58 protein-coding genes (1 of these 58 only partly in view) are annotated in these 55,323 nt (G+C 64.2%); 24 read left to right on the top strand and 34 right to left on the bottom strand.

Annotated elements, in window-relative coordinates:
- A protein-coding gene (gene clpA / locus C2I19_RS07905; protein WP_103902159.1) for an ATP-dependent Clp protease ATP-binding subunit ClpA crosses the window boundary here: on the top strand, positions 1 to 1,318 show its 3' portion. It extends 965 nt beyond the left edge of the window; the window shows 1,318 of its 2,283 coding nt (coding positions 966-2,283); its start codon lies beyond the left edge, outside the window; its stop codon occupies positions 1,316 to 1,318.
- A gap of 59 nt (positions 1,319 to 1,377) precedes the next feature.
- Here clpA and xerD read toward each other — a convergent pair whose 3' ends face one another.
- From xerD to C2I19_RS07865, 8 genes are all read right to left on the bottom strand, one after another.
- On the bottom strand, positions 1,378 to 2,265 hold the full coding sequence (gene xerD / locus C2I19_RS07900; RefSeq protein ID WP_103902158.1) for a site-specific tyrosine recombinase XerD: 888 nt from the start codon (positions 2,263 to 2,265) through the stop codon (positions 1,378 to 1,380).
- The gene (locus tag C2I19_RS07895) at positions 2,252 to 2,716 is read right to left on the bottom strand and encodes a methylated-DNA--[protein]-cysteine S-methyltransferase (RefSeq protein WP_103902157.1); all 465 of its coding nucleotides are present in this window, start codon (positions 2,714 to 2,716) and stop codon (positions 2,252 to 2,254) included. Before C2I19_RS07895 ends, xerD begins: the two co-directional genes overlap by 14 nt.
- Positions 2,717 to 2,790: 74 nt before the next feature.
- Entirely contained in the window at positions 2,791 to 3,159 is a 369-nt protein-coding gene (gene rplS / locus C2I19_RS07890; protein WP_103902156.1) for a 50S ribosomal protein L19, read from the bottom strand.
- Positions 3,160 to 3,162: 3 nt separating this feature from the next.
- Entirely contained in the window at positions 3,163 to 3,930 is a 768-nt protein-coding gene (gene trmD / locus C2I19_RS07885) for a tRNA (guanosine(37)-N1)-methyltransferase TrmD (RefSeq protein ID WP_103902155.1), read from the bottom strand.
- Positions 3,930 to 4,439 carry a ribosome maturation factor RimM gene (gene rimM, locus C2I19_RS07880; protein WP_103902154.1) on the bottom strand — a complete coding sequence of 170 codons (510 nt, stop codon included), beginning with the start codon at positions 4,437 to 4,439 and terminating at the stop codon, positions 3,930 to 3,932. Before rimM ends, trmD begins: the two co-directional genes overlap by 1 nt.
- Positions 4,440 to 4,473: 34 nt before the next feature.
- The gene (gene rpsP, locus C2I19_RS07875; protein ID WP_011137222.1) at positions 4,474 to 4,725 is read right to left on the bottom strand and encodes a 30S ribosomal protein S16; all 252 of its coding nucleotides are present in this window, start codon (positions 4,723 to 4,725) and stop codon (positions 4,474 to 4,476) included.
- Positions 4,726 to 4,831: 106 nt separating this feature from the next.
- Positions 4,832 to 7,507, bottom strand: coding sequence for a bifunctional acetate--CoA ligase family protein/GNAT family N-acetyltransferase (locus tag C2I19_RS07870; protein WP_103902153.1), 2,676 nt, complete (start codon positions 7,505 to 7,507; stop codon positions 4,832 to 4,834).
- Complete coding sequence (locus C2I19_RS07865; RefSeq protein ID WP_103902152.1) at positions 7,504 to 8,514, bottom strand: cation diffusion facilitator family transporter; 1,011 nt, start codon at positions 8,512 to 8,514, stop codon at positions 7,504 to 7,506. The genes C2I19_RS07870 and C2I19_RS07865 overlap by 4 nt, the downstream gene beginning before the upstream one ends.
- A 192-nt stretch (positions 8,515 to 8,706) precedes the next feature.
- On the opposite strand from C2I19_RS07865, the gene nadA reads away from it, so the two are divergent.
- The 5 genes from nadA (at position 8,707) to rpoS (ending at position 13,307) form a co-directional block, all read left to right on the top strand.
- Positions 8,707 to 9,624 carry a quinolinate synthase NadA gene (nadA, locus tag C2I19_RS07860; protein WP_103902151.1) on the top strand — a complete coding sequence of 306 codons (918 nt, stop codon included), beginning with the start codon at positions 8,707 to 8,709 and terminating at the stop codon, positions 9,622 to 9,624.
- 118 nt (positions 9,625 to 9,742) lie between these two features.
- Positions 9,743 to 10,486 carry a 5'/3'-nucleotidase SurE gene (surE, locus tag C2I19_RS07855; protein ID WP_103902150.1) on the top strand — a complete coding sequence of 248 codons (744 nt, stop codon included), beginning with the start codon at positions 9,743 to 9,745 and terminating at the stop codon, positions 10,484 to 10,486.
- Entirely contained in the window at positions 10,471 to 11,139 is a 669-nt protein-coding gene (locus C2I19_RS07850) for a protein-L-isoaspartate(D-aspartate) O-methyltransferase (RefSeq protein ID WP_103902149.1), read from the top strand. The genes surE and C2I19_RS07850 overlap by 16 nt, the downstream gene beginning before the upstream one ends.
- 194 nt (positions 11,140 to 11,333) lie before the next feature.
- The gene (locus C2I19_RS07845) at positions 11,334 to 12,308 is read left to right on the top strand and encodes a peptidoglycan DD-metalloendopeptidase family protein (RefSeq protein WP_233201142.1); all 975 of its coding nucleotides are present in this window, start codon (positions 11,334 to 11,336) and stop codon (positions 12,306 to 12,308) included.
- A gap of 48 nt (positions 12,309 to 12,356) precedes the next feature.
- Complete coding sequence (gene rpoS / locus C2I19_RS07840) at positions 12,357 to 13,307, top strand: RNA polymerase sigma factor RpoS (protein WP_103902147.1); 951 nt, start codon at positions 12,357 to 12,359, stop codon at positions 13,305 to 13,307.
- A gap of 42 nt (positions 13,308 to 13,349) precedes the next feature.
- On the opposite strand, the gene C2I19_RS07835 is transcribed toward rpoS, so the two are convergent.
- From C2I19_RS07835 to C2I19_RS07825, 3 genes are read right to left on the bottom strand one after another with little or no spacing between them, the layout of a single operon-like run.
- Complete coding sequence (locus tag C2I19_RS07835) at positions 13,350 to 15,275, bottom strand: transglutaminase TgpA family protein (RefSeq protein WP_158253657.1); 1,926 nt, start codon at positions 15,273 to 15,275, stop codon at positions 13,350 to 13,352.
- Positions 15,272 to 16,228 carry a DUF58 domain-containing protein gene (locus tag C2I19_RS07830; RefSeq protein ID WP_233201141.1) on the bottom strand — a complete coding sequence of 319 codons (957 nt, stop codon included), beginning with the start codon at positions 16,226 to 16,228 and terminating at the stop codon, positions 15,272 to 15,274. Before C2I19_RS07830 ends, C2I19_RS07835 begins: the two co-directional genes overlap by 4 nt.
- Positions 16,206 to 17,111 (bottom strand): AAA family ATPase, encoded by a 906-nt coding sequence (locus tag C2I19_RS07825; RefSeq protein WP_103902144.1) that lies wholly within the window; start codon positions 17,109 to 17,111, stop codon positions 16,206 to 16,208. Before C2I19_RS07825 ends, C2I19_RS07830 begins: the two co-directional genes overlap by 23 nt.
- Before the next feature lie 73 nt (positions 17,112 to 17,184).
- On the opposite strand from C2I19_RS07825, the gene C2I19_RS07820 reads away from it, so the two are divergent.
- Both C2I19_RS07820 and lepB read left to right on the top strand, forming a co-directional pair.
- Positions 17,185 to 18,144 (top strand): histone deacetylase family protein, encoded by a 960-nt coding sequence (locus tag C2I19_RS07820; protein WP_103902143.1) that lies wholly within the window; start codon positions 17,185 to 17,187, stop codon positions 18,142 to 18,144.
- A gap of 115 nt (positions 18,145 to 18,259) precedes the next feature.
- Complete coding sequence (gene lepB / locus C2I19_RS07815; protein WP_103902142.1) at positions 18,260 to 18,928, top strand: signal peptidase I; 669 nt, start codon at positions 18,260 to 18,262, stop codon at positions 18,926 to 18,928.
- A gap of 65 nt (positions 18,929 to 18,993) precedes the next feature.
- On the opposite strand, the gene plsY is transcribed toward lepB, so the two are convergent.
- Positions 18,994 to 19,614, bottom strand: coding sequence for a glycerol-3-phosphate 1-O-acyltransferase PlsY (gene plsY / locus C2I19_RS07810; RefSeq protein ID WP_103902141.1), 621 nt, complete (start codon positions 19,612 to 19,614; stop codon positions 18,994 to 18,996).
- Between the two features lie 82 nt (positions 19,615 to 19,696).
- On the opposite strand from plsY, the gene C2I19_RS07805 reads away from it, so the two are divergent.
- The gene (locus tag C2I19_RS07805; protein WP_103902140.1) at positions 19,697 to 20,056 is read left to right on the top strand and encodes a dihydroneopterin aldolase; all 360 of its coding nucleotides are present in this window, start codon (positions 19,697 to 19,699) and stop codon (positions 20,054 to 20,056) included.
- A gap of 6 nt (positions 20,057 to 20,062) precedes the next feature.
- On the opposite strand, the gene C2I19_RS07800 is transcribed toward C2I19_RS07805, so the two are convergent.
- The 14 genes from C2I19_RS07800 to mutY all read right to left on the bottom strand — a co-directional run bounded on the left by C2I19_RS07800 (position 20,063) and on the right by mutY (position 33,950).
- On the bottom strand, positions 20,063 to 20,350 hold the full coding sequence (locus C2I19_RS07800; protein WP_103902139.1) for a hypothetical protein: 288 nt from the start codon (positions 20,348 to 20,350) through the stop codon (positions 20,063 to 20,065).
- A gap of 71 nt (positions 20,351 to 20,421) precedes the next feature.
- Positions 20,422 to 20,811: a group II truncated hemoglobin gene (locus C2I19_RS07795; protein ID WP_199181111.1), complete on the bottom strand. Its 390-nt coding sequence runs from the start codon at positions 20,809 to 20,811 to the stop codon at positions 20,422 to 20,424.
- Between the two features lie 53 nt (positions 20,812 to 20,864).
- Positions 20,865 to 22,121, bottom strand: a complete 1,257-nt coding sequence (locus C2I19_RS07790; RefSeq protein ID WP_103902138.1) for a D-amino acid dehydrogenase — start codon at positions 22,119 to 22,121, stop codon at positions 20,865 to 20,867.
- Positions 22,122 to 22,225: 104 nt separating this feature from the next.
- Positions 22,226 to 23,083 carry a CheR family methyltransferase gene (locus C2I19_RS07785; protein ID WP_103902137.1) on the bottom strand — a complete coding sequence of 286 codons (858 nt, stop codon included), beginning with the start codon at positions 23,081 to 23,083 and terminating at the stop codon, positions 22,226 to 22,228.
- Between the two features lie 66 nt (positions 23,084 to 23,149).
- The gene (gene erpA / locus C2I19_RS07780; protein WP_369816066.1) at positions 23,150 to 23,482 is read right to left on the bottom strand and encodes an iron-sulfur cluster insertion protein ErpA; all 333 of its coding nucleotides are present in this window, start codon (positions 23,480 to 23,482) and stop codon (positions 23,150 to 23,152) included.
- 259 nt (positions 23,483 to 23,741) lie between these two features.
- The gene (gene argC / locus C2I19_RS07775) at positions 23,742 to 24,770 is read right to left on the bottom strand and encodes an N-acetyl-gamma-glutamyl-phosphate reductase (RefSeq protein ID WP_103902136.1); all 1,029 of its coding nucleotides are present in this window, start codon (positions 24,768 to 24,770) and stop codon (positions 23,742 to 23,744) included.
- A gap of 140 nt (positions 24,771 to 24,910) precedes the next feature.
- Positions 24,911 to 25,303: a 30S ribosomal protein S9 gene (gene rpsI / locus C2I19_RS07770; RefSeq protein WP_103902135.1), complete on the bottom strand. Its 393-nt coding sequence runs from the start codon at positions 25,301 to 25,303 to the stop codon at positions 24,911 to 24,913.
- A gap of 15 nt (positions 25,304 to 25,318) precedes the next feature.
- The gene (gene rplM, locus C2I19_RS07765) at positions 25,319 to 25,747 is read right to left on the bottom strand and encodes a 50S ribosomal protein L13 (protein ID WP_043621694.1); all 429 of its coding nucleotides are present in this window, start codon (positions 25,745 to 25,747) and stop codon (positions 25,319 to 25,321) included.
- 376 nt (positions 25,748 to 26,123) lie between these two features.
- On the bottom strand, positions 26,124 to 26,834 hold the full coding sequence (gene deoD, locus C2I19_RS07760; RefSeq protein WP_103902134.1) for a purine-nucleoside phosphorylase: 711 nt from the start codon (positions 26,832 to 26,834) through the stop codon (positions 26,124 to 26,126).
- Positions 26,835 to 26,934: 100 nt separating this feature from the next.
- Positions 26,935 to 28,152, bottom strand: a complete 1,218-nt coding sequence (locus C2I19_RS07755; protein ID WP_103902133.1) for a phosphopentomutase — start codon at positions 28,150 to 28,152, stop codon at positions 26,935 to 26,937.
- Positions 28,153 to 28,167: 15 nt separating this feature from the next.
- Entirely contained in the window at positions 28,168 to 29,496 is a 1,329-nt protein-coding gene (deoA, locus tag C2I19_RS07750; RefSeq protein WP_103902132.1) for a thymidine phosphorylase, read from the bottom strand.
- A 111-nt stretch (positions 29,497 to 29,607) separates the two neighbouring features.
- Positions 29,608 to 30,375, bottom strand: a complete 768-nt coding sequence (gene deoC, locus C2I19_RS07745; RefSeq protein ID WP_103902131.1) for a deoxyribose-phosphate aldolase — start codon at positions 30,373 to 30,375, stop codon at positions 29,608 to 29,610.
- 235 nt (positions 30,376 to 30,610) lie between these two features.
- Complete coding sequence (locus C2I19_RS07740) at positions 30,611 to 32,815, bottom strand: RelA/SpoT family protein (RefSeq protein ID WP_103902130.1); 2,205 nt, start codon at positions 32,813 to 32,815, stop codon at positions 30,611 to 30,613.
- 91 nt (positions 32,816 to 32,906) lie between these two features.
- Positions 32,907 to 33,950, bottom strand: coding sequence for an A/G-specific adenine glycosylase (gene mutY, locus C2I19_RS07735; RefSeq protein ID WP_103902176.1), 1,044 nt, complete (start codon positions 33,948 to 33,950; stop codon positions 32,907 to 32,909).
- A 129-nt stretch (positions 33,951 to 34,079) separates the two neighbouring features.
- On the opposite strand from mutY, the gene C2I19_RS22870 reads away from it, so the two are divergent.
- From C2I19_RS22870 to C2I19_RS07715, 4 genes are all read left to right on the top strand, one after another.
- Entirely contained in the window at positions 34,080 to 36,659 is a 2,580-nt protein-coding gene (locus tag C2I19_RS22870; RefSeq protein WP_369406683.1) for a THUMP domain-containing protein, read from the top strand.
- A gap of 167 nt (positions 36,660 to 36,826) precedes the next feature.
- Entirely contained in the window at positions 36,827 to 37,429 is a 603-nt protein-coding gene (locus C2I19_RS07725) for a MarC family protein (RefSeq protein WP_103902129.1), read from the top strand.
- 144 nt (positions 37,430 to 37,573) lie between these two features.
- Positions 37,574 to 38,890 (top strand): dicarboxylate/amino acid:cation symporter, encoded by a 1,317-nt coding sequence (locus C2I19_RS07720; RefSeq protein ID WP_199181110.1) that lies wholly within the window; start codon positions 37,574 to 37,576, stop codon positions 38,888 to 38,890.
- Positions 38,891 to 38,997: 107 nt separating this feature from the next.
- Positions 38,998 to 39,660 (top strand): redoxin domain-containing protein, encoded by a 663-nt coding sequence (locus C2I19_RS07715; RefSeq protein ID WP_103902128.1) that lies wholly within the window; start codon positions 38,998 to 39,000, stop codon positions 39,658 to 39,660.
- 68 nt (positions 39,661 to 39,728) lie between these two features.
- On the opposite strand, the gene ppsA is transcribed toward C2I19_RS07715, so the two are convergent.
- A complete protein-coding gene (gene ppsA / locus C2I19_RS07710) occupies positions 39,729 to 42,116 on the bottom strand; it encodes a phosphoenolpyruvate synthase (protein ID WP_103902127.1) in 2,388 nt (795 codons plus the stop codon).
- A gap of 282 nt (positions 42,117 to 42,398) precedes the next feature.
- On the opposite strand from ppsA, the gene ppsR reads away from it, so the two are divergent.
- The 6 genes from ppsR to C2I19_RS07675 all read left to right on the top strand — a co-directional run bounded on the left by ppsR (position 42,399) and on the right by C2I19_RS07675 (position 47,011).
- A complete protein-coding gene (gene ppsR, locus C2I19_RS07705) occupies positions 42,399 to 43,220 on the top strand; it encodes a posphoenolpyruvate synthetase regulatory kinase/phosphorylase PpsR (protein WP_103902126.1) in 822 nt (273 codons plus the stop codon).
- 67 nt (positions 43,221 to 43,287) lie between these two features.
- Entirely contained in the window at positions 43,288 to 44,475 is a 1,188-nt protein-coding gene (locus C2I19_RS22955) for a hypothetical protein (RefSeq protein WP_439647042.1), read from the top strand.
- Between the two features lie 102 nt (positions 44,476 to 44,577).
- Positions 44,578 to 44,898 carry a hypothetical protein gene (locus C2I19_RS07690; protein WP_103902124.1) on the top strand — a complete coding sequence of 107 codons (321 nt, stop codon included), beginning with the start codon at positions 44,578 to 44,580 and terminating at the stop codon, positions 44,896 to 44,898.
- 214 nt (positions 44,899 to 45,112) lie between these two features.
- Complete coding sequence (gene trpS / locus C2I19_RS07685) at positions 45,113 to 46,135, top strand: tryptophan--tRNA ligase (protein ID WP_103902123.1); 1,023 nt, start codon at positions 45,113 to 45,115, stop codon at positions 46,133 to 46,135.
- 13 nt (positions 46,136 to 46,148) lie between these two features.
- Positions 46,149 to 46,454, top strand: a complete 306-nt coding sequence (locus C2I19_RS07680; protein ID WP_103902122.1) for a chorismate mutase — start codon at positions 46,149 to 46,151, stop codon at positions 46,452 to 46,454.
- Positions 46,455 to 46,534: 80 nt separating this feature from the next.
- Positions 46,535 to 47,011 (top strand): CreA family protein, encoded by a 477-nt coding sequence (locus C2I19_RS07675; RefSeq protein ID WP_233201140.1) that lies wholly within the window; start codon positions 46,535 to 46,537, stop codon positions 47,009 to 47,011.
- Positions 47,012 to 47,057: 46 nt separating this feature from the next.
- Here the strand turns inward: C2I19_RS07675 and C2I19_RS07670 are convergent, their stop codons facing one another.
- Genes C2I19_RS07670 through mltG form a run of 7 tightly spaced genes read right to left on the bottom strand, consistent with a single transcriptional unit; the run spans position 47,058 to position 52,105 of the window.
- On the bottom strand, positions 47,058 to 47,834 hold the full coding sequence (locus C2I19_RS07670; RefSeq protein ID WP_103902121.1) for an MBL fold metallo-hydrolase: 777 nt from the start codon (positions 47,832 to 47,834) through the stop codon (positions 47,058 to 47,060).
- A 15-nt stretch (positions 47,835 to 47,849) separates the two neighbouring features.
- A complete protein-coding gene (locus tag C2I19_RS07665; protein WP_103902120.1) occupies positions 47,850 to 48,227 on the bottom strand; it encodes a hypothetical protein in 378 nt (125 codons plus the stop codon).
- A gap of 12 nt (positions 48,228 to 48,239) precedes the next feature.
- Positions 48,240 to 49,010 (bottom strand): TatD family hydrolase, encoded by a 771-nt coding sequence (locus C2I19_RS07660; protein ID WP_103902119.1) that lies wholly within the window; start codon positions 49,008 to 49,010, stop codon positions 48,240 to 48,242.
- A 57-nt stretch (positions 49,011 to 49,067) separates the two neighbouring features.
- Positions 49,068 to 49,445, bottom strand: a complete 378-nt coding sequence (locus C2I19_RS07655; RefSeq protein ID WP_103902118.1) for a PilZ domain-containing protein — start codon at positions 49,443 to 49,445, stop codon at positions 49,068 to 49,070.
- Between the two features lie 22 nt (positions 49,446 to 49,467).
- On the bottom strand, positions 49,468 to 50,472 hold the full coding sequence (locus C2I19_RS07650) for a DNA polymerase III subunit delta' (protein ID WP_103902172.1): 1,005 nt from the start codon (positions 50,470 to 50,472) through the stop codon (positions 49,468 to 49,470).
- Entirely contained in the window at positions 50,472 to 51,116 is a 645-nt protein-coding gene (gene tmk, locus C2I19_RS07645) for a dTMP kinase (protein WP_103902117.1), read from the bottom strand. Before tmk ends, C2I19_RS07650 begins: the two co-directional genes overlap by 1 nt.
- Entirely contained in the window at positions 51,113 to 52,105 is a 993-nt protein-coding gene (gene mltG, locus C2I19_RS07640; RefSeq protein ID WP_103902116.1) for an endolytic transglycosylase MltG, read from the bottom strand. Before mltG ends, tmk begins: the two co-directional genes overlap by 4 nt.
- Positions 52,106 to 52,347: 242 nt before the next feature.
- On the opposite strand from mltG, the gene C2I19_RS07635 reads away from it, so the two are divergent.
- The 5 genes from C2I19_RS07635 to C2I19_RS21695 form a co-directional block, all read left to right on the top strand.
- Positions 52,348 to 52,989, top strand: coding sequence for a DUF3313 domain-containing protein (locus C2I19_RS07635; RefSeq protein ID WP_103902115.1), 642 nt, complete (start codon positions 52,348 to 52,350; stop codon positions 52,987 to 52,989).
- A gap of 62 nt (positions 52,990 to 53,051) precedes the next feature.
- Positions 53,052 to 53,783, top strand: coding sequence for a molybdate ABC transporter substrate-binding protein (gene modA, locus C2I19_RS07630; RefSeq protein WP_103902114.1), 732 nt, complete (start codon positions 53,052 to 53,054; stop codon positions 53,781 to 53,783).
- Positions 53,780 to 54,457 (top strand): molybdate ABC transporter permease subunit, encoded by a 678-nt coding sequence (gene modB / locus C2I19_RS07625; protein WP_103902113.1) that lies wholly within the window; start codon positions 53,780 to 53,782, stop codon positions 54,455 to 54,457. Before modA ends, modB begins: the two co-directional genes overlap by 4 nt.
- 43 nt (positions 54,458 to 54,500) lie before the next feature.
- Positions 54,501 to 54,755, top strand: a complete 255-nt coding sequence (locus C2I19_RS07620) for a hypothetical protein (protein ID WP_103902112.1) — start codon at positions 54,501 to 54,503, stop codon at positions 54,753 to 54,755.
- A gap of 115 nt (positions 54,756 to 54,870) precedes the next feature.
- The coding region (locus C2I19_RS21695; protein ID WP_146056758.1) for a helix-turn-helix domain-containing protein at positions 54,871 to 55,323 on the top strand (453 nt) is incomplete at its 3' end.

The raw sequence follows: 55,323 nt of genomic DNA, 5'->3' as shown, positions 1-55,323 counted from the left end.
TTGCATAGGCGCGACGACGTACAACGAATACCGCGGCATTTTCGAAAAGGACAATGCGCTGTCGCGCCGCTTCCAGAAGATAGACGTCAGCGAGCCTACGGTCGAACAGACGGTGGAAATTCTGAAGGGGCTGAAATCCCGCTTCGAGGCCCACCACGGCGTCAAGTACACGCAATCGGCGCTGTCCACCGCGGCGGAGCTGTCTGCGCGCTACATCAATGACCGCCACTTGCCGGACAAGGCCATCGACGTGATAGACGAGGCCGGCGCGGCGCAAAAGATTCTGCCCAAGTCGCGGCAGAAGAAGGTGATCAACAAGTCGGAGATCGAGGAGATCGTCGCCAAGATCGCCCGCATTCCGCCCAAAACGGTCTCCAGCGACGACAAGAACGTGCTGAAGAACCTGGAGCGCGATCTAAAGAACGTGGTGTTCGGCCAGGAGAAGGCGATCGAAGGCCTGGCCAGCGCGATCAAAATGACGCGTTCCGGCTTGGGCAACCCGCAGAAGCCTATCGGCTCCTTCCTGTTCTCCGGCCCCACCGGCGTCGGCAAGACCGAACTGGCGCGCCAACTGGCCTACATCCTCGGCGTCGAGCTGATCCGCTTCGACATGTCCGAGTACATGGAGCGCCACGCGGTGTCGCGGCTGATCGGCGCGCCTCCGGGCTATGTCGGCTTCGAACAGGGCGGCCAGCTGACCGAGGCCATCAACAAGCATCCGTACGCGGTGGTGCTGCTGGATGAGATCGAGAAAGCGCATCCGGACATCTACAACGTGCTGCTGCAGGTGATGGACCACGGCACGCTGACCGACAACAACGGCCGCAAGGCGGACTTCCGCAACGTGGTGCTGATCATGACCACCAATGCGGGCGCCGAATCGCTGTCCAAGCCCTCCCTGGGCTTCACCCAGACCAAGGCCGCCGGCGACGAGATGGGCGACATCAAGCGGCTGTTCAGTCCCGAGTTCCGCAACCGGCTGGATGCCATCATCCCGTTCGGCGTGCTGGACGAGCAGATCATTCTGCAGGTGGTGGACAAGTTCCTGATGCAGCTGGAACAGCAATTGTCCGAGAAGCACGTCGACGTCCACTTCACCGACGAGCTGCGCCGCTACCTGGCGAAGAACGGCTTTGATCCGCTGATGGGCGCGCGCCCGATGGCGCGCCTGATTCAGGACACGCTGCGCAAAGCGCTGGCCGACGAGTTGCTATTCGGCCGGCTGGTGTCTGGCGGCGAGGTGACGGTGACGGTGATTGACGGCAAGGTGGAGCTGCAATTCGATCAGGACGCGCTGGCGACAGCCGAACCCGCCTGACCTTGAGGCGCCCCGGACAAACGCCCGCGCAAGCGGGCGTTTTTGCTGCGCCGGCCGGCTCAGCCGCGCGGGTGATGGCGCGCGTGCAGTTGCTTCAGCCGCTCGCGCGCGACATGGGTGTAAATCTGAGTGGTGGAGATGTCCGCGTGGCCCAGCAGCAGCTGCACGACCCTCAGATCGGCGCCGTGATTGACCAGATGAGTGGCGAAGGCGTGGCGCAGCACATGGGGGCTGACCCGCGACAAGCCCTGCCGCGCCGCATATTGGGTGATCAAATGCCAGGCCATTTGCCGCGTCATGCCGGCCTTGCGCTGGGTGACGAAGACCGCATCGCAGGGTAGGCCGGCCAGCAGCAGCGGCCGCGCCTCCCGCAGATAGCGCAGCAGCCAATCCTGGGCGATCTCGCCCAGCGGCACCAGCCGCTCCTTGCTGCCCTTGCCCACGGTCTGCACTACCCCGTCCAGCAGATTCAACTGATTCAGCGTCAGCCCCACCAGCTCGGAAACGCGCAAACCGCTGGCGTACAAGACCTCCAGCATCGCTCGGTCGCGCAGGCCCAACGGGGTGTCGGTATCCGGCGCAGCCAGCAGCGCCTCGACGTCGACCTCGGACAGCGACTTGGGCAACCGCAGCCCTTGCTTGGGGCTGGCCAACCGCGCGCTAGGGTCGTCGCTGCGCCGGCCGCTGCGCAGCAAGTGCTGGTAGTAGCGGCGCAGCGCGGAAGTCAGGCGGGCGCGAGTGGCCGGCTTTTCGCTCTCCACGCCAGCCAGCAGAGCCCGCTCCAGCTCCGCCTCGTCCGCGCTGTCCAGCGACGCGCCCTGCTCTTCCAGCCTCGCCGACAATTTGGACAGGTCGCGCCGGTACGCGGCCAGCGTGTTCTGCGACAGGCCGTCCTCCAGCCATAGCTGGTCTAGAAAAATATCTATGCCATCTCTAGCCAAGCTCATGCCGCAGCAGCCATCGCTTGATGTCCAAGGTCTCGTCGCCAGTGGACTGGTTGAAGCCTCCCAGACCCGCGCTGGCCACCACTCGATGGCAGGGCACGATGACGGGAATGGGATTACGGCCGCAAGCGCCGCCGACGGCGCGCGGCGAAGAAGCCAAGGCCTGGGATAGATCCAGATAACGCCGAGTCTCGCCGCAGGGAATGGCGGCGATCTGCATCCACACCCGCTGCTGATAAGGCGTGCCATGCAGCCGGTAAGGCACAGTGAAGATATGGCGCGGATCCGCGTAATAAGCCTCAAGCTGTCTTGCCGCCTCCTCCTCCAGGCTGCCCGCCTGCGGCGGCCGCAGAGTGGCATCAGCCGGCAGAAAGCTCAGCGCGATCAACTCTCCGTCGCGGCAGGCCACGCCCAGTCGTCCGAACGGCGCGGCGATCACGGCGCTGTACTCCATCGCATCCCCCTAGAAACGAAAAAAGCGCAAGGCCGAGCCTTGCGCTTTGATGATAGCGGCGGTCGCCGACAGGATTAACCCTGCTTGCGAGCCGGCAGCTTTTCCTTGATGCGAGCGGACTTGCCAGTGCGGCCGCGCAGGTAGTACAGCTTGGCGCGACGCACGTCGCCGCGGCGCTTCACTTCAACGGAAGCCACCAGCGGGGAGTAGGTTTGGAAGGTACGTTCAACGCCTTCGCCGGCGGACATCTTGCGCACGGTGAAAGCGCTGTTCAGGCCGCGGTTACGCTTGGCGATCACAACGCCTTCGTAAGCCTGCAGACGTTCGCGGTTGCCTTCCTTAACCTTCACTTGCACCACTACGGTGTCGCCCGGGGCGAATGCCGGCAGGGTCTTGCCCAGGCGCGCGATTTCTTCTTGCTCGAGTTTTTGAATCAGATTCATGATTTACTCCGATTTATTCTGGACATCTTGTTCCTGCTGGTACTCTGCCAGCAGCCGAGATTCCTGTTTTGTCAAAACGCGGTCTTGCAGCAGCTCGGGCCGACGTTTCCACGTCCGCCCCAGCGACTGCTTGAGCCGCCATTTGGCGATCAGGGCATGATTACCGGACAACAGCACGTCCGGCACCCGCATGCCTCGATACTCTTCGGGTCGGGTGTAATGCGGGCAGTCCAGCAGACCGTCCACAAATGAGTCTTCGTACGCCGATTGCGCATCGTTGAGCACGCCCGGCAACAGCCGCACCACCGCGTCCGCCAGCACCATGGCCGGCAGCTCGCCGCCTGACAGCACGTAGTCGCCGATGGAAATTTCCTCGTCGACCTGGGTGGCGATCAGCCGCTCGTCTATGCCTTCGTAGCGGCCGCACAGCAGGATCAGGCCTTGCCGTTGCGACAGCTCCTCCGCCTTGGCGTGGCTGAGCCTGACGCCTTGCGGAGACAGGTAGACCACGTGGCTGGCCTCGACGCCGGCTTCGCGCTGACGCGCGCGCGCGGCGTCTATCGCCTGCTCCAGCGGCTCGATCTGCATCACCATGCCGGGACCGCCGCCATAGGGCCGGTCGTCCACCCGACGATAATTGTCGTGGGTGAAGTCGCGCGGATTCCAGGCTTTGAAATGCCAGAGGCCCAAGTCAAGCGCCCGCTGGCTGACGCCAAAGCGGGCAATCGAATCGAACATCTCCGGGAACAGCGTCACCGCATCGATCTGCATCAGTAATCCAGACCCCAGTCCACCAGGATGCGGCCTTCGGCCGGCACCACGTCCAGCACGTACTGTTCCACAAACGGAATCAGCCGCTGCTGTCCATCGTCGCCCTTCACCACCAGCACGTCGTTGGCGCCGGTTTCGAGCAGATTGTCCACCTTGCCGAGCGTTTCGCCCTGCTGATTGACCACGGTCAGACCCATCAGGTCGTTCCAGTAGTACTCGTCATCGGCGGGGGCCGGCAGCTCGCTGCGCGGAACCGCGATCTGCGAACCGCGCAACAACTCGGCGGCATCTCTGCCTTCGACGCCTTCCAGCTTGGCGGCGAGCGCCTTGGGCTGGACAGCGCCGTTCTCAAATGTATACGGCTTCCAGCTGCCGTTCTTGCCCAGCCACCAGACCGGGTAATCGAACAGGCCGTCAGCGTATTCGGTATCGGCGTGGATTTTCACCCAACCTTTGATACCGAAGGCGCCGCGCACAAAGCCCATTACTACGAGATCTTCGTCGCGCATGCGCCCAATTCCGTCTTGAAGTCGGATAGCCGGATTAAGCGGCTACGACTTTCTGCTCTTTCAGCAGCTTGGCAACGGAGTCGGACAGCTGGGCGCCAACGCCGACCCAGTAGTTCAGACGGTCCATGGTGAAGCGGACGCGCTCTTGCTTCTCGTTGGCTACCGGGTTGTAGAAGCCAACGCGCTCGATGAAGCGACCGTCACGACGGTTGCGGGAATCGGTCACCACGATGTTGTAGAACGGACGGTTCTTGGCGCCGCCGCGGGCCAGACGAATCACTACCATTGTCGATTGTCCTTGAAAAAAACGGGATATAGAAAAGCCCACGATTTTATGGCAGATTTCCCTTATCTTGCAAGCGCTTAATGCAAGGCACTGTGGCGGCCGTCGCTCACAGGGGCTTCAACACCAGTGTCAATGCCCTGTCCTCGGGGTGCGGCTCAACGCTAAACCCCAGTTTATGCATCAGTTTCAGCATGCCCTTGTTGCCGGCCAGGACTTCGCCGCGCATCAGTTTCAGCCCCTGCTCGCGCGCCGCGTCGAACAGCGCCTGCATCAGCAGATTGCCAATGCCGCGTCCCTGCCAGTGGTCAGCCACTTCCAGCGCAAACTCGCAGGCCTCGTTGTCCGGATCGGTGATGAAGCGCGCCACCGCCAGCATCTCCTCGCCGGCTTCGCCTTCGCGCGTCATCGCCAGGGCCATCTCTCGGTCGTAATCCAGCTGGGTGAAGCGGACCAGCATGCTCTGCGACAGCTGCTTGATGCTCGAAAGATAACGGTTGTAGCGGCTTTCCTCGGACAAATTGCGGACGAAGGCCTGCTGCATGTCCGCATCCTCGGGCCGGATCGGTCTTATCATCACCGGCGTGCCGTCGCGCAGCTTGGCGCAGACGAGCATATGGGAGGGATAAGGCATGATGGCCATGTGGCCGTAGCGCTTTTGCGCGGCGCGCGCCGGCTGCACGATGATGCGGGCGTCCAGCGCGATGACGCCCTTCTCGTCCGCCACCAGCGGGTTGATGTCGAGCTCTCTGATCTGCGGCAGTTCGCACACCATTTCCGACACCTGCAGCAAAACATGGCGCAGTTCCTCCCCGTCCACCGGGGGCAGATTCTTGAACGGCCCCAGCAACTGGCCGATGCGGGTCTGGCCTATCATATTGTCCACCAGGTAATCGTTCAGCGGCGGCAAGGCCAGCGCCAGGTCGTGCATCACCTCCACCGCGATGCCGCCGGCGCCGAAGGTGACCACCGGCCCGAAGGCGGCATCGTGCGCCACCCCCACCATCACTTCGCGGGCGAAGCGCCGCTTGCGCATGGGCTGCACCGACACGCCCTCGATGCGCGCGTCGGGCCTCGCCTGCCGGGTGCGGCTCATGATGCCGTCGAAAGCCGCGCGCAGCGTGGCCTCGTTGCTGATGTTGAGCTCCACGCCGCCCACGTCGGACTTATAGATGATGTCCGGGGAATCGATTTTCAGCACCACCGGATAGCCTATGGCCTCCGCCTGGCGCGCGGCCTCGTCGGCGTTGCGCGCCAGCGTGGTCGGATTGACCGGGATGTGAAAGGCGGCCAGCACCTGTTTGGATTCGCGCTCAGACAGGATTTCCCGTCCTTCGGCCAGCGCGGCGTCCATCACCCGGCGCGCCGCCGCCACGTCAGGATCCTTGTGTTTGCCCTCCAGCGGCCCCGGCGTTTGCAGCAGCAATTGCTGGTTGTGCTGATACGCCGCCAGATGGCGGAACACTTCGATGCCGTACTCCGGCGCGCGGAAGTGGGCGCACTTGGCCTTGGAGAACAGCTCGCGGCTTTCCGATACCTTGGCGTCGCCCAGCCAGGACAGAAACAGCGGTTTGGTGGTCTCGCGCTGCAGGCCTATCATCAGCTGCGCCGTGGTCAAATGGTCGGTGCCGGCCTGCGGCGTGAAGATCACCATCACGCCGTCCACGCCGGGATCGTCGACGCAGGCCTTGACCGCGGTGCGGAAACGCATGGGACTGGCGTCGCCTATGATGTCCAGAGGATTGCCGCGCGACCAGTTGCGCGGCAGCACGCTGTCCAGGAGTTTCATGGTGCCTTCGCCCAGCTGCGCCAGTTCCACGCCGTAATCTATCGCGCTGTCTGCCGCCAGCAGGCCGGGGCCAAAGCCGTTGGTGACGATGGCCAGCCGCTTGCCGCCCACTCTGTAGTTGGCCGCCAGCACCTTGGCCGCGGTGAACAGTTGGGCGATGGACGACACGCGCAGTACGCCGGCGCGCGCCAGCGCGGCGTCGAACACGTCGCCGCTGGCCACCAGATTGCTGGCGTGGGTGCGGCCTTCGGCATCGTTCTCGAAACGGCCGGACTTGATCACCACCACCGGCTTGGTGCGCGCCGCGGCGCGCAGCGCCGACATGAAGCGGCGCGCGTCATGGATGTGGTGCACATGCAACAAAATGCCCTGAGTGGCGTTGTCCGCCACCAGGTAGTCCAGGATTTCGCCGAAGCCGACATCCAGCGCGCGGCCCAGCGACACCACGCTGGAAAAACCGATTTCCTTGCTGTCCGCCCAGTCCAGCATCGCCGCGCACAGCGCGGACGATTCCGATACCAGCGCCAAATTGCCCGGCCGCACCTTGCCGCTGTAATTGCTGGCGTTGAAGCCCGCCACTGGCCGCATCAGACCCAGTACATTGGGGCCGAGCAGGCGGATGCCGAAATGGCGCGCGATGGACAGCGCCTCATTGATCAGCTCCTGCTCCAGCTGCTCGCTGTCGGAAAACTCCTTGGCCAGCAGCACCGCCTTGACGCCCTTCTTGCCGCAGTCCTTGATGATGCCGGGCAGAGAGCGGATAGCCGTCGCCACCACGGCCAGATCCAGCGGATCATCAATCTGCCGCACCGAAGAAAAAGCGGGGATGCCGCCCACTACCTTGTGGTTCAGATTGACCGGGAACAGCTTGCCCTGGAAAGAGCCGGCCAACAGATTGGCGAACATCGCCTGACCGATCGAGCCGGGCCGGTCGCTGGCGCCGACCACGGCCACGGTGCGCGGAGAAAACAGCGGAGTCAGATAGTGCGGCCTCATTCGTGCTTGTCCTCGGAAACGATGTCTATCGGCACCGGCTTGCCCGCGGGCGCCGGGACTGGCCATTCCGCCTGCAAGGTTACGTGATCTATGCAAAATTCGCGCGACAGCATCAGCTGGCAGGCGGCCAAAATGCGCGGCCAATCGCGCGGCGCGGCAATGCGCACATGGGCCGACAGCGCCACCCGCTCCGCCGACATCGTCCACACATGCAAATCATGCACCGAGGCCACGCCGGGAATGCCCGCCAAAGCCAAGCCGATGCGGTTGTAGTCCAAATGGCCAGGCACGCCCTCCATCAAGACCAGCACGGTCTGGCGGATCAGCCTCCAGGCGGCGGCCAGCAACAGCAACGCCACCAGCATGGACAGCAGCGGATCCACCGTCATCCAGCCGGTGAAATAAATCACCATGCCGGACGCGATAGCCGCCAGCGAGCCGAACAAATCGCCCAGCACATGCCACAGCGCGGCCTTGCTGTTCAGCGAGTGCGCCCCCTGGCTCAACAGCCAGGCCGCCAGCAGGTTCACCAGCAAGCCGGCCGCCGCGATCAGCATCACGCCGCCGCCGTTGACCGCATGCGGGTTGCGCAAGCGCAACACTGCCTCCGCCACGATGAATAGCGACAAGCCGAACAGCAGCAGGCTGTTGAACAGGGCGCCCAGCACCTCGGCCCGGCCATGGCCGAAAGACAGCCTGTCCGTGGCAGGCATGCGGCCGATTCGGGCCACCCACAAGGCCAGCAGCAGCGACAGCGAGTCCGTCAGCATGTGGCCGGCGTCGGACAGCAGCGCCAGCGAGCCGCTCCACCAGCCGCCCAGCGCCTCCAGCAGCGCGAAGGCGCAAGTCAAAGCCAGCACGCGGGACAGCGCTCGGCTGCTCAGGCGCCTTCCCGCCGCGCCGTCCGGCCCGGCATGCCGATGCAGGTGAGGATGGTTGGAATCGTGCCCATCGTCGTGCGCCGGCTCCGCGCCGCCCTCATCATGCAGATGAAACCTGGACGTCATATTGACCTCCGACAAACCCGCCACGAATGAATAAGCCCGCTTGCGATCCGGCGAATTTCTCCGTGTCTCCGCTCTGCCAGTGGCGCAGACCTTACAATATTGCTAACCTTTACAGTTTCGCAACAAACGTATTTTGCGCCGCAGCATGCAACCGGCCGGAAAACCTCCCCGGCCTGCAGGAGCCGATCCATCATGACGAAACGCGTCGTCACACTCGCTCATTATTACACCCAGCCGGAAATCCAGCAGATGGCCGACAAGGTGGGCGACAGCCTGGAGCTGTCGCTGTACGCCAAGGAAGCCCAAGCCGACATCATCGTGTTCGCCGGCGTGCGCTTCATGGCCGAAACCGCGAAAATCCTCAACCCGGAAGCCACGGTGATCCTGCCGGACGCCGGCTCCACCTGCTCGCTGGTGACCCAGACCGACGTCGCCGAGCTGACGCAGTGGCGCAAGCGCTACCCGGACCACGTGCACGTGTCCTACATCAACTCCAGCGCGGAGCACAAAGCCGTGTCCGACTGGATCGTCACCAGCCGCAACGTCGACGACATCATCGCCCATCTGTACGCCGAAGGTAAGAAGGTGATCTTCTCGCCGGACCGCAATATGGGCGGCTATCTCAACGATCAGTACGGCTACGACATGCCCTTGTGGTCCGCCGTGTGCGAAGTGCACGACAAATTCAACGAAGCCGCGCTGGACGAGGCCTTCGCCGCCGCCCCTGGCGACAAATACCTGATCGCCCACCCGGAAAGCCCGCTGCCGGTGCTGAAGAAGGCCGATTACGTCGGCTCCACCTCCGGCATGCTGAACTGGGTCAAGGCTTATCAGGGCGATCCGAAGGCGGTGATCTTCGTCGCCACCGAGGACGGCATCCTGTACAACATGGGCCTGGCCCGTCCGGACCTGGACCTGCGGCAGGCGCCCATCTACGCCGGCTGCCAGTGCAATTCCTGTCCGTACATGAAGATGAACACCATAGCCGCGGTCAAACGCGCGCAAGCCGGCGAGGGCCTGGTCATCGACTATCTCTCCGCCGAACAGATGGACGCCGCCCGCGTGCCCATCGAACGAATGCTGGAGTTCAGCAAGCGTTACTACGCCTGAGCGCAGGCCGAGAAACCCGCCCCCCCGCGGGTTTTTTTACGGCCCGCCGCCGCAGCCCGGCACTATCCGCTGTCATGATGGCGGCGCTACAATCACCGGATGAACACGGAAAGACGGTATGAAGTTTTTGCTGAGCAACGATGACGGCTACGCCGCCCCTGGACTAGCCATGCTGGCTCAGACCCTGCGCCGCTACGGCGAAGTGGTGGTCGTGGCGCCGGAGCGCGACCGCAGCGGCGCCAGCAACTCGCTGACGCTGGACCGCCCGCTGACGGCGCGCAGGGCCGACAACGGTTTTTACTTCGTCGATGGCACCCCGACCGATTGCGTGCACCTGGCGGTGACCGGCTTGCTCGACTTCAGGCCGGACATGATATTCAGCGGCATCAACAACGGCCCCAATATGGGCGACGACACGCTGTACTCCGGCACGGTGGCGGCCGCCACGGAAGGCTTCATGCTGGGCATCCCGTCCATCGCCGTCTCGCTGGCCGGCCACAGCGGCAAGCATTTCGCCAGCGCCGGCAAAGTTGTGGCACAACTGGTGGAGCGCTGCCTGGAGCAGCCTTTCGCCCAACCCGTGCTGCTGAACGTCAATGTGCCGGATGCGCCGCCGGAGCAGATAGGCGAAATGCAAGTCACCCGGCTGGGCCGCCGCCATGCCGCGCAGCCCGTGATCAAATCACAGAATCCGCGCGGCGAGACGATATACTGGGTAGGACCGGTCGGCGCGGTGCAGGATGCCGGCGCCGGCACCGACTTCGGCTGCATCGCCGCGAACCAGCCCTCGCTTACCCCGCTGATGCTGGATCTCACGGCCTACGGGCAATTGGACAGGATTTCCACATGGCTTCACCGCTGACACCGACCAGCCAGGCACATGGCATGCTTTCCGAGCGCACGCGCCGGCGCATGACCGACCGCCTGCGCCAGCACGGCATCGCCGACGAGCGCGTGCTGGCCGCCATGCACGAGGTGCCCCGCCATCTGTTCGTCGATCAGGCGCTGGCCACCCGCGCCTATGACGATGTCTCGCTGCCCATAGGCCATGGCCAGACCATCTCCCAACCACTGACGGTGGCGCGGATGACGGAGCTGCTGGTTCAGGGCCGCCAGCCCGGCAAGATACTGGAAATCGGCACCGGCTGCGGTTACCAGACGGCCGTGCTGCTGAAGACCGGCGCGGAAGTGTATTCCATGGAACGACTGGCCGCGATTCTGGACCAAGCAAGACGCAATCTGCGCGCCGCCAAACTGATCCACGCCCGCCTGGTCCATGGCGACGGCTACGCCGGGCTGGCGGAGGCCGCGCCTTTCGACGGCATCATCGTCACCGCCGCCGCGCGCGCGATGCCGACCGCCCTGGTCGATCAACTGGCCGACGGCGGCAGAATGGTGCTGCCGCTGGGCGAAGCCGAGCAACATTTATGGCTGCTGGAGAAAACAGCGCAAGGTTTGCAAAAGACCCGGCTGGATCCGGTTAAATTTGTGCCGCTGCTCAATGGCCGCAGTTAAAACTGCAAAAACGCAACACTCTCACTGTCAGACAATCGAGCAAGACTCCAACTTCAACGTTTCAACAAAAAAACATGCTAAAAATGCATTGCAGGTATGCCTACATATTAACCGCCCTACTCGGCACATCTTTGTTCGGTTGCAGCAGCATGGTGCAACAGGCGGCCCCGGTTGAAGCCGCCACGCCTTCGGCCATGGCAGGAAGCAAACCGGCCCCGGCCGCCAAGCCGGCAGCCAAGCCCGACCATACCGAAGCCATTCCGTACCGGGACGGCGGCGGCTTGAACATGCAGCCGATAGAGCAGGCAGCGCCGGCTGGCGGCGAACAGACTTACGTGGTGAAACCGGGCGACAACCTGTTTCGCATTTCGCTGAACCACGGCTTGAAGTACAAAGATGTCGCAGAATGGAACAACCTTCCCGACACCGGCATCAAAGTAGGACAGGTCTTGCGGTTGACGCCTCCAGGCGCGGCGCCCGCCGTCAAGACCACCCAGGCCCCAGCCGCCCAGCCGGTCTCGGCTCCGCCTCCGGCTTTGGCCGCAAACGCGGGACACGCGGCCGCCTCCGCGACCGGCGGCGAAACGAAGACTTACCCCAAGGCGCTGAAACTGCCGTACGGCAGCGAAGCCGCCAAGGACATCGCGGCCCAGAGCGAGGGACGCGGCGGCAAGAACAACAACGCTCAGGCATCTAGTTCGCCCGTTTCCCCTCCCCCGGGGAAAAAGCAGGAAGCCAGCACGGCGGTCTCCGCCGCGCCGGCGCAGGAGGCCAGCGCACCGACAGCCAAGCAGGAAGAGGATGCCGTGGCGTGGGCCTGGCCGACCGAGGGCAAAGTCATCAAGGGCTACTCGGACAGCAACAAGGGCATTGAAATCAGCGGGCGCCAGGGACAAGCGGTGCTCGCCGCGGGGGATGGCAAGGTGGTGTACAGCGGAACCGGGCTGCGCGGCTACGGCAAGCTGATCATCATCAAGCACAATAAAACCTTCTTGTCGGCATACGCGCATAACAGCCAGTTGCTGGTAAAGGAAGGACAGACTGTCAAGAAAGGGCAGAAGATTGCCGAAATGGGCAATACCGATGCCGACCAGGTCAAGCTGCATTTCGAGATTCGCCGCTTCGGCAAGCCGGTGGATCCGATGCAATATCTTGAACACAAGTCCTAGCGGGTAGGCTCTGCCCCCGCCGGACAAGACAGCGACGGGGGTAGAGAGATGAGCAATGAAATCGACATCCTGGACGAGAACGAAATTCTCGACGAGGAAAACAACGAAGAAAGCGCCGCTGAAAACGAGGCTGAGGAAAGCAGCGAAAGCAACTCAGTCTTCGAGGACGTGGTGGCCGACGTCACCCAGATCTATCTGAACGACATCGGCAACAACGCGCTCTTGACGCCGCAGGAAGAACTGGCGCTGGCTCGCCGCGTGGTCGCCGGCGAATTCGAAGCCCGCCAGAAGATGATCGAACACAATCTTCGGCTGGTGGTGAACATCGCCAAGCACTACATCAACCGCGGCCTGGCGCTGCTGGATCTGATCGAAGAAGGCAATATCGGCCTGATGCACGCGCTGGAGAAGTTCGATCCGGAACGCGGCTTTCGCTTCTCCACCTATGCCACCTGGTGGATACGCCAGAGCATAGAGCGGGCGATCATGAACCAGTCGCGCACCATACGGCTGCCGGTGCACGTGATCAAGGAGCTGAACGTCTATCTGCGCGCCTCGCGCCATCTGGAAAGCCAGATCGGCCGCGAGCCGACGCTGGAGGAAATCGCCCACCTGGTCGGCAAGCCGGTGGACGACGTGCGCAAGGTGATGAACCTGAACGAGCGCATGGCTTCGCTGGACGCGCCGCTGGACATCGACCCCATGCTGTCCATAGGCGAATCGATCCCGGACGAACAGCACGAGGAGCCGGAGCTGCAGCTGCACAACAGCCAGCTGGAAATGTTCGTGCATGACTGGCTGAGCCAGCTCAACGAGAAGCAGCGACTGGTGATCGAGCGCCGCTACGGCCTCAACGGCTACGAGATCTGCACGCTGGAAGAGTTGGCCGCTTCGCTGAGCCTGACCCGCGAGCGCGTGCGGCAAATCCAGATCGAAGGCCTGGAGCAATTGCGCCGCATCCTGCGCCGCAAAGGCATCTCGCGAGACTTCCTGCTCTAAGCGCCCAGCGCCCTCTTGCGGCCCGGCTCTCGCCGGGCCTTGTCATTTCCAGCGCCGCGCCCGCCGGCGCCAACGCCGCTCCTTCGCCGCATCCGGCTGTTGGCGCCGATAGCGCAGATCGACATACTCGTCCACCAGCCATTTGAGCTGTTTGAAGTCATCGCGCGGCAAGCCGCGCGCCGCCTTCAGCAAGTCCAACGGCCCTTGCGATGGCGCAAGCGCGACGCTCCGCCGCGCCAACCGCCGTCGCAAGGACTCCCAGCCGTCCTCGAGCGGCGGCTGCCGCGGACGCCTGCGCCACCACAAAAACAAGGGCAGCAAGGCCAGCGGCATGCCGGCGAGCAAGCCGCGCGCTACGCTTGCGCTGTCCACATCCGCGCCCAGGCCCAGCCGTTGAAACAGCCCGCGTTGCCGGTTGGCGTCATAGCCGACCACCCATTGCTGCCAGGCGAAGTCGGCTGCCTGCCATTGCTGGCGCCAGCCGCGCAACCAACGCGGCGGCAGCACCGCGCCGGCGGCGCCCTCGTCACGCAGCGCCGGCAAAGATTGCTCCGCTCCCCGCTCCAGCCGCCCCGGCGACACCGCCGAGGTTGGATCCACCCTCAGCCAGCGCCGCTCGCCTGACAGCCAGACTTCCGTCCAGGCATGGGCATCGGACGAACGCACCAGCCAGAACTTCCCCACCGGGTTGTATTCCCCTCCCTGGTAGCCCACCACCACCCGCGCAGGCATGCCGGCGGCGCGCGCCAGATAGGCAAAGGCCGAAGCATAATGCTCGCAGAACCCCTCGCGGGTCTCGAACAGAAACTGATCCACCGGCGGCTCCCTCAGCAACGGCGGCTGCAGGGTATAACGAAAGCCGTTCTGCCGCAGATACTGCAGCGCCTGCTGAATGAACGCCCTCTCGTCCCTCGCCGTCGACGCCCACTCCGCGGCCAGCACCCGGCTGCGCGGATTGCCTGGCGGCAGCCGCGTGTAAAACGCCCGCGCGCCTGGCGACAAACTCTCTTCCGCGCGCGCGTCCACCAAGCTCTGCATCGCATAGCGCGCCAACTCGTCCTGATTACGGTCCTGCCGCAAGACGCCGCCGGAGGCGAGATGGCTGCCCGGCGGCGCCTCAACCGGCATTTCCAACGCCGGCAGCCGTCCCCGGTCGGCCCGCAACGTCATGCTATAGCGCACCGGCCGGCCGCCGGCCGCCGACTGCGACAGCCTCCCCCCCTCCATCGCCCGGCTCCAACGGCGGCCATCGAACGCGTCCAGCAACATCGCCCGCCAATACAACTGGTCCTGCCTGGGCGCAGGGCCGTCGAACACCACGCTGAACGCCGGATCCCGGTTCAGCACCAGGCTGCTGATGCTGCCCGGCTCCATATCCTCGCCCAAGCCGCTGCCCGCCGACGACTGCGGCTTCGGCATGCTCCACAATGGCTCCGGCAAGCGCGGCATCACCACGAACAAGGCCAGCATGATGGGCAGCGATAGCAACAAGGCCTGCGCCGCGCTGCGCCAGCTGCCGCGCGGCAAGCCGCCAGCCAGCACGGCAGCAGCCCAGGTCAGCAGCCATAGCGCCGATATCAGCCAGGCCGCCATCCAAGGCGACTGGTCGAACAATAGCGGCATCGCCGCCAGGAAGAAGCCCAGCGCCAGCAGGACGCGCCAATCGCGCAGGGTAGTCGTTTCATAAGCCTTGAACGCCATCAGCAAGGTCAGCAGGGCTACGCCGCCTTCCCTGCCTATCAACGTGCCCAACTGCAGCCACGCCGCCCCTACGGACACGACGAGCAAGGGCAGCAGCAGCCAGCGCGACGGCATCGCGCCGCCGCGCCGCTCCAGGCGCGCGCGCGCCAGCAGCGCCAAGCCAGCCGCCGCCATCAGCCATAAAGGCAGAAACCAGGCCAGCGGCAGCATGACCCAGCCCATGGCCAGCAATACCGGCTCGCCGCGCCACGGTCTTCCGGCGCTCATTCCCGGCCTCCAAACAGGGCCAGCGCCCCCAGCGCCAGCTCTCTCTGGCGCGGCTGCGGGCCGATTTCGGCGCCAGGCAGGCATAGGCGGTAATGTTGGCGCCGCCGCTCGCATTGCTCCACCCGCCAGGCCATGCGCGACAAGCGACGCTCCACGTCGGCATCCTGGCCGTAATCCGTCCATCGGATCAGTTTCAACTCGGCTCCGCTTTCGCCGGCGAAGCGCTTGCTGGCCAGCGTGTCGCGCCGCGCCAGCACTTTCCAGGCGATTTGCCGCGGCGTATCGCCGTAGCGGTAGGCATCCAGATGCGAAAAGTCGTCGCCGCCCGGCTGGCTCGCCCCGCCCTCCCCGTCATCTCCTTCCTTCGCGCCGCGCGCCGCGTCGGGCAAAGGCGCCGGATACACCAGCAGACGCGCCCTCAGCCGCAGCACCGCCCAGGCTCGGATCAAGCCAAAGGGCGCGTCGCTTTCCACCACGCACAGAGGCAGCTCCAGCCAGCCACGCCGCGGCGCGGGCGTCTCCAGCTCCGCCACCGCGCTCGCCCGTCCGTCCAATGCGCAGGCTTGCGCGGCCTCCGCCACCCCCTGTGGGTAGACCGCCAAGCGACGCGGCAAAGGCTGGGGATTGTCCAGCAACAGCCTAAAACGCGCCGTCTCGCCGGCGAACACCGCGCCGCCCGGCTCCGCGGAAAGCTTCAAGCCCGCCAGCTGGCGATAGGCCATCAACACCGCCACCAGAGTCAGGCCTGCGATCCAGAACGCCAGCGCGTAAGCCAGGCTGACCTGGTAGTTCAGCGCGCCCACCCAGACCGCCAGCGCTACGGCCAGCAACAGCAGGCCAAAACGAGTAGGCAGCAGATAAATCCGCCGTTGCGTCAGCTCGCAGCTGTCCTGCAAAGGCAATCGCGCCAGCCACCAGCGGCGCAAGCGTTCACGGAATGGCGATATGGGCAAGCAGCCGCTCCAATTCCTGTTCGACATCGACGCCGGACGCGGACTGCAGCCGGTGCGCGGCCACTGGCAGAAACACTGCCTTGACGTCCTCCGGCAGCAGGTGGTCGCGACCGGACAGCAGCGCCCAGCCGCGAGCCGCGGCGACCAGCGCCTGCCCAGCGCGCGGACTGAGTCCGGTCGCGAACAAGCCCGGCCGGCGCGTCGCCTCCAGCAACGCCAGCAGATAGTCGGCCAGCGCCGGCGCCACCGTCACCGCAGCGGCCTTGCCTTGCAGCGCCTGCAGCTCCTCCGGCTTCATCACCGCCTGGAAGCGCTCCAGCAGCGCCCGCCTGTCCTCTCCCATCAACAAGGCTTTTTCCGCCTCGCGCGGCGGGTAGCCCAGAGAAATTCGCATCAGGAAGCGGTCCAACTGCGACTCCGGTAGCGGAAACGTCCCCATCTGCTCGCCCGGATTCTGAGTGGCGATGACAAAGAACGGCGACGGCAGCGCATGCGTCTCGCCATCTATCGACACCTGGCGCTCCTCCATCGCCTCCAGCAGCGCCGATTGCACCTTGGGAGACGCGCGGTTGATCTCGTCGGCCAGCAGCACCTGGGTGAATACCGGCCCCTTGTGCAGCTCGAAGCGGCCGCTGTCGCGCTGGTAAATGCTGACGCCCAGGATGTCCGCCGGCAGCAGGTCGCTGGTGAATTGCACCCGGCGGTAATCCAGACCCAGCACGCGGGCCAGGCCATGCGCCAGCGTGGTTTTGCCGACGCCGGGCACATCGTCTATCAACAGGTGGCCGCGGGCGATGAGGCAGGCGAAGCCCAGGCGGATCGCCTGCGGTTTGCCCAGAATCAGCGTGTTCAATTGCCGGTAGGCGAGGGAGAGTGATTGCATTTGACCCCGGTTGCGCGCAGTATTTATCAAAATCACATATTCGCTATCCATTGTAAGCGCGTAGGGAGCGTACGTGTTCACCTGGCTGAAAAACCGTCTGCAGCGCAATGGCCTGACGGCCTACGTCACGCATGCCGAATGTCTGCAGCACAATATGGGTGTGGGCCACCCCGAATGCCCGGAACGACTGACGGCCATCCGCGATCAGCTGATGGCCTCGCAAATCTTCGACAGCCTGCAGGAAGTCGAGGCGCCTGAAGTCACCTACGAACAGCTGGCCCGCGTCCACCCGCCGCGCTACGTCGAATATCTGGAAGCCTGCGCGCCCAGCGTCGGCACCTTCCGCCTGGACCCGGACACGGCCATGTCGCCCGGCACGCTGAAAGCGGCGCACCGCGCCGCCGGCGCCGTGGTCAAGGCGGTGGAGCTGGTGGCCGAGGACAAGGCGCCCAACGCCTTCTGCGCCATCCGCCCGCCCGGCCACCACGCAGAGAGCGACAAGGCCATGGGCTTCTGCTTCTTCAACAACATCGCCGTCGGCGTGGCCCATGCGCTGGCCAAGTACAAATTCGAACGCGTGGCGGTGGTGGATTTCGATGTGCACCACGGCAACGGCACAGAGGAAATCCTGCACGACGACCCGCGCGTGCTGATGATCTCCATCTTCCAGCATCCGTTCTATCCCTATCGCGGCGACCAGCCCATGGGGCCCAATATGCACAATGTGCCACTGAAAGCCGGCAGCAGCGGACGCGAGTTCCGCGAGGTGGTGGAAAACGTCTGGCTGCCGCTGCTGCACGAATTCCAGCCGCAGATGCTGTTCATCTCCGCAGGCTTCGACGCCCACCGCGAGGACGACATGGGCTCGCTGGGCCTGACGGAATCGGACTATGAGTGGGTAACGCGCCACCTGATGCAAATAGCCGACCAATACTGCGCCGGCCGCGTGGTATCGGTGCTGGAAGGCGGCTACGACCTGTCGGCGCTGGGCCGCAGCGTCGCCGCCCATATCCGGGTGCTGTCCGATGGCTGAACTTCCCCGCCGTGGCGCAGTCTCAATCAGCTAGCGGCGCGGAAGTGACTGGCTGTGGGCCTTCTCCGCCCCGTAGGACAGCATTTCAAATATCGACATGATTGGAAGAAAAAACATGGGCCATTGGCTGCGCAATAATCGCGGATTCCTGGTTTTCCTTTTGGTGTTTGGCCTGTTCCGCACCGCGGTGGCGGACTGGAACCCGATCCCATCCGGTTCGATGCGCCCCACCGTGCTGGAAGGCGACGTGGTGTTGGTCAACCGGCTGGCCTACGACCTGAAGCTGCCCTTGAGCAACGTCATCCTGCATCGCACCGGCGAACCTCAGCGCGGCGACATCGTCACCTTCTCATCGCCCAAGGACGGCATGCGGATGATCAAGCGGCTGGTGGCCGTGCCCGGCGACACGGTGGAAATGCGCAATGAGGAACTGATCATCAACGGCCGCGCCGCCCATTACCAACCGCTGCAGCAACTGACGGAGACCGTGGCGGACAATGTGGCGCTGCCTGCGCTGCGCTTGCAAGAAAGCGGCGTGCTGCCGCCGCACCGCATGCAATGGCTGGCAGGCGTCAACGCCCGCAGCAACTTCGGTCCAATCACGATCCCGCCGGGGCAGTACATGATGCTCGGCGACAACCGCGACGACAGCGCCGACTCGCGTTACTTCGGTCTGGTGCCGCGCAATCTGCTGATCGGCCGCGCCGTAGGCGTGATCGCCTCCGCCGACATCACCGGCAACTGGATGCCGCGCTGGGAGCGTTTCGCCAGCGATTTCCACTGATCGTTCATCGCCAAACAAAAAGCCGTCCCATCCGGGACGGCTTTTTCTTGGCCGAAAATCAATCGTCAGCTGGCGTCGCTCTTGCCGCCTATCTTGTCTTCCTGGCCGGTCATCAGCTTGATCAGATTGGACTTGTGGCGGTGGATCACCACGATGGCGATGATGATGCAGGTGCCGAAATACACGCTGTGCGGCCCCAGGATGAAAAAGGCGTACACCGGAACCAGCACGCAGGCCACGATGGCGGACAGCGAGGAAATTTTCACCACGAAGGCCATGAACAGCCAGGTGGCGACCGCTGCCAGCGCCAGCGGCGCGCTGATGCCGAACAGAATGCCGACCGCCGTGGCCACGCCCTTGCCGCCCTTGAAGCCGAAGAACACCGGCCACATATGGCCGAACAACACGGCCAACGCGCACAGCGCGATGCCCTGCTCGCTCAATCCGTAACGCGGTCCCAGCCAGGCGGCCAGCGCTACCGCCGCCCAGCCCTTGACGCCATCGCCCAGCAGCGTCAACACGGCGGCCAGCTTCTTGCCGCTGCGCAGCACATTGGTAGCGCCGGGATTGCCTGAGCCGTAACTGCGCGGGTCAGCCATGCCCATCGCCTTGCTGACGATCACGGCGAAAGACAGGGAGCCGATCAGATAGGCCGCCAGGACAAATGCGAATGCGGTCGTGGTCATGGTGGTGGTGTGTCCGTTGGATTAGAATACGAAGTTTCGGATTTTACGGTATCGGGCGGCAAAGCCCAACCTCCTCGGACTGATGGACATCATATTCCTGCGCGAAGTGCGCGCCGACACGGTGATAGGCGTGTACGACTGGGAGCGCAAAGCCGCCCAGACCATAGAAATCGACCTGGAGATCGGCATACCCAGCGACACGCCCTGCCATAGCGACAATATCGGCGACACCATACACTACGGCGTGGTGGTGGAGAAGTTGCGCCAGTCGCTGCAAGAGCAACATTTCCTGTTACTGGAAGCACTTGCCGAGCACATCGCGAAAATGGTGCGCGAGGAGTTCGGCGCGCCATGGGTCAGAGTCGCCGTCACCAAGCTGGGCATACTGCCCGGCGTCAAACGCGTGGGGGTGCAGATAGAACGCGGCCACCGGCCGCATTGAGGAGGATCAGTCGGTATTGAAGCGCAGCTTCAAGCCGACATCCTTGTTGTGCATCTTGACGGTCAGATGAGTGTGCTTGCCCAAATCCACATTGGGCACCAGGCGCATCGCATGGCCATCCGGGTCCTGCTCCAAGCGCAATGGGCCAATCTGCAGCCCTTGCGGCTGCAAATCCTGTTTTTGCACCTCAGCGTCTCGCGGAGAGGCGCACATCAGCGCATGCGGCAAACAGGCCGCCGCCACGGCTCCGCACTGCAGCCCGAATGCCAGCGACAACAATAGGCGGCGGTCCATAGCGGGCGGCTCCATCCATCGATACCTTAATCATGGACCACGCCGCGCCGCCGTCAAGAATAGTCACGCGCTTAACGATTCCGCATGAAATCCGCGGTATTGTAGAAGGCCTCCAGCAGCTTTTCCTTGAGCCAATCCTCCGCCACCAGCTCGTCCACCGCCTGCCGCATGCAGAACATCCATTGATCGCGCGCCGCCTCGTCAACCGCGAACGGCATGTGACGCATGCGCAGCCGCGGATGGCCGAACGTCTCCATATAAAGCGATGGCCCGCCCAGCCAGCCGGACAGGAACATGAACAGCTTCTGCCGCGAACCGGCGAGATCGTCAGGATGCATGTCGCGCAAAGGCTTGACCGCCGGCTCGCTGTCCATGATGTCGTAAAACCGGTCCGTCAACCAACGCACCACCCCCTCGCCGCCCAGCAACTGGTACGGCGTCATTTCCTGCACTTCGCTCATTCCCGCTCCAATGCCGGCGCGCCGCGCCGACGTTCAATTCTTGCCAGCCTTATTCACAATCCGCAAAACGCGAAATCCAATTGCGGCTTCAGGCCGCTGATGATCTCGGCCAGCGCGCGGCCGGAGCCGGCGCCCTCGGTCCAGCCCAGCGTGCCATGGCCAGTGTTCAGATACAGGCGGCCTATGCCGCTCTTGCCTATCAGCGGCACATTGCCCGGCGTGGCCGGACGCAATCCGCTCCAGAATCGCGCGGCGTCCCAATCGCAAGCTTCGGGAAACAAGGCCCGTCCGCGCCGCAGCAGCGCCTCGCAACGCGCGGCGTTGAGGCTGGACGAATAACCGGACAGCTCGGCGGTCCCGGCGATGCGCAACTCATCACCCAGACGGCTGAACACCAGCTTGTGCGCCTCATCGGTGATGCTGACCATGGGAGCCGCAAGCAGGCTCTTCACCGGCACCGTCGCCGAATAGCCCTTGGCCGGATAGATGGGCAGACGCAGCCCCAGCGGCGCGGTCAGCAGCGGCGAATGGCTGCCCAGCGCCAGCACATAGGCATCGGCCGTGACCCTGTCGTAGCTGCCGTCCGGCCCGGTCACCGACACGGCCCGCACTTCGCCATCCACCGCTTCCAGCGCATTGATCCGGGTATGGTAGCGAAACGCCACGCCCAGCCCGGCGGCTTCCTCAGCCAGGCCCCGGGTAAACAGGTGGACATCGCCGGACTCATCGTCCGGACACCAGCTGGCGCCGGCCAGTTGAGGCAGGGCCCGCTCCAACGCCGGCTCCAGCGCCAATAGCTGGTCGGGCGCCAGCATGCGCTTGTCCACGCCCAGCTCCCGCATCCTGGCCGCGCCGCGCTCGGCGGCGGCCAATTGCGCGGCGCTGTAATGAAGCGTCAGGATGCCGCGCGACAGACGGCGATAGACAATGCCGGTCTCTTCCCGCAACAGCCGCATCGCGTCGCGGCTATACAGGCCCAGCGCCACCATTTGCCGCATATTGCGATGCTCGCGCCCAGGCAGGCACTCGCGCAGGAAATGTAGAATCCAGCGCCATTGCGCCGGCTCCAGACGTGGCCGGAACAACAAGGGAGCATCGTCGCGCCACAGCCAGCGCAGCACTTGCCACGGCGCGCGCGGATTGGCCCACGGCTCCGATTGGCTGACCGACAATTGGCCGCCGTTGGCGAAGCTGGTTTCGCGCGCCGCTCCGCAGGCCCTATCCAGCACCACCACCTCATGCCCCATTTTGGCCAGGAACCAGGCGGTGGACACGCCCACCACGCCGGCTCCGAGTACTGCCACTCGCATCCCGCCTCCATCTGAAAAGACGAAGGGCAAGACTCGCTTGCCCTTGAGTGCGGAATGTTAAAGCCAAACGATCGCCGGGGCGACTGTTTTGTCAGACAAACGGTTTATTTCTTGGCGTGCTCGTACACGGTCTTGCCGCGCAAATGGAAATAATCCGAGGCGAAATAGAAGTTTTCCGAATGGCCTACGAACAGCAGGCCGTCCGGCTTGAGCAGCGGCGCGAAGCGCTTGAGCACGGCGAACTGGGTGTCGCGGTCGAAATAGATCATCACGTTGCGGCAGAAGATGGCGTCGAACTGCTTGCGCACCGCCCAATTGCTCTCCACCAGATTCAGCCGCTGGAAGGTGATCATATTGCGCAGCGCCTGTTTGGCCTGATAGCTGCCGTCCGGCAGCTTGTCGAAATACTTGGCGGCATGGCCGGCCGGCAGACGCGCGATCTTGTCGGCCGAGTAAATGCCCTTGCGCCCGGTTTCCAACACGCTGGTATCCAGATCGGTGGCCAGCACGCTGATATTCGGCCTCGACATGCCGGGAAAAGCCTCCAGCGCCGTGATGGCCAGCGAATACGGCTCCTCGCCGGTGGACGCCGCCGCGCACCAGATGGACAGCTCGCCACCGCCAGCCGCCTTTTTCTTCAGCTGCTCGGCCAGAATCGGGAAGTGGTGCTCCTCGCGGAAAAAGAAGGTCAGATTGGTGGTCAGCGCGTTGACGAACTGCTCGAACTCGCGCTTGCCGCCTATGGACTCCAGAAAATCGACGTAGGCGGCGAAGCCGGGCAGCTTCAACTCGCGGATCCGGCGCACCAGGCGGCCATACACCATATCCTTCTTGGACGGGTTGAGGGAAATTCCCGCCTCCTTGTAGATCAACTTGCGGATGCGCTCGAAATCGCCGTCACTGAAGGCGAACTCGCGGTTGAACTCAATTTTGGGCAATACCACCGGCGGCAACTTGTTCATGTCCTGTTTTCCACAGCAAAAAGGCCCGGGCAAGTGCCCGGGCCTGGTTCTTACCTTCGCTCAGTATCACACCGAGAACGAAGAACCACAACCGCAAGTGGTGGTGGCGTTGGGATTGCGAATCACGAACTGCGAGCCTTCCAGGCTTTCCTGATAGTCGATCTCGGCGCCGACCAGGTACTGGTAGCTCATCGGATCCACTAGGAAGGTCACGCCCTGGCGCTCGATTGCGGTGTCGTCCTCATTCGCGATCTCATCGAACGTGAAACCGTACTGGAAGCCGGAGCAACCGCCGCCGGTCACGAACACGCGCAGTTTCAGATCGGGATTGCCCTCTTCCGCGATCAGATCCTGAACTTTGGCGCAGGCGCTATCGGTAAAGTTGATCGGGCACGGCATTTCGGTAGCAGCTTCTGTCATGTGTAACCTCGCATTCAATCGGGCCGGTCGCGGCCATTCACCCACTATTTTAGTCGGATATCGGGGCGGATGGCGAGCCTTCAAGCCCTTGACCGCCATTATCTGCCGGGCGTTCCGCCTTCTCCCAATCAGCCACTTCCATGAATCGGCGAAAACGGCGGATCGCCCCTTTGGGGCATCCGCCCTAGCTGGCGCATCCCTCTCGCCAATTGCCGTTGATCGGCAATTGGCGACTGATTTACGGCATCAGGGGCACAACATCCAGACCGTCCAGCTCCGGCAAGCCGAACATCAGATTCATGTTCTGCACCGCCTGGCCGGCCGCGCCCTTGACCAGATTGTCTATCACCGACAACACCACCACGGTGTCGGCTCCCTGCGGGCGGTGCACGGCGATGCGGCACAGATTGGCGCCGCGCACCGATCGGGTTTCCGGATGGCTGCCAGCCGGCAACACATCGACGAAACCTTCCTTGGCATAGCGGTTTTCAAACAACTGTTGCAGATCCACATCCTTAGTCAGCCGCGCATACAGCGTGGCATGAATGCCGCGTATCATCGGCGTCAGGTGCGGCACGAAGGTCAGGCCCACCGGCTTGCCGCCGATATGGGCCAGGCCCTGGCGGATTTCCGGCAGGTGGCGGTGGCCGGCCACGCCATAGGCCTTGAAGGAATCGCCCGCCTCGGCCAGCAGCGCGCCGATCTCGCCCTTGCGGCCGGCCCCGGACACGCCGGACTTGCAGTCGGCGATCAGGCTGGAAGCGTCGATCACGCCAGCTTCGATCAGCGGCAGATAACCCAGCTGCACCGCGGTCGGATAGCAGCCCGGGTTAGCTACCAGCCGCGCGCCGCGGATGGCCTCGCGGTTCACTTCCGGCAGGCCGTAGACAGCCTCGGCCACCAGTTGCGGCGCGGCGTGCGGCATGCCATACCATTTCTCCCATTCGGCCACGTCCTTGATGCGGAAGTCCGCCGCCAAGTCTACCACTCTCACGCCGGCCTCCAGCAAGGCGGCGGCATCCTGCATGGCGATGCCGTTGGGCGTAGCGAAGAACACCACGTCGCACTCGGCCAGGCGCGCTTCGTCAGGCGTGGTGAAGACAAGATCGATGCGGCCGCGCAGGCTGGGGAACATCTCGTCGACGCGGATGCCGGCATCCTTGCGCGAGGTCACCGCCGTCACGCTGACCCGCGGATGCTTGGCCAGCAAACGCAACAACTCCACACCGGTATAACCGGTTCCCCCGACGATCCCGACCTTGATCATGGCCTGCCCTTTGTATAAAAAAATGTCGCAAAAGCGACATTTTAGGCAGGCTGCGCCGCAGCGGCAAGCGCGGATTCACAATAAAGAAAAAACCGCCGGGCCAAAGGCCGAGCGGCTTCTTCTGTGCAGAATCCGAGCGATTAACGCTTGGAGAACTGCTTGGCGCGGCGAGCTTTGCGCAGGCCGACCTTCTTACGTTCAACTTCGCGGGCGTCGCGAGTCACGTAGCCAGCAGCCGACAGAGCAGGCTTCAGCGCAGCGTCGAAGTCGATCAGGGCGCGGGTGATGCCGTGACGGATGGCGCCGGCTTGGCCGGTTTCACCACCGCCAACCACGTTCACCTTGATGTCGAAGGATTCGACATTTTCGGTCAGGACCAGCGGCTGGCGGATAACCATGCGACCGGTTTCACGGGCAAAATACTCGTCAACCGGCTTGCCGTTAACGATGATCTGGCCGGAACCCTTTTGCATGAACACGCGAGCGACGGAGCTCTTGCGACGGCCGGTGCCGTAGTAGTATTTACCGTTCATTGTTATGCCTTAAAATCAGATTTCCAGCACTTTGGGCTGTTGGGCGGAGTGCGGATGCTCGGAACCAGAGTACACCTTGAGCTTCTTGATCATGGCGTAACCCAGCGGACCCTTCGGCAGCATGCCTTTGACGGCTTTTTCCAGAACGCGCTCCGGGAACTGGTTTTGCAGTTCGGTGAAGGTGCGTTCGTAGATACCGCCCGGGTAACCGGAGTGACGGTAGTACTTCTTGTCTTGGGCCTTGGTACCGGTCACACGCAGCTTCTCGACGTTCACCACGACGATGAAGTCGCCGGTGTCAACGTGAGGAGTGAATTCCGGCTTGTGTTTGCCACGCAGGCGGCGGGCGATTTCGGCAGCCAGGCGACCCAGCACCTTGTCGGCGGCGTCGACCACGTACCACTCGCGCTTTACCTCATGCGGCTTGGCAGAAAAGGTCTTCATGGAACTCTTCCATCGTAATTCTTGAAAGTTACGGATTTTAGAGCAGTGGCCGGGTAGCTGTCAAACCCTTGTGACACAACAGATTTCCAGAGGCTGAAAACTGTGCGAATGCGTGGCGGATATGGTCAAAAAAAAAGCGCAACGCTGCTGCGTGTTGCGCCAAGTTCCACCTTAAGAAGGAGGATGGAGGAGACAACACCAGGAGCGCCACAGTGCGTAACGCCCTGATGCCATACCGATTATCAGTATCCCTAAGGGATTAGGCAAGCACTTTTTGTGCAGTGCACGATAAACGATGCGCGCGCGCGTCACGCCTCGTTCCGCAATGCGAAAACGGACGCCGCCCAGCGTCCATTTAATCATGCCTATCAGTGGCTTACAGCTTGATCGCGGCGTCCAGCGCCACTTCCATCATATCGCGGAAGGAAGTCTGGCGCTCCTCGGCGCTGGTGGCCTCGCCGGTCGGAATGATGTCCGATACGGTCAGAATGCCGGCCGCGCGCGCGCCGTACTGGGCGGCCACGGCGTAGATGCCTGCCAGCTCCATCTCGATCACGTTGACCTGCATCTTGGCCAGCACGTCCAGCATGTTCGGCTGCACGCCATAGAACAAGTCGGCGGAGAACACATTGCCGACTGTGACTTTTTTGCCCTGCTCGGCCGCGGTGTCCACCAGGGTGCGCAGCAGGGTGTAGTCGGCGATGGCGGCGTAGTCGTGGTCATTGAAGCGCATGCGGTTCACCTTGCTGTCGGTGGACGCGCCCATGGCGATGAACAGCTCGCGCAGCTTGATGTCGGCGGTGACCGCGCCGCAGGAGCCGATGCGGATGATGTTCTTGACGCCGTAGTCCTTGACCAGCTCGGTGGTGTAGATGCTGGCGGACGGGATGCCCATGCCGTGCGCCATCACCGACAGGCGCTTGCCCTTGTAGGTGCCGGTGTAGCCGAACACATTGCGCACATTGGTGACCTGCTCGGCGCCTTCCAGGAAGGTTTCGGCGATCATCTGGGCGCGCAGCGGGTCGCCCGGCATCAGTACGGTTTCTGCGAAAGCGCCGTCTTTGGCGTTGATATGCGGGGTGGCCATTGCAGGTCTCCTCTTTTTTCGATGTTTCAGACCCGCCCGTTGTCCACGGGCGGAAAAATGGGGCCGAGCCGCCTGCGCAGGGCGGCGCGGATGCAGGCGATCAGTTCAGGAAGGACTCGCCGTACTCCATGGGCGACAGGCCCAGGTGGCAGGCCACGCTCTGACCGATGTCGGCGAAAGTGGTTCGTTCGCCCAGGCTGCCCGGCCTCACCTTCTTGCCGTAGCACAGCACCGGGATGTGCTCGCGCGTGTGGTCGGTGCCCGGCCAGGTCGGGTCGCAACCGTGGTCTGCCGACAGGATCAGGATATCGTCCTCGCCCATCGCGGCCATGACTTCCGGCAGGCGTGCGTCGAACTCTTCCAGCGCCGCGGCGTAGCCTGCAGTATTGCGACGATGGCCGTAGCTGGAGTCGAAATCGACGAAGTTGGCCATGATGATGGCCGGCTTGTCCTGATGCTGCGCCATCGCGCCCAGCGTGGCGTCCCACAGCTGGTCAAAGCCGGTGGCTTTGTGCTTGTGGGTGATGCCGACGTGGGCGTAGATGTCGGCGATCTTGCCGATGGACACCACATCCCCGCCGGCTTCGGCCAGCTTCTGCAGCACCGTGGCCGCCGGCGGCTCCACCGCCAGGTCCTTGCGGTTGCCGGTGCGGGCGAACTTGCCCGTACCTTCGCCGATGAACGGGCGCGCGATCACGCGGCCGATGTTGTATGGCTCCAACAGCTCGCGGGTGATCTTGCACAGCTCGTACAGCTTGTCGAGGCCATAGGTCTCTTCATGGCAGGCGATCTGGAACACCGAATCGGCCGAGGTGTAGAAGATGGGCTTGCCGCTCTGCATGTGCTCTTCGCCCAGGCGGTCCAGAATCTCGGTGCCGGAGGCGTGGCAATTGCCCAGATAGCCCGGCAAGCCGGCCTTGGCCACGATGGCGTCCAGCAGCGCCTGCGGGAAGCTGTTGTCGTGATCGCTGAAATAGCCCCAGTCGAACAATACCGGCACGCCGGCGATTTCCCAGTGGCCGGACGGGGTGTCCTTGCCGCTGGAGATTTCGCGGGCATAGCCATAGGCGGCCTCCGGCGCGGCCGGATCCATCCCTTCCGGGAAGTAGCCGGACGACAGCTGGCAGGCGTGGGCCAGGCCCATCCTGGACAGATTGGGCAGCGTCAGCGGGCCGCTGCGGCCGATGTCGGCGCGGCCGGCGGCCGCCTCCATCGCGATATGGCCCAAGGTGTTGCTGCCGGCGTCGCCGAACTTCGGCGCGTCAGCCGCCGCGCCTATGCCCAGCGAATCGAGAATGATGATAATTGCGCGTTTCATGCTGCCTCCCTGGCCTTATTCGCCACGGATGATCTGGTAGACCTGCGGCGGCAGCGCGGCCGGCGCGATTTCATCGATGCGGATGGCGGCCTTGATGCGACGCGCCGCGTCTTCGAAGCTCGCCTCGTCGGCGGCGTGGATCATCATCAGCGGGGTGTCTTTACTGATATTTTGGCCCAGTTCGACGAACTGCGACAGTCCTACGCGGAAATCCAGCACATCGGTGGCCAGACGGCGGCCGCCGCCCAGCGCGCAGACGGCCATGCCGATACCGCGGGTGTCCATCGCGCCGACGAAGCCGGCCTTGTCGGCGTAAACCGGACGCACGATGGGCGCCGGCGCCAGGTGGCGGTCGTAGTTTTCCAGGAAGTCGGCCGGGCCGCCCAGGGCGGTCACCATGCGGCCGAAGATTTCCGCGGCGCGGCCGGAGTCCAGCGCGGCCTGCAGCTTGGCGCTGGCGTCAGTCTCGTCCGCCGCCAGCTTGCCGCCGATCAGCATCTGCGCGCACAGCGCCATGGTCACTTCGTGCAGGCGCGGATTGCGTTCGTCGCCCTTCAGATAACGCACCGCTTCGCGGGTTTCAATGCTGTTGCCGGCGGTGGAGGCCAAGGGCTGGCTCATTTCGGTGATCAGCGCGGTGGTGGCCACGCCGGCGCCGTTGCCCACTTTGACAATGCGCTCGGCCAGTTCGATGGACTTCTGCATGGTCGGCATGAAGGCGCCGCTGCCGGCCTTCACGTCCATCACCAACACGTCCAGGCCCGCCGCCAGTTTCTTGGACAGGATGGACGCGGTGATCAGCGCGATGGACTCCACCGTGGCGGTGACGTCGCGAGTGGCGTAGAAGCGGCGATCCGCCGGGGCCAGGTCCGACGTCTGGCCGATGATGGCCACGCCGACATCCTTCACCACCTTGCGGAACAGTTCCGGCTCCGGGAACGGGTTATAGCCAGGCACCGCGGACAGCTTGTCCAGCGTGCCGCCGGTGTGGCCCAAACCGCGGCCGGAAATCATCGGCACGAAGCCGCCGCAGGCGGCGACCATGGGCCCGAGCATCAGCGACACCACGTCGCCCACGCCGCCGGTGGAGTGCTTGTCCACGATGGGGCCGGGCAAGTTCAGATCTTTCCAGTGCATGCGGCGGCCGGAATCGCGCATGGCCAGCGCCAGGTGCACGTTTTCTTCCAGCTCCATGCCGTTGAAGTAGATGGCCATCGCCAGCGCGGCGATCTGGCTGTCGGCCACGCTGTTGTCGGTGATGCCGGCGACGAATTGCTGGATTTCTTCTTGCGACAGCATCAGGCCGTCGCGTTTTCTACGGATGATTTCTTGCGGCAAAAACATGGCATTCTCCTGCCTGAAACCCATTGCGCCGCTAATTGAAACGGCAATGGGCGATGCGGCCGGGAAATCGCCCGGCCAGAGTGCGGAACCCCCGCGTATTCCTAAGTTCGATCAGTAGCCGCTGGTTTGCTTGGCCACGCCGCCGGCGATCTCGATCTGCAGATTGGCCAGCAGGCTGGACGCGCCGAAGCGGAAGTGATCGGCATTGACCCAGGCATCGCCCAGCAGGCCGCCGGCCAGGTCCAGGTACTGCTTGGCCTCGGCCGCGCTCTTCACGCCGCCTGCAGCCTTGAAGCCGCACTTGCCGCCCTGTTCCTTGATCACGTTCAGCATCGCGTCCGCCGCTTCCAGCGTGGCGTTGACCGGCACCTTGCCGGTGGAGGTCTTGATGAAGTCCGCGCCCGCGCGGATGGAGATCTCGCTGGCTTCGCGGATCAGCGCAGCGTCTTTCAGTTCGCCGCTTTCGATGATGACTTTCAGCAGCTTGCCGCCGCAGGCTTCCTTGCAGGCCTTGACCAGCTCGAAACCGATGTCGCGGTTGCCTGCCATCAGCGCGCGGTACGGAAACACCACATCCACTTCGTCGGCGCCGTAGGCGATGGCGGCGCGGGTTTCCGCGACGGCGATGGCGACGTCGTCATTGCCGTGCGGGAAGTTGGTGACGGTGGCCACCAGCACTTCCGGGCAGCCCGCTTCGCGCAGCGTTTTCTTGGCGATGGGCACGAAGCGCGGGAACACGCAGACGGCGGCCACAGTGCCGTCCTGGCTCTTGGCCTTTTGGCACAGCGCGATCACCTTGGCGTCGGTGTCGTCGTCGTTGAGGGTGGTCAGGTCCATCAGGGACAGCGCGCGGCGCGCGGCTTCAATCAATGCAGACATGGTCGTTCTCTCTAGAATGGCATCGCTCGGTCCCGAATCTTCGCCGCCATGACGGCGTTTTGTCCGAGGCACTGCATGCGATTATGAAAATTTCTTCACGTGAAAGCAAATTGCGAATCGAACGGACTTGCTTAAACGCAAACCGCCAGCCGCCCGGCCGGCTCGGCCCCAAAAGCCAAACCGGCTGAAAAGCCCGCCGCGCGGACCTTTCAGCCGGCTCCCCTGATACTTCGCCTTAGACCCGGCGCGCTTCCTGCACGCCGGACAGCTCCATCAAGCGCGACAACACCCGGCTGATATCCTGCACCTGGCGCACTTCCACCGTCAGCCGCAAGCGGCTTTTCTGATCACGCGCCAGCGTGTTGACGCCTATCAGGTTCAGCTTCTCGCGCGACAATACGTCGGAAATATCGCGCAACAGGCCGGGCCGGTCCTGCGACATCACCTCGATGTCTATCGGGAACACGCTGTTCTTTTGCTCGCCCCATTCCGCCGCGATCAGCCGCTCCGGCACCTCCTGCGACAGCTTTTTCAGCGTCAGGCAGCTGCTGCGGTGGATGGAAATGCCGCGCCCCTTGGTCACGAAGCCCATCACCTGGTCCGGCGGCGCCGGCTTGCAGCACTTGGCCAGCACCGTCATCAGGTTGTCCACGCCCTCGATCAGCACGCCGCCGGCGTCATGGCCGCCCTTGCTGGCGCGGATCAGGCTTTCCGGCTGCACCTCCACCGCCGGGGGCGGCGCGAAGCTGGTGATGGCGTTGCTGACCGCGCGTATCGTCAGCTCGCCGTGGCCCAGCGCGCCGTAGACTTCGTCCAGCTTGTCATAGCCCAGCTTCTCGGCCAGCTGCAGCAGATTGGGCTGGATATGCGGCCGCCGCGCCAGCTCGCGCTCGAACAGCGCCTTGCCGGTTTCGCGTACCGTGTCGGCGTTTTGCAGCCGGATATACTGGCGGATCTTGGAGATGGCGCGATGGCTCTTCACCCAGCCGTCGTGCAGCCAGTTGACCGACGGGCCGCCTTCCTTGGCCGCCAGGATTTCCACGCGCTGGCCGTTCTGCAGCGGCGTGGACAGCGGCACGATCTGCCCTTCTACTTTGGCGCCGCGGCAGCGGTTGCCCAGGCCGGAATGAATCGCGTAAGCGAAGTCGATCGGCGTGGCGCCCTGCGGCAGCGCCAGTACCTTGCCTTGCGGCGTCAGCACATAGATGGTGTCGGCGAACAGCTCGGTCTTGAACGCCTCGGCCAGGCCTTCGCGGTCGGACATTTCCTCGCGCCAATCCAGCAGCTGGCGCAGCCAGGAGATTTTCTCCTCGTAAGCCGCGTCGCCCTTGCCGCCTTCCTTGTAGCGCCAGTGCGCCGCCACGCCGAATTCGGCATGCTCGTGCATCTCGAAGGTGCGGATCTGCACCTCCAGCGCTTTGTCCTCGGGGCCGATCACCGCGGTGTGCAGGCTGCGGTAGTTATTGGCCTTGGGATGGGAGATGTAGTCGTCGAACTCGCCGCGTATCGGCTGCCACATGCCGTGGATGATGCCGAGCGCGGTGTAGCAGTCCGGCAGTTTGTCCACCAGGATGCGCACCGCGCGGATGTCGTAAAGCTCCGAGAAGTCGAGCTTTTTCTTCTTCATCTTCTTCCAGATGGAATAGATGTGCTTGGGCCGGCCGGCCACTTCGGCCTTGACGCCGGCCTTGCTCAATTCTTCGCGCAGAACGTTCAGCACGCGCTCGATATAGTCGATGCGCTCCAGCCGCCGCTCGTCCAGCAACTTGGCGATCTTCTTGTAGGTGTCCGGCTCGGTGTGGCGGAGGCCCAAGTCCTCCAGCTCCCACTTGATCTGCCATACGCCCAGCCGGTTGGCCAAGGGCGCGAACAGCTCCAGCGTTTCGCCGGCGATGCGGCGGCGCACCGCCTCGTCAGCCACATTGGCCAGGTAATGCATGGTTTGCGTGCGCCAGGCCAGCTTGATCAGCACCACGCGGATGTCCGCCACCATTGCCAGCAGCATCTTGCGCATGGTCTCGGCTTGGCGCGCGCAGTCCTCCGGCGTGGCCATCTTGTCGATGCGGGCGAATTCGGTGATGCGGCGCACGCCGCCGACGCCGTCCACCAGCATGGCCACGGTGGGATTGAAGGTTTCAGTCAGCCACTGCTGCCATTCCGGGTGGTAATCCGGCGCGGAGAACAGCAGCGTCGCCGCGATGGCGTCCGGCAGCAAGTGGAGGTCCGCCACGATGGCAGCCGCGGCCACCGCGTGGCTGAACAGGTCTTCTCCAGTGGCGGGAACGGTCTTGCCAGCGTACATCTGGCGCGCAGCCTCGAAGGCGCGCGCCAGCAGCGCGCCGTCCTCGGGCGAGTAGGCGGCGGACAAGCGCTGCAGCCAGCGCGCCGGATCGGCGGCGTCGGCCAGGGTATCGGCAACGGTACGGACTACGGAAACCATATCTGTCTATCTGGACGGACTCGCCGTCTTCAATTGTAAGCCGGGCGCGCCCAGCCATTTGCCACAATGGGCGGGCCTACGCCCGCCCTCGTCAATCCGATGCCAGCCTGAGCAACAGCCGGCGCACCGGCGCCGGCACCCCGGCGTCCACGGCCTGATCGATGTCCAGCCACTGGCCGTCGCGCTCGGCGACGCCCAGCGCGCGCAACCGGTCCATGCGCACCGGCTGCGGCGTGATGATCAGGCGAAAATGCGTAAACACATGCTCCAGCTCCGGCCAGGCGGGCAGCGCATCGCCGTCTCCCGCCTGCCGCAGCCAGTCTTCAATCTCCAGGGTGGTGGCGAACTCCGGCAAGGACAACAGCCCGCCCCAGATGCCCGTGGGCGGCCGCCGCTCCAGCCATACCTTGTCGCCATGCCGCGCCAGCAGCATCGCCGCCTGCCGCGTCGGCACCGCTTTCTTGGGGCGCGGCGTCGGCAGCTCGCCGGTGCGGCCCTCCAGCGCCGCCACGCAGCCATCCGCCATCGGACAGACGGCGCAGGCGGGCTTGCCGCGGCCGCAAACCGTCGCGCCCAAGTCCATCAAGCCCTGCACATAGGGACCGATGTCCGCGGCGTCCGTCGGCAGGATCTGCTCGGCCAACGCCCACATGCGCTTCTCTATCGCCTTATCGCCGGGGAAGCCATCTATGCCGAAGCAGCGCGCCAGCACCCGCTTGACGTTGCCATCCAGTATGGTTTCGCGCCGGCCGAAGGCGAAGGCGGAAATCGCCGCGGCGGTGGAGCGGCCCACGCCGGGCAGACGCTCCAGCTGCTCGCGCTCGGCCGGAAACGCGCCGCCGAACGCGTCCATCACCATGCGCGCGGCCTTGTGCAGATTGCGCGCCCGGCTGTAGTAACCCAGGCCGCTCCACTGCGCCAGCACGTCGTCCACCGGAGCCTCCGCCAGCGCCGCCACGTCCGGGAAGCGCGCCAGGAAGCGCGGGTAGTAGTCGAGCACGCTCTTGACCTGGGTCTGCTGCAGCATGATCTCGGACAGCCAGACGCGGTATGGGTCGCTGACTTGCCAGGGTAAGTCGTGGCGGCCGTGCAGCCGCTGCCAGGCCGCCAGACGGGCGGCGAAACTGCTGTGCAACATCGCGATCCAATATCCAATCGAACCGGTTATGGTAACGGAAAGCCGCTGCGCCACCAAGCAGGCCGCGGCCAAATGCGTTAAAATTAAGAAATTACTAAATCAAGCATGCCCATTCGAGGTCGTTTCATGTCCAGCTTCCGTTCCCGCCAACGCGCCAGCCAGCGCCGCGATCAAACCAGCCGCGAACGCGCGGCCAACTCGCCAGCAGGCCAGCCTCCGCGGGACGGCGAGCAGCCGCCGCGCTTCGACAAACCGCGCGCGCCGTATTCCGGCCCGCGTCCCGGCGCCGGCAAACCAGACTGGCAGCCTCGCCAGGACGACCGCCGCTTCGACAAGCGCGGCCCGCGCCCGGAAGGCGGCCAGGACAAGCGTTTCGATCGCCCCGCCGGCAAACCGGACTGGCAGCCGCGCCAGGACGACCGCCGCTTCGACAAGCGCGGCCCGCGCCCGGAAGGCGGCCAGGACAAGCGCTTCGATCGCCCTGCCGGCAAGCCGGACTGGCAGCCGCGCCAGGACGACCGCCGCTTCGACAAGCGCGGCCCGCGCCCCGAAGGCGGCCAGGACAAGCGCTTCGACCGCAAGCCTGAATGGCAGCCGCGCGACGAGCAGCGCCGTTTCGACAAGCAAGGCCCCGGCCAGGCGCCGTCCTTCCCGCGCGACGACCGCCGCTACGACCGCGACCGCGGCCCGTCCAACCGCAAGCCGCTGCCGGAAGGCCAGGAGCGCGCGCCGGAATTCCGCCGCGAAGGACAAGATCAAGACAAGCGCTACAGCCGCGATCGCGGTCCGTCCGGCCGCAAGCCGCTGCACACCGAAGACGCGCCGCCGCGCCCGTTCAAGCCGCGCGCCGAGGGCGACAACCGCCGCGAGGACAAACCGCAGTGGCAAGAACGCGCGCCGCGCCAGGAACGTGAACCGCGCGACGACAACGGCCCGCGCAAAATCTTCGGCAAGCGCGAGGACGGCGAGCGCGACAAGCGCTTCCGCCGCGACGACAAGCCGCAATGGCAGGACCGAGCGCCTCGCCAAGCGCGCGAGCAACAAGACGACAACGGCCCGCGCAAAATCTTCGGCAAACGCGAAGACGGCGAACGCGACAACCGCTTCCGCCGCGAAGACAAGCCGCAGTGGCAAGACCGTGCCCCGCGCCAGGAGCGCGAGCAACAAGACGACAACGGCCCGCGCAAAATCTTCGGCAAGCGCGAGGACGGCGAACGCGACAACCGCTTCCGCCGCGACGACAAGCCGCAGTGGCAAGACCGCGCCCCGCGCCAGGAACGCGAGCCGAGCAACGAGCGCGCGCCGCGCAAGCTGTTCGGCAAGCGCGAAGACAGCGAGCGCGGCAATAGCCGCCCCCCGCGCGAAGACCTTGGTCTGAAGCCGTTTAGCGACTCGCATCGCCTGGATAATCCGCAGCGCCGCTTCGAGCAACGCGCTTTCGAGCGCCCGCAGCATGAGGAGCGCTCGCACGAGCACGCGCCGCGCATCGAACGCACCGTCACCAGCCGCCTGGACAGCAAATTGGCCCTGTTCGCCCCCTGCCCGCGCGGCCTGGAACAAACCCTGGCCGACGAGCTGCTGGCGCTGGGCGCCGGCGACATCGTCCCGGCCGACGGCGGCGTGGCCTTCAGCGGCGACGCCAGCCTGATGATGGCCGCCAACCTGCACAGCCGCACCGCCAGCCGCATCCTGCTGCGCCTGGCCCACGGCGGCTACCGCGTGGAACAGGACATTTACCGCCTGGCGATGAGCGTGGATTGGCCGCGCTGGTTCGAAGTGTCGCGCACCATCAAGCTGAAAGCCGACGGCATAGGCGCGCGCGTCAAGAGCCTGGACTATGTCGGCCTGATGGTGAAGGACGCGATCTGCGACCGCTTCCGCCAGGCGCAGCTGGGCCGCCCCAATGTGGACACCCGCAGCCCCGACGTGCGCGTCAACGTCTTCCTGAGCGCCGATGAAGCCACCATCTACCTGGACACCAGCGGCGAGCCGCTGTTCAAGCGCGGCTGGCGCGACGAAACCGGCGAGGCGCCGCTGCGCGAAAATCTGGCGGCCGGCATTCTGCGCCTGGCCGGCTACGACGGCAGCCAGCCGCTGCTGGACCCGATGTGCGGCAGCGGCACCTTCCTGGTGGAGGCCGCCGACATCGCGCTGAACCGCGCGCCCGGCCGCAACCGCCGCTTCGGCTTCGAGCTGCTGTCCAGCTTCGACTCCGCGGTCTGGGAAAGACTGCAGCTGGATGCCCGCCAGGCCGAAAAGCCTGCCGAAAAACTGGCCATTCAGGGTTCGGACCGCTCGCAGGCCATGATCAATATCGCCCGCGCCAATCTGGAGCGCGCCGGACTCGCCGGCCTGATCGAGCTGAAAGCCGCCGACGTGACCGCCACCCGCCCGCACGCAGAGCACGGTCTGATCGTCAGCAACCCGCCCTACGGCGTGCGGCTGGAAGAGCAGGAACAACTGGCCGAGTGGTATCCGGAACTGGGCGACTGGCTGAAAGCCCATTTCGCCGGCTGGACTGCCTGCCTGTTCAGCGGCGACCTGCGCCTGGGCAAGCTGATCCACCTGTCGCCCAAGCGCCGCACGCCGCTGTTCAACGGCTCGCTGCAGTGCCGCCTGTTCGTCATCAACATGGTGGAAGGCAGCGCGCGCAAGCAGAAGGATGACGGGGCCGCCGACGAGGAAACCAGCGGCGACGAACAATAATCCGCCAAACCATCAGCCGACAACCGCCCCGCTCCCGCCGGGCGGTTTTTCTTTGGTTTAGCGCCAAGACATGCATAAAAACTGATAATTTTCAGTCGCATCAGCGCTCGCCGGCATGTCATCCACATGCGATAATCGCGCCCTGCTCCACCCACTTGGCAACACCCATGCAAACCTCGTTCCTATCCGCCACCATCCTGCTGATCCTGATCACCGACCCGTTGGGCAATATCCCACTATTCATCTCCGCGCTGAAACAGGTGAAGCCGGAGCGCCGCCGCCGCGTGGTCTACCGCGAATGCCTAATCGCCTTCCTGGTGCTGACCGTGTTCATGCTGTTCGGCCGCAACTTCCTGGACCTGATGCACCTAACCGACGAGTCCATGCGCATCGCCGGCGGCGTGATCCTGTTCCTGATCGCCATCAAGATGATCTTCCCCGGCGAGGGCAGCGTGTTCGGCGGCGACAAAATGCACGGCGAGCCTTTCATCGTGCCCATCGCCATTCCGCTGATCGCCGGCCCGTCGGCGATGGCCACCGTGCTCTTGCTGTCCACCCGCGAGCCTGGCCGCATGCTGGAATGGATGGGCGCCTTGACCATCTGCATGCTGGTCACCACCTTGGTCTTCCTGTTCTCCAGCCGCTTGCAAAAGCTGCTGGGCGAACAGGCCATCACCGCGCTGGAGCGGCTGATGGGCCTGGTGCTGACCGCCATTTCGGTGGAAATGCTGCTCAGCGGTTTCGCGTCCTATCTGAAGCAACTGCACTGAGATATTCATTCCAGATAGCTCGTCAGGGTTATCCCCGATAGGGATATCGACAATGCTCCCGGCTGATGGCTGTTGTTAGCATCGGATGCAAATGGACCATCCAAGAGTCCGCATCCGAAGCAACCAACGCCAGTCGGGAGAACCATGCAAACCAAGACCCCCTTCTTTTCGCGCCTCTATGTGCAGGTGCTGATCGCCATCGCGCTGGGCGTCACGCTCGGCGCCCTCGCGCCGGACCTCGGCGCCAAAATGAAACCGCTGGGCGATGCCTTCATCAAGCTGATCAAGATGATGATCGCGCCCATCATTTTCGCCACCGTCGTGGTCGGCATCGCCAAGATGGGCGACATGAAGGAAGTGGGCCGCGTCGGCGTCAAGGCGCTGTTCTACTTCGAAGCCGTCACCACGCTGGCCCTGGTGATCGGCCTGATCGTAGTCAACCTGCTGCAGCCGGGCGCCGGCCTCAACATCGACCCGCACACGCTGCACTCTAAGGACATCGCCAAGTTCACCGCCGGCGCCAAGGAAATGAACACGGTAGACTTCCTGCTGCACATCATCCCGGATACCGTGGTCGGCGCCTTCGCCAGCGGCGAGATTCTGCAGGTGCTGACTTTCTCAGTGCTGCTGGGCCTGGCCCTAACCAAGATGGGCGACAACGGCAAAACCATCGTCCACATCCTGGACGAGTTCTCGCACGCGCTGTTCGGCGTGATCAATATGCTGATGAAGCTGGCCCCGATCGGCGCCTTCGGCGCGATGGCCTTCACCATAGGCAAGTACGGCCTGGGTTCGCTGAAACAGCTGGGCTTCCTGATGGCTTGCGTCTATCTGACCTGCTTCGCCTTCGTCTTTATCGTCCTGGGAACGATAGCCCGCTTCTCCGGCTTCAGCCTGTGGCGCTTCCTGCTCTACATCAAGGAAGAAATCCTGCTGGTGCTGGGCACGTCCTCGTCCGAATCCGCCCTGCCCGGCATCATGAAGAAGCTGGAAAATCTGGGCTGCGCCAAACCGGTGGTCGGCATGGTGGTGCCTACCGGCTACTCCTTCAATCTGGATGGCACTTCCATCTATCTGACCATGGCGGCCATCTTCATCGCCCAGGCCACCAATGTGAGCCTGTCGCTGGGCGAGGAGCTGGCCATCATCGGCGTGCTGCTGCTCACCTCCAAGGGCGCGGCGGCGGTGACCGGCGGCGGCTTCATCACGCTGGCGGCCACGCTGGCCACGCTGGGCGGCAAGCTGCCGGTGGAAGGCCTGGCGCTGCTGATAGGCATAGACCGTTTCATGTCCGAAGCGCGCGCCATCACCAATCTGATCGGCAACGGCGTGGCCACCGTGGTGATCGCCAAGTGGGAAAAAGCGTTGGACGTGGAAAGAATGAAACAAGTGCTGGACGACGCGCCGCCGTCCGAGCCGCCGCCGGAGCCGCGCCAGCAAGCGGTTCCGCAACTGAGCTAAACGCAACACCTGCCCCCGCCCGCGCGGGGGTTTTTTGTTGCCGTTAGAAGCAAGGCTTGCTTTTGCCCTCCCCTCGTCCACGATGAAAACTGAGGAGGAAACAGCAAATGACAGACTTCTGGCTGCAATACGGCGACGACATGCTGCCGGTGATAGGCGACTTTCCCAGAGTGGGCGGCTATCTGCCCAGCTTCATGCTGGTGGACGACCATAAGCGCGACGCGGCGCTGGAAAGCTTCATGGGCCCCAAGGTCATCGTCACGCTGCTGTCGGTGGATGAGGAGGAGCATGGCGGCATCCTGCTGTTGCGCGAAATTCGCCGCTTCCTGGACCGCTGGCCGCATCTGAAACTGATCGTCATCACCGTGGATTCGCCGTCGTCGCTGGCGCGGGCGCGCCATGAACACGGCCTGCCGCACACCACGCTGCTGTCCACGCTGCGCGGCCGCGACTTCCACAAACACTATGGCGTGCTGATCACGGAATTCCCGCTGAGCGGCTATACCGCGCCGTCGCTGATCCTGGCCGACGCGAGCAATGTCGTGCATTACTCGGAGCGTCTGGCCGACACTCGCGCGCTATTCGATTTCGAGGCGATAGAAAGCCTGCTGCTGCAAGGCGAGCAGCAAGCGCTGGAAGCCGAGCGCGACGCCGAGGAAAACCGGCGCCAGCAATTGGCGGAGCGCGAGCTGGGCAGCGAAAGGCTGATGGAAAAGGCCCGCGAGATAGAGCAGACGCCGCCGCGCTCCAGCGGCTTCGGCAACGGCTGAGCAGCCGGACGCAAAAAAACCGCCCGTTGCCGGGCGGTTTGTCTTTCACTGATGGATGGCCGACAGTCTTAGCTGTTCAATTCCTTGGCCAGGTACAACCAGGTTTCCACCACCGTGTCCGGGTTCAGGGACACGGTTTCGATGCCCTCTTCCACCAACCACTTGGCGAAGTCCGGATGATCGGACGGGCCTTGGCCGCAGATGCCCACGTACTTGCCCAGCTTGCGGCAAGCCTGGATCGACATGTGCAGCATGGCCTTCACCGCCTCGTTGCGCTCGTCGAAGGTGGAGGCGATCGGGCCGCCGGAGTCGCGATCCACGCCCAGCGTCAGCTGGGTCATGTCGTTGGAGCCGATAGAGAAGCCGTCGAAGTGCTGCAGGAATTTCTCCGCCAGCACGGCGTTGGTCGGCAGCTCGCACATCATGATCAGGCGCAGGCCGTTTTCGCCGCGCTTCAGGCCGTTTTCGGCCAGGATCTCGACTACCTTCTCGGCTTCTGCCAGCGTGCGGACGAAGGGGATCATCACTTCCACGTTGGTCAGGCCCATCACGTCGCGCACCTTCTTGATGGCGCGGCATTCCAGCTCGAAACAATCGCGGAACGATTCAGCCACATAGCGGGCGGCGCCGCGGAAGCCGATCATCGGATTTTCTTCGTGCGGCTCGTACAGCTGGCCGCCGATCAGGTTGGCGTACTCGTTGGACTTGAAGTCCGACATGCGCACGATGACCTTTTTCGGGTAGAACGCCGCGGCCAGCGTGGACACGCCCTCGGCGATCTTGTCCACGTAGAAGTCCACCGGGCTGGCGTAGCCGGCGATGCGATCCGAGATCGTCGCCTTCAGCTCCGGGGCCAGCTTGTCGAACTCCAGCAGCGCCTTCGGGTGGATGCCGATCTGGCGGTTGATGACGAACTCCATCCGCGCCAGGCCCACGCCTTCGTTAGGCAGCTGGGCGAAGTCGAACGCCAGTTCCGGATTGCCGACGTTCATCATGATCTTGACCGGGGCCTTGGGCATCTTGTCCAGTTCCAGATCGATGATCTCCACGTCCAGCAGGCCGTCGTAGATATTGCCGGTATCGCCCTCGGCGCAGGACACGGTGACCTGCATGCCTTCCTTCAGCACGTCGGTCGCGTCGCCGCAGCCCACCACGGCCGGAATGCCCAGCTCGCGCGCGATGATGGCCGCGTGGCAGGTGCGGCCGCCGCGGTTGGTCACGATGGCGGCGGCGCGCTTCATCACCGGCTCCCAGTCCGGGTCGGTCATGTCGGTCACCAGCACATCGCCCGGCTTGACGCGGTCCATCTCGGACGCGTCCTTGATGGTGCGCACCACGCCCTGGCCGATCTTCTGGCCGATGGCGCGGCCTTCGCACAGGATGTCGGACTTGCTGTTCAGACGGTAGCGGCGCAGGGTGTCCTTGCGGTCTTCCTGCGACTTAACGGTTTCCGGACGCGCCTGCAGGATGTACAGCTTGCCATCCAGGCCGTCGCGGCCCCACTCGATGTCCATCGGGCGGCCGTAGTGTTTTTCGATGATCAGAGCGTACTGAGCCAGCTCGGCCACTTCCGCGTCATTGATCGAGAATTCTTTGCGCTGCGCCGGCTCCACATCCACAGTCTTGACCGAGCGGCCGGCCTGCGAGGCGTCGGTGAACTCCATCTTGATCAGCTTGGAGCCCATGGTCTTGCGCAGGATGGCGGGGCGGCCGGCTTTCAGCGTCGGCTTGTGCACGTAGAACTCGTCCGGGTTCACGGCGCCCTGCACCACGGTTTCGCCCAGGCCGTAAGAGGCGGTGATGAACACCACGTCTTCAAAGCCGGATTCGGTGTCGATGGTGAACATCACGCCGGCCGCGCCGGTATCGGAACGCACCATGCGCTGTACGCCGGCGGACAGCGCCACCACGTCGTGGGCGAAGCCCTTGTGCACGCGGTAGGAGATGGCGCGGTCGTTATACAGGGAGGCGAATACGTGCTTCATCGCGTCCTTGACGTTGTCCAGGCCGCGGATGTTCAGGAAGGTTTCTTGCTGGCCGGCGAACGAGGCGTCGGGCAGGTCTTCCGCGGTGGCGGAAGAGCGCACGGCCACGGAGATGTCGGCGCCGCCGGCATCTGCCACCATCTTGTCCCAGGCTTCCTTGATGTCTGCATCCAGCTTGGCAGGGAACGGGGTGTCGATGATCCACTGGCGGATTTCCTTGCCGACGCGAGCCAGCTCGCTGACATCGTCGATGTCCAGCTTGGCCAGTGCGGCGCTGATCTTGTCCGCCAGGCCGTTATGCTGAAGGAAATCGCGGTAGGCTTGCGCGGTCGTCGCGAAACCGCCGGGAACTCGCACGCCGGAATCAGCCAGCTGACTGATCATTTCACCAAGAGAGGCGTTCTTGCCGCCTACCTCTTCCACGTCGGTCATGCGCAGTTTCTCGAACCAGATGACGTAGTTCTCTGCCATCACTTCACTTCCTGTGTTGGGATTGGGACGATGGGCCGCATTCTAGCCGAATTACGTGCCGATTGCGTAGCAACTTTTGCAGCGCACAAGATTTTTTGCGACAGACAAAATGTCAAAGCAAGCAGAATCAAGCAGTTGAATGCAAAATCGACTCAAAAAGTAATAAAATGTCATGTAATGTGGTGATTACATGAAGAAAAGGAATCGCCCCGCGGCCATATCGTGCCGGCCCGCTCCGGTATACACTTTGCCCAGACAAACCCACCGCTAGCAAGGTCCGTCATGCCCCATCATCGCTCCGCCTTCTTCATCTCCGACCGTACCGGCATCACCGCAGAATCGCTGGGACATACCCTGCTGACGCAATTCGACAGCCTGGACTTCAAGCGCGAGACCGTGCCCTTCGTCGATACCGTGGAAAAAGCCCAAGCGCTGGCCGAGCGCATCCGCCTCGTGGCCGAAGAAGACCACCTGCGGCCCCTGGTCTTCACCAGCATAGTCAACCCCGAAGTGCGCGAGGCGCTCAGGCTCAGCGACGTCATCCTGATAGACTTCTTCGAGTCCTTCATCGGCCACCTGGAACTGGAGCTGGGCCACAAGGCCTCGCTGACGGTGGGCAAAGCCCACGGCATGGTCAACGAGGAGAAATACGATCACAGGATCGAGGCGGTGAACTTCTCGCTGAACCACGACGACGGCGTCAAACTGAAGGACTTGCATGAGGCGGACGTGATCCTGGTAGGCGTCTCTCGTTCCGGCAAAACCCCCACCTGCCTGTATCTGGCATTGCAGTATGGCATCCGCGCCGCCAACTACCCGCTGACGCCGGAAGACCTGGACAGCCCGACCCTGCCCAAGATCCTGCTGCCGTTCAAGGACAAGATGTTCGGCCTCACCATTGACCCGAACCGCCTGCACCACATCCGCTCGGAGCGCCGCCCAGACTCCAAATACGCCAGCATGGACAATTGCCGGCGCGAGGTGAACGAAGCGGAGTCGATGTTCCGCCACCACGGCGTGCCCTTCATCAGCACCACCCACAAGTCCATCGAGGAAATCGCCTCCACCATCATGCACAAGGCGGCGCTGGGCAGGAAGTTCTGATCCGGCTTGTCCGCCGCGGCGGGCGCATGCATCATGTTATTGCCATGACAAGATTAAAGAGGCCCGCGTGCGCCCCGCCCCCCAAATCGTCGCCAAACTCATCGCAGACACCCGCTTTGCCGACGCCGGCTGCGCACTGATCGCCGGCTCCATTGCGCGTGGGCAAGCGACGGCGACCTCCGATATCGACCTGGTGCTGATCCATCGCCATCTGCCCGCCGCCTGGCGGGAATCGCTGACCGAACAAGGCTGGCCGGTCGAAGCGTTCGTCCATGATTTGCGCACGCTGCAATATTTCTTTGACCAGATAGACGGTGTCTCCGGCATTCCCTCTCTCGCCTCCATGGTGAGCGAAGGCCTGCTGATCGCCGGGGACGAGGCGCTGGCCGCCCAGGCCAAGTCCATGGCGCAAACCGCTTTGCGCAAGGGCCCGCCGGCCTGGGATGAAACCGCTCGCCGCGCTTCGCGTTACGCCGTCACGGACATCGTCGACGACATTCGCGCCCCAGCCTCCCGCCACACGCTAAACGCCGCCTTGGCCCAACTCTATCCGGCGCTGGCCAACCACTACCTGCGCAGCCGCGGCCTTTGGTCAGCCAAAGGCAAGACCATTCCCAGGCGTCTGGCCGAGATCGACGCCTCCTACGCGGACGATTTCCTGGCGGCATTCGAGCAAGCGTTCACTCATGGCGAAACCGCCTCGCTGATCGCGCTGGCCGAGCATACCCTGCAGCCGGACGGCGGCTGGCTGGCTGTTCGATGGATACAAGCTCGCCACGCCGCAGGATTGGCGCAGCGAGCCCGTGCTTGCCTAGCCGCCGGCCTGCTTGGCCTTGAATCCCAGTTTAAGCAACTCGGCGACCACGATTGCCACGTGGTCGCCCTGTATTTCCAGCACGCCATCCTTGAGCGTGCCGCCGCTGCCGCAGCGCGCGCGCAGCTGCTTGCCCAGCTTGGCCAAGTCCTCTCCGACCAATGGCACGCCTTTCACCACCGTCACCGTCTTGCCGCCGCGGCCCTTGCTCTCGCGCGAAACGCGGACGATGCCGTCGCCGGCCGGCGCCGCCGGCTTGCCGCACTCGCATTGCGCCATAGGCTGCCGGCAAGCCGGACACATGCGGCCATGTTCGGTCGAATAGACCAGGCTGCCGCCGGCCATCTGTTTCGATTTCATTTCGCGCATTCCGCCCAAAACCGCCATGGTCGCGGCAAACCGCTACGCAATCAAGCCGCCCCTCGGCTTAACTTAATTTAACAGAATTCATATCTTATTGTTTTTATGTAAATTTCCTGCAAATCAAAGAACAAAAGCAATTATCCGCTCTCGAACTGATAGACCCAGTTTTCGAGACCCCTAATGAACATCCCCGACTTCAACCTGCCACCGATACAGCTGATCCGGCCTCTGCCGCAACAGCTGTCCGGCGTGCAGTCCAGCGGGGGAAGCAGCGCGGATCCGCAGCGCGAGTTCGCCGAAATGTTGCACCGCTCCGCGCAGCAGCCCCTGCCGCTTGCCGCGCCATCCCAAGCCTCGGCCCTGGCAGCCGCTTTCTCCCTGCCCGCAGCGCTCGGCCTGCGCCAGGAGCGCCCATCGCGCCAGGCGCAAGCCCGTTCCGCATCGCGCGCCTATGCCTCAAGCCGCCCGACCATCGGCACGCTGCTGCAAACCGAGGCTTGACGCCGCGCCGCGCGCCGTGCTTTGATGAAGCCATGAATACCGCACCCGCTTTCGCAATCCGATTTTGGTGGTGGCGCCTCTCCTAGGCGGCACCGGCGAACGCGCACGCAAAAAACCCGGAGGCTGCCGACAAGGCGGCACCGGGTTTGTTTTTAGCTTTGCCTCCCCCAGTCCGCCCTGCCGGCCTCCTCCTCCAAACCCAATGGAGAACGGCATGAATCTGGACACCATCAGCTCGCAAGACATCATCCTGACCGGCGACCGCACCACCGGCCAGCTGCACCTCGGCCATTACGTCGGCTCGCTGCGCAACCGCGTCATCCTGCAGGACCGCTGTGCGCAATTCCTGCTGCTGGCCGACGCCCAGGCGCTGACCGACAATATGGGCAACTACCTGAAAGTGCGCGACAACGTGCTGCAGGTGGCGCTGGATTATCTGGCCGTCGGCATAGACCCGGCCAAGAGCACCATCTTCATCCAGAGCCTGGTGCCGGAACTGACCGAGCTGGCCTCGTACTACTTGAATCTGGTGACAGTGTCTCGGCTGGAACGCAACCCGACGATCAAGGACGAGATCAAGCAGCGCGGCTACGAGCGCGACATCCCTGCCGGTTTCCTCACCTATCCGGCCGCCCAGGCAGCCGACATCACCGCCTTCAAGGCCACCCTGGTGCCGGTGGGCGATGACCAGATTCCCATGATCGAGCAGACCAACGAAATCGTGCGCCGCTTCAACGCCAGCGTGGACCAGCCCGTGCTGGTGGAAGCGAAGGCCGTGGTCCCGGAAGTGGGCTCCCGCCTCCCCGGCATAGACGGCAAGGCCAAGATGTCCAAATCCTTGGGCAACACCATCACGCTGTCCGCCAGTCCCGACGACATCCGCCAGGCGGTCAAGATGATGTACACCGATCCGAACCACCTGCGCGTGGACGAGCCAGGCCAGGTGGAAGGCAATGTGGTCTTCACCTATCTGGACGCTTTTCATCCGGACCAGGCCTTGGTAGCGGAGTTGAAAGCCCATTATCAACGCGGCGGCCTGGGCGACACCGTGATCAAAAAACATCTGGAGGACTGCTTGCAGGACATGCTGGCGCCGATACGCGCGCGCCGCGAGCACTACGCGCAAGACCCGGCCGCCGTGCTGGACATGCTGAAGGCCGGCACCCGCCGCGCGCGCGACGTGGCCGCGCGCACCCTGGCCGAAGTCAAAGCGGCCATGGGCCTGAACTATTACTGAGCCGGAGAGCGACATGGAACAGATTTATCAATGCCAGAGCCTGGACGAAGTGCGCGAGCAGATAGACCGCATAGACCGCGCGCTGGTGGCGCAGATCGCTGAGCGCGGCCTCTACGTGCGCCAGGCTGCGGCGTTCAAGCAAAGCCGCGACGAAGTGGAGGGCGGCAAGCGCGTCGACCAAGTGATGAGGCGGGTGCAGCGGCTGGCAGGCGAGCTGGGCGCGGACGCCGCGCTGACGGCGGCGGTCTATCGCACCATGATCGAATACTTCGTCGCCGATGAGATGGCGGCTTTCCGGGAGCGGCAGGCCGCCGATTGAGCAATGGCGCCGTCTTCCCTACAATGCTAGCGGCATCGCCGCCATCGCGGCCCTGCCGCGCGCCACTGGAGAAACGCCCGATGAAGATGAAGAAAATAGCGCTGCTGTCGCTTGCCTGCCTGAGCCTCGCCCCGCTCGCCCGCGCTGAAGAAGTGGGCGAGGTGTCCACCACCTTCAAGCTGCTCAGCCCCAACGATAAAGTCGTCGTCGAAGCCTTTGACGATCCCGCGGTGCAGGGCGTGGCCTGCTATGTGTCGCGCGCCCGCACCGGCGGCTATTCCGGCGCGCTGGGCCTGGCCAAGGACCCGTCGCGCTTCTCCGTGGCCTGCCGCCAGGTCGGCTCCATCCGCTTTAACGGCCCCTTGCCCAAGCAGGAGCAGGTTTTCAAAGAGGGCGCGTCCTTCGTGTTCAAGCATGTGCGCGTGGTGCGCATCATAGACGTCAAGCGCAATGTGCTGACCTATCTGACTTACTCTGACAAGCTGGTGGACGGCAGTCCGGACAACGCGATCACCGCGGTGGCCGTATTGGACCAAAAAATCCCGCTAAAGAAGTGAGTCTCCCAACCTATTGATAATCATGCACTTTTAAACATGATGATCATCATATAAAGGGCAGCTCCGCCTTCCAGCCATCAAAGCCAACTTCCACGCCAGGTGGGCATTGCGCGCTCAGTACGCCGTATTCCAGCTTGTGCGTCATGTGGATCAGCACGGTGCGGCGCGCGCCTATCTTGGCCGCCCACTCGAAAGATTCCGCGACCGACAGATGGGAGGGATAGGGATCGGCATTCAGACAGTCCAGGAACAGCAGATCCAGGCCCTCGAGCAAGGGCAGGCTGCTGTCCGGAATGCGGGACAGATCGGTCAGCCAGGCCATATTGCCTAGGCGCCAACCCAGGCAGGGCCAGCTGCCATGCAGCAGAGGGATGGGCGTCAACTCCACGCCCTGATGGCGGAAGGGGCCGCTCACCGTTTCCGGCAGCAACACCGGCTTGTCCCACATCTTGGATGGCGGCTGCAGGGCGTAGCCAAAGCGCTCGCGGATATTGCCCATGGTGAAGTCGTTGCCGTACAGCGAAATCGGCCCTTTCTTCAAATAGCAAAACGCGCGCAGGTCGTCTATGCCGTTCAGATGGTCCGCATGCGGATGCGTGTACAGCACCGCGTCCAGCCGCTCCACCCCCTCGCGCAGAGCTTGCTGGCGCAGGTCCGGCCCGGTATCGATCAGGAAACCCACTTCCCCGACTCGCACGTAGGCGCTGGCGCGGGTGCGCTGGTTGCGCGGGTCGGTCGAGGCGCAGGTTTCGCAGCGGCAGCCTATGGCCGGCGTGCCGGAGCTGGAGCCGCAGCCCAGGATGGTGACTTCTAGCTTATCCACAGCGTCCCTTGTCGTTCATTGGCACAGCGGCGGCCGCACCGCCGGCGCGGCCATCGATCCGCCATCGCATTTCACCTCGCCGGACACGATGGCGCAATTGCCGCGCGGCGCGGCGGCGCAATGCGCGGCGCCGTCCGGCCCCAGCACGCAAAACCCGGGGCCGGCATAGAACGCGCCATTGGCCCGTATCACGTCGCCACCCGGAAACGGCGAGCAGAACAGATTGCCGAACGCATCCGCCACGCAGGCACCGGCCCCGCAATAGGCCTGCCCTTGATGCAGCACAGCCATGCCGCCCGGCGGCGCGCAGAAGCTGCGCCCTCCCAGTTGCACGCAATTGGCCCGGGCGGGCATCGCGGCCAGCAAGAACAGGACAAGGGCGAATGGACGCATGGCGGCCTCCGTTCAGCGCGCCGCCTTGGCGAACAGGCGGAAGAAATTATCGGTGCTGGCCTGCGCCACCTCTTCGAAAGAGAGGCCGCGCAGTCCGGCGATGAACTCGGCCACATGGCGCACATAGGCCGGCTCGTTGAGCTTGCCGCGGTGCGGCACCGGCGCCAGATACGGCGAGTCGGTCTCGATCAGCAGCCTGTCCAGCGGCACTTTTTGCGCCACTTCCTGAACCTGCTTGGCGTTCTTGAAGGTCACCACGCCGGAGAAGGAGATATAGAAGCCCAGCGCCAGCGCGGCCTCGGCCACTTCCCAGGTTTCGGTGAAGCAGTGCATCACCCCGCCGCATCGCTCGGCATGCTCTTCCTGCATGATGCGTATGGTGTCGGCTGCCGATTCGCGGGTGTGGATCACCAGCGGCAGGCCGACGCGCTTGGCGGCGCGGATGTGAGTGCGGAAGCGCTCGTGCTGCCAGGCCAGATCGCCCTTGCACCAGTGGTAGTCCAGGCCGGTTTCGCCTATGCCCACCACGCGCGGATGAGCCGCCAGCTCGACCAGTTCGTCCTCGCTGTACTCCTCGGCCTCCGGGTCGTCAGGGTGCACGCCCACCGTGGCGTACAGATGGGGATGGGCTTCGGCCAGCGCCAGCACTTGCGGATACTTGGGGCGGCTGACGCCTATCACCAACGCGTGTGAAACCTGGTTCTGGCGCATATTGGCCAGCACCTCGGGCAGGCGCTCGGCGAGATCGGGAAAATTGATGTGGCAGTGGGAATCTATCAGCATGGCGGATGGCGAATCTGTCTAACAGCCTACAGCATACCATGCCGGCCTCCCCGGCCCTCACATCGTATGGGTAGGGCGGCTGGAGTTGAGCACGCCGCCCAGCAGCGACTCTATCTTGTCCTTGGCCTGCTTCCCGGCGTCTCCGGAAACAAACTCCACGCCCACGCCCTGCACCCGGCTGTTGTTGGCGCCGCCCGGCGTGATCCACACCACTTTGGCCTGCACCGCGATGCGCTGCGGATCGTCCATCAGCGTCAACAACAGGAAAACCTCCTCGCCCAGTTGCATTTCCTTGTTGGTGGGAATGAAGATGCCGCCGTTGCGCACGAAGGGCATATAGGCGGCAAACAGCGCGCTGCGCTCCTTGATGTGCAGCGACAGCACGCCGGGGCGGTTGGGATTGCTCAGGTCGGGCCGGGCATTGGCGGCGTCCATATCGGGGCTTGCCTCTCCATCTCTAACCGGCTTTGGCGCCGGCGAAGATCTTCAAATAATCCATCAACGCCGCCTCCAATTGCAGGCGGATATTCAGCGTATGTTGCGCAAAGGGCGCCAAGGCGGTCAAGCCTTGCTGGCAGGCCATCAACTGGGCCGCGTCGCAACGCGCCGCCAGCGCGGCCAGCGCCTTCTCCTGATCCGGATAATAGCGAAGCCGCCCGGCCAGGCGCAGCGCCGCCAGATCATGCAGCCATTTCTGCAGCCAGGACAAGGGCTGCGACAAGGACAGCTGCTTGTTCTTGTCCAGCAGCTCGGCCAGTTGCAGCATGCCGGCGAAACTGGGCTGCCCCAGGCCGCGGATGAACTGGCCGCGCAGCGCCGCCAGCTCCGGATCGTGATCGAACAGCGGCGCGCCGCCGTTGTGCGCCAGCTCCGCCTCGGCATGGGCGATGCCCTGCTCCTTCAGCCAGGCCAGCGCGACGGACTCCGCCGGCCGCGTCAGCGCGAACTGGCGGCAGCGGCTGCGTATCGTCGGCAACAGCCGCTGCGGCGCGTGCGACACCAACAGGAACAACACGGCCTCCGGCGGCTCTTCCAGTATTTTCAACAAGGCGTTGGCGGCGGCCAGGTTAAGGTTCTCGGCCGGCTCCACCAGAATCACGCGATGCCCGGCCCGATGCGCGGTCAGGTGGGCGAAATCGATCACCTCGCGCACCGCCTCGATCTTGATTTGCGGCAGCTTGCGCGTGGTCTTGGCTTCCTTGCCGTCTTCGTCCTCGTCGGCGAACGGCGATAGACGGCGGAAATCCGGATGCGTGCCGCCCAGGAACCAGCGGCAGCCCTGGCACTGGCCGCAAGGCTGATGGTCGGGGCCGGGGCTTTCGCACAGCAGCGACTGCGCCAGATGCTCGGCGAAAGCCTGCTTGCCGATGCCGGCGCAGCCGGTGAACAGCCAGGCGCCCGGCATCCGCTCGCGCTCGGCGGAAAGCCGCCGCCAGTCCCCGCCCTGCCATGGATATAGCATCAGCCGCGCTCCCACAGGGTTTGCAGATGGTTCGCGATATCCGCCTGGATGGTTTCTATGCTGCGGCTGGAATCCAGCACCGCGAAGCGACCAGGCTCCGCCGCCGCGCGCCGCAGATAGGCGTCGCGCACGCGCTGGTGGAAATCGGCCGCCTCTTGCTCGAAACGGTCCAGCACCCGAGTGCCCGACATGCGCTGGGCCGCCACGTCCAGCGGCAGGTCGAACAGCAGGGTGAGATCCGGCTGCAGGCCGCGCTGCACCCACTCTTCCAGCGCGCGTATGCGCTCGAACGGCACGCCGCGGCCGCCGCCTTGAAAGGCGTAGGTGGAGTCGGTGAAGCGGTCCGACACCAGCCAGCGGCCGGCATCCAGCGCCGGCGCGATCACCTCGGCGATGTGCTGCTGGCGGCCGGCGAAAGCCAGCAAAGCCTCGGCGTCCAGCGAGACGCGCGTGTCGGGCGCCAGCAGCAGCTCGCGTATCTTCTCGCCCAGCGGCGTGCCGCCCGGCTCGCGGGTGAAAACGGCGTCGACATCATGGCGGGCCAGCCAGTCGCGGATGAAGGACAGATGGGTGCTCTTGCCGGCGCCGTCTATCCCTTCCAGCGTGATGAAACGGCCTCGGCGGACCTGCTGGGCGCTGCTCATTGCTGGCCTTTCTTCAGAATATATTTGCGCACGGCCTGGTTGTGTTCGTCCAGGGTGCTGGAAAACTGCGAGCTGCCGTCGCCGCGGGCGACGAAATACAGCGCGGTCGATTCCGCCGGCTGCGCGGCGGCGTATAGCGCGGCCTTGCTAGGCAACGCGATCGGCGTCGGCGTCAGGCCGGCGCGGGTATAGGTATTGTACGGCGTATCGCGGCGCAAGTCGGCCTTGCCGATATTGCCCTGGTAGCCGTCGCCCATGCCATAGATCACCGAGGGGTCGGTCTGTAGCCGCATACCCAGCCGCAGGCGGTTGACGAAGACGGACGCCACCATGCCGCGGTCCGCCTCGCTGGCGGTTTCCTTCTCGATCAGGCTGGCCATGGTCAACATTTCATAAGGCGTATGGTAGGGCAAATTGGGCTTGCGCGCCGTCCAGGCCGCCTCCAGCTGCCGCTGCATCTTGTCGAAGGCCAGCCGGTACAGATCCATGTCCGACGCGCCCGGCGTGAACAAATAGGTGCTGGGGAAGAACAAGCCTTCCGGATTCGCGCCGGGCAGGCCCAGCTCGCGCATCAGTTCGGCGTCGTCCAGCGCTTTCGCGCCATGGCTCAGGTCAGGACTGCGCGCCACCGCCTGGCGGAATTGGCGGAAAGTCCAGCCTTCTATCACGGTCAGGCTGGCTTCGTCCGGCCGGCCCTCCTTCAGCCGCTCCAGCACATCCAGCAGGGATTGCGGCCCCTGAAAGCGGTACAGGCCGGCCTTGATCCGGCGATCCGCGCCGGACAGCCGCGCCAGCGCCACCAGCATCTGTTGATTGCGGATGGCGCCGTCCTGCGCCAGCGCGCGGGCGATCTGCTTCATCGTGCGGTTGGGCCCTACCAATAGCCGGTAGCCGCCGTCCGGCATGGCCAGCGGCATCAGCGCGGTCCAGCCCAGCCAGCCGACGGCGCACAACAGAATCAATAACACAATGCCGGAAAATCTTTTCATAGCGCTCAAGAACAAGGATCGGTTTCACTGCCGCGGGCGGCAGGCAAAGGCAGAATCATACAGCAAGCCGCCCTGTCCGACATGACAGGCCACGAGCGGCGTAATTCCCATAGTTTGTTCCATATCAACAGCATTTGCCGCAGTTTTGCCTATTTTTCAGCCTGAAAGCATGCCTTTGGGCAGGCAACGCCGCGTCGACTGCAAGCGAGCGGCCTCTTCAACCCATACGAACACGACCAGAAATGAAACCCTTCTTCAATCTAGGATGCGCGCTGGTCGCCTGGAACGAGCTCTGCCGGGTCAGCCTGGCCCGCGGCCGCCCGGAGGGCGAAGCGCCGCTGCCGTTTCAACAAGGCCGGGACAGTCGGCAATTCCTGTGCGGCGATGCGCCGGCCAGGTTCACCGCCTACCGCGCGCTATTGCTGGAGCCGATATGGCTGCTGGACCAAAACGCCGACGGCCGCTGGCAACTGACGGCGACGGCCATGGGCAACAGCCTGAACCTGCGCCTACAAGCGCTGCTGCGCGCCTGGCTGCCCGAATTGCCGCTGGCGCAAGAAGCGGGGCCCGGCGCGATGCGCCTGCGCCTGGCGCTGCGCAGCTATCTGGGCGATGTGGGCGCGCCGCCGCCCTTCCTGCGTCCGCACCGGCCCGACGACGACCGTTCGCCGCTGCGGCGCGGCATCGCCCCCTATCTGGAACAAGTGGCCAGCGTGGTTCAGCTGTCCGATGCCGGAGACGGTCGTTTGCTGGGCGGCGGCGTCAATCTCCAAGGAGTCCGGCTGCCGCGAGAGCCGGCTCCAGCCGAGGCCTGGCACTCCCTGCTGGCCTGCGACTGGCAATGCTTGCTGCAAACCGGGGAAAATGCGCTGGCCACTGGATAGCGTGAGGCGACTAGCCTCATAATGACGGTCAAATCCACTGCCTCATCGGGCCTGTTGCCGCCATGAAAACCAGACTACGCTTCGCCCTCGTTTGCCTGTTTGCCTCCCCCATCGCGCTGGCCGATACCGTCAATGTGGCGGTGGCCAGCAATTTCCAGCAGACGCTGGACAAGATAGCCGTGGCCTTCAAAGCCGCCACCGGCCACGACATCAAGTCCAGCGCCGGCGCCTCCGGCAAGCTGGCGGCGCAAATCCGCCAGGGCGCGCCGTTCGACGTCTTCCTGTCCGCCGACGACGAGCGGCCCGCCGAGCTGGCCCGCGCCGGCATAGGCGCGCCGGCCAGTCAGTTCACTTACGCCTATGGCCAGCTGGCGCTGTGGAGCAAGCAGCGCGGCGACGCCGGGGAGGCCGCGCTGCGCCGCGGCGATTTCGCCAAGCTCGCAGTGGCCAATCCCGCCACTGCGCCCTACGGCCGCGCCGCGATGGAAACGCTGGCCTCGATGAAGCTGGAGGCTTCGGTCAAACCCAAGCTGCTGACCGGCGACAATATCAGCCAGACCATGCAGTTCGCCGAAGTCGGCGGCGCGGACTTCGCCTTCGTCGCCTATTCCCAATTGCTGGAACAAGGGATTCATGACCATTACTGGCTGGTGCCGGCCAAGCTGCATCAGCCCATCCGCCAGGATGCGCTGCAGATCAAGGCCACGCCGGCCGCCGGCGCGCTGATGGCGTTCCTGAAGGGCGAGCAGGCGCGCGCCCTGATGGCGCAGGCAGGCTACCGCTTCAAGCCGTGACGCCTCAGGACTGGAGCGCCATCGCGCTGACCCTGCGGCTGGCCGGCATCAGCACCGCGCTGCTGCTGGCGCTGTGCGTGCCTTTCGCCTGGTGGCTGGCGCGGGGCCGCTCCAAAATTCGCCCGCTGGCCGAGGCCGCGGCCATGCTGCCTCTGGTGCTGCCGCCCACGGTGCTGGGCTTTTATCTATTGCTGGCGTTCGGCCCCCGCGGCCCCGTGGGCTGGCTGACCGCGGCGCTGGGCTTGCCCGGCCTCGCCTTCACCTTCCACGGCCTGGTCGTCGCTTCGGTTCTGTATTCGCTGCCCTTCGTGCTGCAGCCGCTGCTGGCCAGCTTCCGCGCCGTGAGGCAGGAAGAACTGGAAAGCGCGAAGCTGCTGGGCGCCGGCCCGTTGCAGCGCATGCGCCACATCATCCTGCCGTCCTGCCGCAGCGGCGTGCTCAGCGCGGCCTGCCTGGGCTTCGCCCATACCGTGGGCGAGTTCGGCGTGGTGCTGATGATAGGCGGCAATATCGACGGCTCCACTCGTGTGATCTCGATCGCGCTATACAATCAGGTGGAGCAGGCGGACTACTCGTCGGCCCATCAGCTGGCGCTGATGCTATTGCTGTTCGCGCTGGCAGCCCTAACCCTGGTCTACTGGCTGAACGCCAGGCAAAAACATGCAGAACAATAACTTCCGCCCGCAAGACGGGCATTCACAACCCGGAGATGGAAACATGCGTAAACCCCTGCTGCTCGCCGCGCTCGCCCTGTTCAGCGCCAACCTGGCCTTGGCCGACGCCGCCTGCGACGCCAAGGCCGCCGACAAAAAACTGGCTGGCGCCGCCAAGCAAAGCTTCCTGAAGAAGTGCGAAAAGGACACGGCAGCCGCCCAGGCCTCCTGCGACGCCAAGTCGGCCCAGAAGAAGCTGGCCGGCGCCGCCAAGCAGAGTTTCACCAAGAAATGCGTAAAGGACGCGATGGCCAAATAAGGCCCACTCCCCCACGCAAAACGGCATGGCGCCCAGCCATGCCGTTTTTTATGGCTATGTCCCAATTCCGTGTTGGGAGCTATGCTGAATACGGTAGCAGACCGGGAGCAACGCCATGGATGCCCAAAGTTTTCAGCGTTTTCTTGCCCAGCTGGATCAACTCACCCTCAAACAGCGGAGTCTGTTGTCCTCCGCTCTCAAGCACCCCACTCACCATGACGCCGTTCAGGACGCCTTGCCCGACCTGACGGCTTGCCCACACTGCCAGGCCGAGGCCAATCAGTTGGCGCTATGGGGCTGGAGCCGAGGCCTGCGGCGTTATCGCTGCAAACAGTGCCACCGGACCTGTAATGCCTTGTCGGGCAGTCCATTGGCCAAATTGCGCAAGGCCGATCGCTGGCTGAGCTATGCCCAAGCGCTGCAGGATGGCTTGACCGTGCGGGCCGCGGCGCGCGCATGCGGCATTAGCAAGAACACGGCTTTCTTGTGGCGCCATCGCTTCTTGCATTGCGCATCAGATCACCTGGCGACGCAGACCCGGGGGATTGTCGAAGTGGATGAGACCTTC

The organism is Chromobacterium alticapitis (assembly GCF_002924365.1).
GTDB classification, from domain to species: Bacteria; Pseudomonadota; Gammaproteobacteria; order Burkholderiales; family Chromobacteriaceae; genus Chromobacterium; species Chromobacterium alticapitis.
Note: the sequence above shows the minus strand (reverse complement) of the source record. Positions and strands in the feature narration are given on the sequence as shown.

Bases quoted from the DNA above. Each gene is read 5' to 3' on its own strand.
- xerD (WP_103902158.1), bottom strand. From the start codon at position 2,265: ATGAGCTTGGCTAGAGATGGCATAGATATTTTTCTAGACCAGCTATGG.
- C2I19_RS07895 (WP_103902157.1), bottom strand. From the start codon at position 2,716: ATGGAGTACAGCGCCGTGATCGCCGCGCCGTTCGGACGACTGGGCGTG.
- rplS (WP_103902156.1), bottom strand. From the start codon at position 3,159: ATGAATCTGATTCAAAAACTCGAGCAAGAAGAAATCGCGCGCCTGGGC.
- trmD (WP_103902155.1), bottom strand. From the start codon at position 3,930: ATGCAGATCGATGCGGTGACGCTGTTCCCGGAGATGTTCGATTCGATT.
- rimM (WP_103902154.1), bottom strand. From the start codon at position 4,439: ATGCGCGACGAAGATCTCGTAGTAATGGGCTTTGTGCGCGGCGCCTTC.
- rpsP (WP_011137222.1), bottom strand. From the start codon at position 4,725: ATGGTAGTGATTCGTCTGGCCCGCGGCGGCGCCAAGAACCGTCCGTTC.
- C2I19_RS07870 (WP_103902153.1), bottom strand. From the start codon at position 7,507: ATGAGGCCGCACTATCTGACTCCGCTGTTTTCTCCGCGCACCGTGGCC.
- C2I19_RS07865 (WP_103902152.1), bottom strand. From the start codon at position 8,514: ATGACGTCCAGGTTTCATCTGCATGATGAGGGCGGCGCGGAGCCGGCG.
- nadA (WP_103902151.1), top strand. From the start codon at position 8,707: ATGACGAAACGCGTCGTCACACTCGCTCATTATTACACCCAGCCGGAA.
- surE (WP_103902150.1), top strand. From the start codon at position 9,743: ATGAAGTTTTTGCTGAGCAACGATGACGGCTACGCCGCCCCTGGACTA.
- C2I19_RS07850 (WP_103902149.1), top strand. From the start codon at position 10,471: ATGGCTTCACCGCTGACACCGACCAGCCAGGCACATGGCATGCTTTCC.
- C2I19_RS07845 (WP_233201142.1), top strand. From the start codon at position 11,334: ATGGCAGGAAGCAAACCGGCCCCGGCCGCCAAGCCGGCAGCCAAGCCC.
- rpoS (WP_103902147.1), top strand. From the start codon at position 12,357: ATGAGCAATGAAATCGACATCCTGGACGAGAACGAAATTCTCGACGAG.
- C2I19_RS07835 (WP_158253657.1), bottom strand. From the start codon at position 15,275: ATGAGCGCCGGAAGACCGTGGCGCGGCGAGCCGGTATTGCTGGCCATG.
- C2I19_RS07825 (WP_103902144.1), bottom strand. From the start codon at position 17,111: ATGCAATCACTCTCCCTCGCCTACCGGCAATTGAACACGCTGATTCTG.
- lepB (WP_103902142.1), top strand. From the start codon at position 18,260: ATGGGCCATTGGCTGCGCAATAATCGCGGATTCCTGGTTTTCCTTTTG.
- plsY (WP_103902141.1), bottom strand. From the start codon at position 19,614: ATGACCACGACCGCATTCGCATTTGTCCTGGCGGCCTATCTGATCGGC.
- C2I19_RS07805 (WP_103902140.1), top strand. From the start codon at position 19,697: ATGGACATCATATTCCTGCGCGAAGTGCGCGCCGACACGGTGATAGGC.
- C2I19_RS07800 (WP_103902139.1), bottom strand. From the start codon at position 20,350: ATGGACCGCCGCCTATTGTTGTCGCTGGCATTCGGGCTGCAGTGCGGA.
- C2I19_RS07795 (WP_199181111.1), bottom strand. From the start codon at position 20,811: ATGAGCGAAGTGCAGGAAATGACGCCGTACCAGTTGCTGGGCGGCGAG.
- C2I19_RS07790 (WP_103902138.1), bottom strand. From the start codon at position 22,121: ATGCGAGTGGCAGTACTCGGAGCCGGCGTGGTGGGCGTGTCCACCGCC.
- C2I19_RS07785 (WP_103902137.1), bottom strand. From the start codon at position 23,083: ATGAACAAGTTGCCGCCGGTGGTATTGCCCAAAATTGAGTTCAACCGC.
- erpA (WP_369816066.1), bottom strand. From the start codon at position 23,482: ATGCCGTGCCCGATCAACTTTACCGATAGCGCCTGCGCCAAAGTTCAG.
- argC (WP_103902136.1), bottom strand. From the start codon at position 24,770: ATGATCAAGGTCGGGATCGTCGGGGGAACCGGTTATACCGGTGTGGAG.
- rpsI (WP_103902135.1), bottom strand. From the start codon at position 25,303: ATGAACGGTAAATACTACTACGGCACCGGCCGTCGCAAGAGCTCCGTC.
- rplM (WP_043621694.1), bottom strand. From the start codon at position 25,747: ATGAAGACCTTTTCTGCCAAGCCGCATGAGGTAAAGCGCGAGTGGTAC.
- deoD (WP_103902134.1), bottom strand. From the start codon at position 26,834: ATGGCCACCCCGCATATCAACGCCAAAGACGGCGCTTTCGCAGAAACC.
- C2I19_RS07755 (WP_103902133.1), bottom strand. From the start codon at position 28,152: ATGAAACGCGCAATTATCATCATTCTCGATTCGCTGGGCATAGGCGCG.
- deoA (WP_103902132.1), bottom strand. From the start codon at position 29,496: ATGTTTTTGCCGCAAGAAATCATCCGTAGAAAACGCGACGGCCTGATG.
- deoC (WP_103902131.1), bottom strand. From the start codon at position 30,375: ATGTCTGCATTGATTGAAGCCGCGCGCCGCGCGCTGTCCCTGATGGAC.
- C2I19_RS07740 (WP_103902130.1), bottom strand. From the start codon at position 32,815: ATGGTTTCCGTAGTCCGTACCGTTGCCGATACCCTGGCCGACGCCGCC.
- C2I19_RS22870 (WP_369406683.1), top strand. From the start codon at position 34,080: ATGTCCAGCTTCCGTTCCCGCCAACGCGCCAGCCAGCGCCGCGATCAA.
- C2I19_RS07725 (WP_103902129.1), top strand. From the start codon at position 36,827: ATGCAAACCTCGTTCCTATCCGCCACCATCCTGCTGATCCTGATCACC.
- C2I19_RS07720 (WP_199181110.1), top strand. From the start codon at position 37,574: ATGCAAACCAAGACCCCCTTCTTTTCGCGCCTCTATGTGCAGGTGCTG.
- C2I19_RS07715 (WP_103902128.1), top strand. From the start codon at position 38,998: ATGACAGACTTCTGGCTGCAATACGGCGACGACATGCTGCCGGTGATA.
- ppsA (WP_103902127.1), bottom strand. From the start codon at position 42,116: ATGGCAGAGAACTACGTCATCTGGTTCGAGAAACTGCGCATGACCGAC.
- ppsR (WP_103902126.1), top strand. From the start codon at position 42,399: ATGCCCCATCATCGCTCCGCCTTCTTCATCTCCGACCGTACCGGCATC.
- C2I19_RS07690 (WP_103902124.1), top strand. From the start codon at position 44,578: ATGAACATCCCCGACTTCAACCTGCCACCGATACAGCTGATCCGGCCT.
- trpS (WP_103902123.1), top strand. From the start codon at position 45,113: ATGAATCTGGACACCATCAGCTCGCAAGACATCATCCTGACCGGCGAC.
- C2I19_RS07680 (WP_103902122.1), top strand. From the start codon at position 46,149: ATGGAACAGATTTATCAATGCCAGAGCCTGGACGAAGTGCGCGAGCAG.
- C2I19_RS07675 (WP_233201140.1), top strand. From the start codon at position 46,535: ATGAAGATGAAGAAAATAGCGCTGCTGTCGCTTGCCTGCCTGAGCCTC.
- C2I19_RS07665 (WP_103902120.1), bottom strand. From the start codon at position 48,227: ATGCGTCCATTCGCCCTTGTCCTGTTCTTGCTGGCCGCGATGCCCGCC.
- C2I19_RS07660 (WP_103902119.1), bottom strand. From the start codon at position 49,010: ATGCTGATAGATTCCCACTGCCACATCAATTTTCCCGATCTCGCCGAG.
- C2I19_RS07655 (WP_103902118.1), bottom strand. From the start codon at position 49,445: ATGGACGCCGCCAATGCCCGGCCCGACCTGAGCAATCCCAACCGCCCC.
- C2I19_RS07650 (WP_103902172.1), bottom strand. From the start codon at position 50,472: ATGCTATATCCATGGCAGGGCGGGGACTGGCGGCGGCTTTCCGCCGAG.
- tmk (WP_103902117.1), bottom strand. From the start codon at position 51,116: ATGAGCAGCGCCCAGCAGGTCCGCCGAGGCCGTTTCATCACGCTGGAA.
- mltG (WP_103902116.1), bottom strand. From the start codon at position 52,105: ATGAAAAGATTTTCCGGCATTGTGTTATTGATTCTGTTGTGCGCCGTC.
- C2I19_RS07635 (WP_103902115.1), top strand. From the start codon at position 52,348: ATGAAACCCTTCTTCAATCTAGGATGCGCGCTGGTCGCCTGGAACGAG.
- modA (WP_103902114.1), top strand. From the start codon at position 53,052: ATGAAAACCAGACTACGCTTCGCCCTCGTTTGCCTGTTTGCCTCCCCC.
- C2I19_RS07620 (WP_103902112.1), top strand. From the start codon at position 54,501: ATGCGTAAACCCCTGCTGCTCGCCGCGCTCGCCCTGTTCAGCGCCAAC.